40 protein-coding genes and 2 pseudogenes (1 of these 42 only partly in view) are annotated in these 57,671 nt (G+C 65.6%); 17 read left to right on the top strand and 25 right to left on the bottom strand.

The genetic code is table 11. The features are described from left to right. From ACFW6D_RS02130 to ACFW6D_RS02115, 4 genes are all read left to right on the top strand, one after another. Positions 1-9,796: the end of a non-ribosomal peptide synthase/polyketide synthase gene (locus ACFW6D_RS02130; protein ID WP_379323851.1), read on the top strand. 10,859 nt of this gene lie to the left of the window's left edge; the window shows 9,796 of its 20,655 coding nt (coding positions 10,860-20,655); its start codon lies off the left edge, out of view; it ends in the stop codon at positions 9,794-9,796. Positions 9,797-9,959: 163 nt separating this feature from the next. Continuing rightward, positions 9,960-10,451: an alpha/beta fold hydrolase gene (locus ACFW6D_RS02125; protein ID WP_379323849.1), complete on the top strand. Its 492-nt coding sequence runs from the start codon at positions 9,960-9,962 to the stop codon at positions 10,449-10,451. Then, positions 10,388-10,783, top strand: a complete 396-nt coding sequence (locus tag ACFW6D_RS02120; protein ID WP_379323847.1) for an alpha/beta fold hydrolase — start codon at positions 10,388-10,390, stop codon at positions 10,781-10,783. Before ACFW6D_RS02125 ends, ACFW6D_RS02120 begins: the two co-directional genes overlap by 64 nt. A gap of 119 nt (positions 10,784-10,902) precedes the next feature. Then, positions 10,903-11,466: a DUF2637 domain-containing protein gene (locus tag ACFW6D_RS02115; protein ID WP_379323845.1), complete on the top strand. Its 564-nt coding sequence runs from the start codon at positions 10,903-10,905 to the stop codon at positions 11,464-11,466. Positions 11,467-11,503: 37 nt separating this feature from the next. Here the strand turns inward: ACFW6D_RS02115 and ACFW6D_RS02110 are convergent, their stop codons facing one another. From ACFW6D_RS02110 to ACFW6D_RS02090, 5 genes are all read right to left on the bottom strand, one after another. After that, positions 11,504-12,202 (bottom strand): cutinase family protein, encoded by a 699-nt coding sequence (locus ACFW6D_RS02110; RefSeq protein ID WP_379323843.1) that lies wholly within the window; start codon positions 12,200-12,202, stop codon positions 11,504-11,506. 45 nt (positions 12,203-12,247) lie between these two features. Next, positions 12,248-12,517, bottom strand: coding sequence for a hypothetical protein (locus ACFW6D_RS02105; RefSeq protein ID WP_379323841.1), 270 nt, complete (start codon positions 12,515-12,517; stop codon positions 12,248-12,250). A 251-nt stretch (positions 12,518-12,768) separates the two neighbouring features. Continuing rightward, positions 12,769-14,268: an FAD-dependent oxidoreductase gene (locus ACFW6D_RS02100; protein ID WP_379323839.1), complete on the bottom strand. Its 1,500-nt coding sequence runs from the start codon at positions 14,266-14,268 to the stop codon at positions 12,769-12,771. A gap of 177 nt (positions 14,269-14,445) precedes the next feature. After that, positions 14,446-14,877, bottom strand: coding sequence for a VOC family protein (locus ACFW6D_RS02095; protein ID WP_379230279.1), 432 nt, complete (start codon positions 14,875-14,877; stop codon positions 14,446-14,448). 27 nt (positions 14,878-14,904) lie between these two features. Further along, positions 14,905-16,185, bottom strand: a complete 1,281-nt coding sequence (locus ACFW6D_RS02090; protein WP_379323837.1) for a PucR family transcriptional regulator — start codon at positions 16,183-16,185, stop codon at positions 14,905-14,907. A gap of 160 nt (positions 16,186-16,345) precedes the next feature. Here ACFW6D_RS02090 and ACFW6D_RS02085 point away from each other — a divergent pair, with 160 nt between their 5' ends. The 4 genes and pseudogenes from ACFW6D_RS02085 to ACFW6D_RS02070 all read left to right on the top strand — a co-directional run. Continuing rightward, positions 16,346-17,788 (top strand): class I adenylate-forming enzyme family protein, encoded by a 1,443-nt coding sequence (locus ACFW6D_RS02085; protein ID WP_379323836.1) that lies wholly within the window; start codon positions 16,346-16,348, stop codon positions 17,786-17,788. Positions 17,789-17,879: 91 nt separating this feature from the next. Further along, on the top strand, positions 17,880-19,682 hold the full coding sequence (locus ACFW6D_RS02080) for a DUF3556 domain-containing protein (protein WP_379323834.1): 1,803 nt from the start codon (positions 17,880-17,882) through the stop codon (positions 19,680-19,682). 39 nt (positions 19,683-19,721) lie between these two features. Beyond that, positions 19,722-21,134: a phytoene desaturase family protein gene (locus tag ACFW6D_RS02075; RefSeq protein ID WP_379323832.1), complete on the top strand. Its 1,413-nt coding sequence runs from the start codon at positions 19,722-19,724 to the stop codon at positions 21,132-21,134. Positions 21,135-21,455: 321 nt separating this feature from the next. After that, positions 21,456-21,518: pseudogene (locus ACFW6D_RS02070) on the top strand (hypothetical protein); the annotation flags it as partial. Positions 21,519-21,553: 35 nt separating this feature from the next. Here ACFW6D_RS02070 and ACFW6D_RS02065 read toward each other — a convergent pair. Continuing rightward, positions 21,554-22,009: a DUF6326 family protein gene (locus ACFW6D_RS02065; RefSeq protein WP_379323830.1), complete on the bottom strand. Its 456-nt coding sequence runs from the start codon at positions 22,007-22,009 to the stop codon at positions 21,554-21,556. 160 nt (positions 22,010-22,169) lie between these two features. On the opposite strand from ACFW6D_RS02065, the gene ACFW6D_RS02060 reads away from it, so the two are divergent. Together ACFW6D_RS02060 and ACFW6D_RS02055 are read left to right on the top strand one after the other, a co-directional pair. Further along, positions 22,170-23,309, top strand: a complete 1,140-nt coding sequence (locus ACFW6D_RS02060) for a sensor histidine kinase (protein WP_379323828.1) — start codon at positions 22,170-22,172, stop codon at positions 23,307-23,309. Then, positions 23,306-23,962 carry a response regulator gene (locus ACFW6D_RS02055; RefSeq protein WP_379323826.1) on the top strand — a complete coding sequence of 219 codons (657 nt, stop codon included), beginning with the start codon at positions 23,306-23,308 and terminating at the stop codon, positions 23,960-23,962. The genes ACFW6D_RS02060 and ACFW6D_RS02055 overlap by 4 nt, the downstream gene beginning before the upstream one ends. A 240-nt stretch (positions 23,963-24,202) precedes the next feature. Here ACFW6D_RS02055 and ACFW6D_RS02050 read toward each other — a convergent pair whose 3' ends face one another. After that, positions 24,203-25,156: a hypothetical protein gene (locus ACFW6D_RS02050; protein ID WP_379323824.1), complete on the bottom strand. Its 954-nt coding sequence runs from the start codon at positions 25,154-25,156 to the stop codon at positions 24,203-24,205. A gap of 515 nt (positions 25,157-25,671) precedes the next feature. Between ACFW6D_RS02050 and ACFW6D_RS02045 the strand changes: the two genes are divergently transcribed. Continuing rightward, positions 25,672-25,881, top strand: a complete 210-nt coding sequence (locus ACFW6D_RS02045) for a hypothetical protein (RefSeq protein WP_379323822.1) — start codon at positions 25,672-25,674, stop codon at positions 25,879-25,881. Between the two features lie 739 nt (positions 25,882-26,620). On the opposite strand, the gene ACFW6D_RS02040 is transcribed toward ACFW6D_RS02045, so the two are convergent. Then, entirely contained in the window at positions 26,621-26,995 is a 375-nt protein-coding gene (locus ACFW6D_RS02040; RefSeq protein WP_379323820.1) for a MerR family transcriptional regulator, read from the bottom strand. Positions 26,996-27,064: 69 nt separating this feature from the next. On the opposite strand from ACFW6D_RS02040, the gene ACFW6D_RS02035 reads away from it, so the two are divergent. Beyond that, positions 27,065-27,787 (top strand): SDR family oxidoreductase, encoded by a 723-nt coding sequence (locus ACFW6D_RS02035; protein ID WP_379323818.1) that lies wholly within the window; start codon positions 27,065-27,067, stop codon positions 27,785-27,787. A 950-nt stretch (positions 27,788-28,737) separates the two neighbouring features. On the opposite strand, the gene ACFW6D_RS02030 is transcribed toward ACFW6D_RS02035, so the two are convergent. From ACFW6D_RS02030 to ACFW6D_RS02005, 6 genes are all read right to left on the bottom strand, one after another. Next, positions 28,738-29,814: a condensation domain-containing protein gene (locus ACFW6D_RS02030; RefSeq protein ID WP_379323816.1), complete on the bottom strand. Its 1,077-nt coding sequence runs from the start codon at positions 29,812-29,814 to the stop codon at positions 28,738-28,740. Between the two features lie 180 nt (positions 29,815-29,994). Further along, positions 29,995-31,530, bottom strand: coding sequence for an AMP-binding protein (locus ACFW6D_RS02025; RefSeq protein WP_379323814.1), 1,536 nt, complete (start codon positions 31,528-31,530; stop codon positions 29,995-29,997). A gap of 15 nt (positions 31,531-31,545) precedes the next feature. Then, positions 31,546-33,012 carry a carboxylesterase/lipase family protein gene (locus tag ACFW6D_RS02020; RefSeq protein ID WP_379323812.1) on the bottom strand — a complete coding sequence of 489 codons (1,467 nt, stop codon included), beginning with the start codon at positions 33,010-33,012 and terminating at the stop codon, positions 31,546-31,548. Then, positions 33,009-34,094 carry an acyl-CoA dehydrogenase family protein gene (locus tag ACFW6D_RS02015; protein ID WP_379323811.1) on the bottom strand — a complete coding sequence of 362 codons (1,086 nt, stop codon included), beginning with the start codon at positions 34,092-34,094 and terminating at the stop codon, positions 33,009-33,011. The genes ACFW6D_RS02020 and ACFW6D_RS02015 overlap by 4 nt, the downstream gene beginning before the upstream one ends. Positions 34,095-34,103: 9 nt before the next feature. After that, positions 34,104-35,249 carry an acyl-CoA dehydrogenase family protein gene (locus ACFW6D_RS02010; protein ID WP_379323810.1) on the bottom strand — a complete coding sequence of 382 codons (1,146 nt, stop codon included), beginning with the start codon at positions 35,247-35,249 and terminating at the stop codon, positions 34,104-34,106. Positions 35,250-35,277: 28 nt separating this feature from the next. Continuing rightward, positions 35,278-36,327 carry a phosphotransferase family protein gene (locus ACFW6D_RS02005; protein ID WP_379323809.1) on the bottom strand — a complete coding sequence of 350 codons (1,050 nt, stop codon included), beginning with the start codon at positions 36,325-36,327 and terminating at the stop codon, positions 35,278-35,280. A 166-nt stretch (positions 36,328-36,493) separates the two neighbouring features. Between ACFW6D_RS02005 and ACFW6D_RS02000 the strand changes: the two genes are divergently transcribed. From ACFW6D_RS02000 to ACFW6D_RS01990, 3 genes are read left to right on the top strand one after another with little or no spacing between them, the layout of a single operon-like run. Further along, positions 36,494-37,483 carry a lipase family alpha/beta hydrolase gene (locus ACFW6D_RS02000; protein ID WP_379323808.1) on the top strand — a complete coding sequence of 330 codons (990 nt, stop codon included), beginning with the start codon at positions 36,494-36,496 and terminating at the stop codon, positions 37,481-37,483. A gap of 9 nt (positions 37,484-37,492) precedes the next feature. Then, complete coding sequence (locus ACFW6D_RS01995; protein WP_379323806.1) at positions 37,493-39,013, top strand: MFS transporter; 1,521 nt, start codon at positions 37,493-37,495, stop codon at positions 39,011-39,013. Positions 39,014-39,054: 41 nt separating this feature from the next. After that, positions 39,055-40,362, top strand: a complete 1,308-nt coding sequence (locus ACFW6D_RS01990) for a QsdR family transcriptional regulator (protein WP_379323804.1) — start codon at positions 39,055-39,057, stop codon at positions 40,360-40,362. Between the two features lie 973 nt (positions 40,363-41,335). On the opposite strand, the gene ACFW6D_RS01985 is transcribed toward ACFW6D_RS01990, so the two are convergent. The 5 genes and pseudogenes from ACFW6D_RS01985 to ACFW6D_RS01965 form a co-directional block, all read right to left on the bottom strand. Beyond that, complete coding sequence (locus ACFW6D_RS01985; RefSeq protein ID WP_379323802.1) at positions 41,336-42,220, bottom strand: esterase/lipase family protein; 885 nt, start codon at positions 42,218-42,220, stop codon at positions 41,336-41,338. A 142-nt stretch (positions 42,221-42,362) separates the two neighbouring features. Then, positions 42,363-42,959, bottom strand: a complete 597-nt coding sequence (locus ACFW6D_RS01980; RefSeq protein ID WP_379323800.1) for a QsdR family transcriptional regulator — start codon at positions 42,957-42,959, stop codon at positions 42,363-42,365. Positions 42,960-43,379: 420 nt separating this feature from the next. Next, positions 43,380-43,717, bottom strand: a pseudogene (locus tag ACFW6D_RS01975) (transposase); the annotation flags it as partial. Between the two features lie 285 nt (positions 43,718-44,002). Next, positions 44,003-44,665: a DUF6875 domain-containing protein gene (locus tag ACFW6D_RS01970; protein ID WP_379323798.1), complete on the bottom strand. Its 663-nt coding sequence runs from the start codon at positions 44,663-44,665 to the stop codon at positions 44,003-44,005. Next, positions 44,662-45,261: a TauD/TfdA dioxygenase family protein gene (locus ACFW6D_RS01965; RefSeq protein ID WP_379323796.1), complete on the bottom strand. Its 600-nt coding sequence runs from the start codon at positions 45,259-45,261 to the stop codon at positions 44,662-44,664. Before ACFW6D_RS01965 ends, ACFW6D_RS01970 begins: the two co-directional genes overlap by 4 nt. Before the next feature lie 287 nt (positions 45,262-45,548). Between ACFW6D_RS01965 and ACFW6D_RS01960 the strand changes: the two genes are divergently transcribed. Beyond that, positions 45,549-45,920, top strand: a complete 372-nt coding sequence (locus ACFW6D_RS01960) for a condensation domain-containing protein (protein ID WP_379323794.1) — start codon at positions 45,549-45,551, stop codon at positions 45,918-45,920. Here ACFW6D_RS01960 and ACFW6D_RS01955 read toward each other — a convergent pair. Then, positions 45,899-46,870: an IS630 family transposase gene (locus tag ACFW6D_RS01955; RefSeq protein ID WP_379323792.1), complete on the bottom strand. Its 972-nt coding sequence runs from the start codon at positions 46,868-46,870 to the stop codon at positions 45,899-45,901. The two genes, ACFW6D_RS01960 and ACFW6D_RS01955, sit on opposite strands and share 22 nt — an antisense overlap. A 545-nt stretch (positions 46,871-47,415) precedes the next feature. On the opposite strand from ACFW6D_RS01955, the gene ACFW6D_RS01950 reads away from it, so the two are divergent. Next, the gene (locus ACFW6D_RS01950) at positions 47,416-48,303 is read left to right on the top strand and encodes an IS5 family transposase (RefSeq protein ID WP_379323790.1); all 888 of its coding nucleotides are present in this window, start codon (positions 47,416-47,418) and stop codon (positions 48,301-48,303) included. Between the two features lie 214 nt (positions 48,304-48,517). Here the strand turns inward: ACFW6D_RS01950 and ACFW6D_RS01945 are convergent, their stop codons facing one another. The 5 genes from ACFW6D_RS01945 to ACFW6D_RS01925 all read right to left on the bottom strand — a co-directional run bounded on the left by ACFW6D_RS01945 (position 48,518) and on the right by ACFW6D_RS01925 (position 57,323). Further along, on the bottom strand, positions 48,518-49,372 hold the full coding sequence (locus tag ACFW6D_RS01945) for a hypothetical protein (RefSeq protein WP_379323788.1): 855 nt from the start codon (positions 49,370-49,372) through the stop codon (positions 48,518-48,520). Further along, the gene (locus ACFW6D_RS01940) at positions 49,369-53,388 is read right to left on the bottom strand and encodes an AAA domain-containing protein (RefSeq protein ID WP_379323786.1); all 4,020 of its coding nucleotides are present in this window, start codon (positions 53,386-53,388) and stop codon (positions 49,369-49,371) included. Before ACFW6D_RS01940 ends, ACFW6D_RS01945 begins: the two co-directional genes overlap by 4 nt. 895 nt (positions 53,389-54,283) lie before the next feature. After that, positions 54,284-54,880, bottom strand: a complete 597-nt coding sequence (locus ACFW6D_RS01935) for a hypothetical protein (protein WP_379323784.1) — start codon at positions 54,878-54,880, stop codon at positions 54,284-54,286. A gap of 379 nt (positions 54,881-55,259) precedes the next feature. Next, positions 55,260-55,751, bottom strand: a complete 492-nt coding sequence (locus ACFW6D_RS01930; protein WP_379323782.1) for a hypothetical protein — start codon at positions 55,749-55,751, stop codon at positions 55,260-55,262. 867 nt (positions 55,752-56,618) lie between these two features. Then, positions 56,619-57,323, bottom strand: coding sequence for a hypothetical protein (locus tag ACFW6D_RS01925; protein WP_379323780.1), 705 nt, complete (start codon positions 57,321-57,323; stop codon positions 56,619-56,621). Positions 57,324-57,671 lie beyond the last annotated feature (348 nt).

The following is a 57,671-nucleotide window of genomic DNA, read 5'->3' as shown; positions in this document are numbered from 1 at the left end:
CGCCGCGTTGGCCGCGCTGTCGATCGGTCGCGGCGATGCGGGACCGGTCTTGACGGAACTGCCAGGTGGTGGGATCGGATGGATGCCGTTGCTGCCGGTGGCGCGGTTCGTTCGGGACAGGGGCGGGGCGGGATTCGACGGCTTCAGCCAATCGCTACTGCTCGACCTGCCTGCCGGGATAGACCGGGCCGGGTTGGTGACGACCCTGACAGCGGTGCTCGATCGTCACGACGCGCTGCGGTCGCGGCTGGTCGACGACGACCGGGGCGCGGGACTCGAAGTGGCGCCCGTCGGCTCGGTGGACGTCGACCGGCTGCTGCATCGTGTCGAACCGACTCAGAGCGTTGCCGAGTCGGTAATCGTCGCTGAGCTGGCGGCGGCCGCAGGCAGGCTGGCGCCCTCGGCGGGGATGATGGTGCAGTTCGTGTGGTTCGACGCCGGACCCACCGAGCCGGGCCGGTTGTCGATCGTGGCGCATCACCTGGCAATCGACGGGGTGTCGTGGCGAATCCTGTTGCCGGACTTGGCGATGGCCTGGCAGTCGGCAGCGGCGGGATCGCCGCCGAAGTTGGCGGGCACGGGAACATCGTTGCGGCGATGGGCGCACGGGCTCGTCGAACAGGCGAGCCGACCGGAGCGGCTGGCGGAAATGTCCTGGTGGCGATCGACTTTGGACGGCCCCGATCCGATGCTGGGCAACAGGCCGCTCGACCCCACCATCGACGTGATGGCCACCGCACGCAATGTCGCGGTCCGGATCCCGTCGACGGACACCGAAACCTTATTGACCACGCTGCCCGCGCTGTTCCACGGCGGCGTTGACGACGGCTTACTCGCGGCACTGACCGCTGCGATCACCCACTGGCGACACCGCAGGGGCGTGGAAGAGCAGTCGGTGCTGGTCCGGTTGGAAGGCCACGGGCGCGAAGAAGGGGCCGTCCCCGGTGCTGATCTGTCGAGCACGGTGGGCTGGTTCACCAGCATGTTCCCGGTGCGGTTGAATGCGCAGACAACGGACTGGGACCAACTCTGCGCCGGTGGTCCCGCGGTCGGCTCCCTGTTCAAGTCGGTGAAAGAGCAGTTGCGGGCAGTACCGGACAAGGGCATCGGCTTCGGGCTGCTGCGGTACCTGAATCCGAACACTTCCGCTGAGCTGCAACAGTTCTCGGCCGGTCAAATCGGATTCAACTACCTGGGTCGGTTCACCTCCACAGACCTGCTGCCGCAGCGACTGCGCGCAGCCGGGTGGACGCCCGCCGTGGATGCCGGACGACTGATCACTCCCATGGATCCGGCGACCTCCGCGATGCCCGCGCTGTCGGTACTCGATGTCAACGCGATGGTGGTCGACACCGAAGACGGACCGGTGATGCAAGCGGTCTTCGCCGCGCCCGAAGGCGTGCTGGCGGAATCCGAGGTCAAGGAGTTGGCGGGGTTGTGGCGCAGCGCGGTGCTGGGTCTGGCTCGGCACGCCGCGACGACCGCGGGTGGTCTGACGCCCTCGGACCTGTCATTGGTCGATCTGGATCAAGGCGAGATCGAGGCGGCCGAGCGGCAGTATCCCGGTCTGGTGGATGTGTGGCCGTTGACGCCGATGCAGTCGGGACTGCTGTTCCACCAGGTCATGGCGGGTTCGGGCTTCGATGCCTATCACATGCAGGTCGTCTTCGGCCTGACCGGCGGGGTGGACGCGGCCCGGCTGCGGGCAGCTGGACAGGCACTGCTCGACCGCTACCCGAACCTGCGGGTGGCCTTCGCCGCCGATCGAAACGGAAACACGATCCAGGTAGTCGTCGACGGTGTCGAATTGCCTTGGCGGATAGTCGATCTGCACGATCACGACGCCCAGGCGACAGCGTTGGAGCGGGTCCTGATCGAAGACCGGAACGAGCACTTCGACACCGCGGTCCCGCCCTTGCTGCGGTTGACGCTCGTACCGATGACCGAGCACCGTTCGGAACTGATCGTCACCGCCCACCACGTGCTACTCGACGGCTGGTCGCTGCCACTGCTCGTCCAAGATCTGTTGCGCCTCTACAGTTCCGCCGGTGACAGCGCGACCATGCCGCCCGCGCCGGACTACACGGACTTCCTGAAATGGCTGAACCGCCAGGACCCTCAGGCCGGTCTACAGGCTTGGACTCAGGAGCTGCGAGGCGTCCAAGAACCCACACTGCTGGCCGGTGGCACAGACGGCACCGCTTCGCCGGAAGTCGGCGTCGAGCGGGTCCAAGTTCCACTGCCCGCGACGACAGCGATGGCGGTGAGCAGGCAGGCCGCAGCACTCGGGGTCACCGTGAACACCGTCGTGCAGGGCGCGTGGGGGATAGCGCTGGCCGTCGCGACCGGTCGCCGCGAGGTGATCGCCGGTGCCACCGTGTCGGGCAGGCCACCCTCGATCGCCGGGGTCGATGCGATGGTCGGGTTGTTCATCAACACGGTGCCGGTGCGGGTGGTCATCGATCCCCGAGACACCCTGGCCGACATGCTGATCGGCCTGCAAGACCGCCAGGTCGCCCTGCTGGATCACCACCACGTCGGCTTGAGCGACATCCACCAGGCGGTCGGGCTGAACATCTTGTTCGACACCCTGATCGCGTTCGAGTCCTACCCCGTCGACCACGCCGGAATCGGGCAGGCGGTCACCACCAGCGGCATCGCCATCACCGATCCGCGCCCCAACACGCCCTCCCACTACCCGCTGACCGTCATCGCCAATGCCACCCCCACGCTGACACTGCATCTGGAATACCGCACCGATGTGTTGGACAGGGCCGAGGTCGAGGCGACGGCGGCACGCCTGGCGCGGATACTCGAGCAGGTTGCCGCAGACCCCGCCGTGCCGGTGCGAGAGATCGACGTTCTCGGCAGCGATGAGCGAAACCTCTTGCTGCACAAGTGGAATGACACTGCAGCCCGGGTCCCCGACGCCACCGTCGTCGAACTGTTCGCAACACAGGTCGCCGCGACATCGGAGGCGATAGCCGTCTTCTGCGCCTCCACCGAGCTCACCTACCGGGAACTCGACACGAGAGCCGAAGACCTGGCCCGCGTGCTCCAGTCGAAGGGAGTCGGCCCCGACACGATCGTGGCGGTCGCACTGCCCAAATCGGCGGACCTGATCGTCGCGTTGCTCGCGGTGTTGAAAGCGGGCGGCGGATACCTGCCTATCGACCCGGCCTACCCGTCGGATCGACTGACCTTCATCCTCGCCGACGCCGACCCGGTCATCATCGTGACCGAGAATGCCACCGCCGCATCACTTCCCGACACTGCGATACCTCGTCTCTTTTTGGACACTCTCGACCACGCCGCCCACGCGAGACCCGAACTCGATCGCTTCACGGCGGCGCCGGACAACGCGGCGTACCTGATCTACACCTCCGGTTCGACCGGTGTCCCCAAAGGCGTTGTGGTGAGCCACCGTAACGTGCTCAACCTCGCCTCCCAGCCGTGGTCGACCGGACCAGGGGAGCGGGTACTCGTGCATTCCTCGGTCGCGTTCGACGTATCGACCTACGAGATCTGGCCCGCGTTGATCAGTGGCGGTGCTGTCGTGCTCGCCGGTGCGCAGCGCTCGGACCCGGCCGAGATCGCCGAGCTGATCGCGGACCTGTCGGTGACGAAGTTGTTCGGCACACCCGGCTTGCTGTGGGCGTTGCTCGATCACGCGAATACCCTGCCCACCAACACATTCCAGACTGTGAAGCAGGTGATCGCGGGCGGCGCCGAACTCGGTGCGGAACTGGTGGACAGACTGCGGCACCGCATCGACGGTGTGACGGTGACCAATGGCTACGGTCCGACGGAGACCACGGTATTCGCCACGGTCTTCGATGCCGAGGCGGACAGCGAGACCGCGGTGCCGATCGGTTCGCCGCTGGCCAATGTGCGGGTGTACGTGCTCGACACGTCGTTGATGCCGGTGCCGGTGGGTGTGGCCGGTGAGTTGTATGTGGCAGGCGCCCAGGTGGCGCGCGGCTATCACGGTCGAAGTGCTTTCACCGCAAGCCGATTCGTCGCCGACCCGTTCGATCCCGCTGGTGGTCGCCTGTACCGGACCGGAGATCTGGTGCGCTGGACCGATGGCGGCCAGGTGGAATTCCTCGGCCGACTCGATGACCAGGTCAAGATCCGCGGGTTCCGGGTGGAGCCCGGCGAAGTCGCCGACGCCCTGGCGAAACACCCCTCGGTATCCCAGGCTGTCGTGGTTGCGCGTGACACCGACACCGGCGGCAAGCAGCTGATCGGCTACGTGGTCGGTGAGCGTGGCGACGACCTCGACGGCCGAGCGGTGCGACTGTTCGCCGCGGACCGACTGCCGGAGTTCATGGTGCCCGCGGCGGTGATGGTGATCGAGTCGATGCCGTTGACCACCAACGGGAAATTGGATCGCGCGGCGCTGCCGGAGCCGGAACTGGTGTCCTCGGTCAGCTATCGGGCGCCGAGCACGGCCAGGGAAAGGGCATTGACCGAGCTGTTCGGCGAGATCCTGGGCGTGGGACGGGTGGGGGTGGACGACAGCTTCTTCGAACTGGGCGGTCACTCGCTGCTGGCCACCCGTCTGGTCAGCCGAATTCGCGTGGTGTTGGGGATCGAGGTGCCCATCCGGACCGTCTTCGACGCGCCGACAGCGGCGCAACTGGCCCGCAGGCTCGATCCGAGGGGAGCGGTGCGGACCATGCTGGCGCCCAGACCGCGCCCGGATACCGTTCCGCTGTCGTTCGCGCAGCGGCGGTTGTGGTTCATCCACCGCCTGGAAGGCCCCTCCGCCACCTACAACATTCCGCTGACGGTGCGGCTGCGCGGGGCGGATGTGTCGGTCCTGCGGGTCGCCATCGACGACGTGGTAGCCAGGCACGAGACCTTGCGGACGGCCTTCGTGGAGGTCGACGGCGTGCCGTCGCAGCGGGTACTCGACAATGTCGAGGTCCCGTTCGCCGTAACCGAGGTGGACCCCGCCGAGGTGGCGACCGCGGTGAACGCGGCGGTGCGGTTCGGATTCGATCTGTCGACGCAGATCCCGATTCGGGTCACCGTGATCCGCACCGGCGACGACGAGTGCGTGCTGGTGCTGTTGATCCACCACATCGCCGGTGACGGCTGGTCGATGGCCCCACTCCTGCAAGACCTCGCGACGGCGTATTCGGCGCGCCTGGCACAGCGGGCACCGGGCTGGCAGCCGTTGCCGGTGCAGTACGTGGATTACACACTGTGGCAACAGGAATTGCTCGGTTCGCCCGACGAACCCCACAGCGTGCTCGCGCGACAGTTCGACTATTGGCGCGACGAACTCGACGGTTTGCCCGAGCAGTTGCGGCTGCCCGTCGACCGCCCGCGTCCCCGGGTGTCGAGTTACCGCGGCGACCTGGTGATGTTCGCCATCGATGCCCAGACCAGGGCCGGGTTGGAACGGATGGCCGCCGACGCGGGCGCCACGGTGTCGATGGTGCTGCAGTCGGCGCTGGCGGTGCTGTTGTTCAAACTCGGTGCGGGTGAAGATATTCCGATCGGTGCCCCGATCGCCGGACGTACCGACGACGCACTGACCGACCTGGTCGGCTTCTTCGTCAACACGTGGGTGCTGCGCACCGCGGTGGCTCCGGCCGCGACGTTCGGCGAGATCCTCGCCCAGATCCGCGGGAAATCCTTGGCGGCCTACGAGAACCAGGACGCACCGTTCGAATTGCTCGTGGAAATGCTCAACCCGGTGCGGTCGGCGGCCCACCACCCGCTGTTCCAGGTGTCGCTCGCATTCCAGAACAATGCCCTGCCCACCCTGGATTTCGCGGGCGTCGAATTCGAGCCGTACAACGCATCGGTCGCCGCCGCGCGATTCGATCTGTTCTTCAATATCGCTGATGCCCCGGCCGGACAACCCTGGGGTGCGTTCGTCGAATACGCGACCGACCTGTTCGATCGGTCCACAGTCGAGTCGATCGCGGCACGGTTGGTGCGGATCTTGCGGCGGGTGGTGTCGGACCCGAGTGCGCCGGTGGGGTCGATCGATGTCCTCGACAGCGGCGAACAAGAATTGGTCCTGCACCGGTGGAACAAGACCGCGGTCTCGCTCGATTCGAACCTGACCTTGGTCTCGCTGTTCGAGGCGCAGGTGGCGGCGGCCCCGGACGCGGTTGCTGTGATGTGCGGAGATGTCGAGATCTCGTATCGGGAACTCGACTGTCGCGCTGCCGAATTGGCCTCGAGTTTGCAGTCGTACGGGGTCGGGCCCGACCGTATCGTCGCGGTGGCCTTGCCCAGATCAGCGGACCTGATCGTGGCCTTGCTCGGTGTGGTGAAGGCGGGTGGTGCGTACCTGCCGATCGATCCGGGTTACCCCTCGGATCGGCTGGCCTTCGTCCTCGCCGACGCCTCGCCGCTCGTCATCGTGACCGACTCGGTGACCGCGCAGGTCCTGCCCGACGACGCGGCAGCACCACGGCTCTTCCTCGATGCCGTGGAGCCGCAGGGCACGGGCATCGGCGGTATTCGGTCGCGGGCGCAGAACCTGGCGTACGTGATCTACACGTCGGGTTCCACCGGGGTGCCGAAAGGCGTGGGGATCACTCATCGGAACGTGGTGAACCTGGTCGCTCAAGCATGGTCGGTCGATCACGACGACCGGGTGCTGGTGCATTCGTCGATCGCCTTCGATGCCTCCACCTATGAAATCTGGCCTGCGCTGTGCGGGGGTGCCACGTTGGTGCTCGCGGGGGAGCAGCGTTCGGATCCGGCGGAGATCACCCGGCTGGCCGACACCCGGTCGGTGACCAAGATGTTCGCCACACCGCCGTTGTTGTCGGCGCTGGTCGACCACGTCGCATCGGTGCCGGGTAGCCCGTTGCGCAGTGTGCGGCAGGTGAATACGGGTGCCGACACGCTCACGTCCGGGCTGGTCGACGCCGTCCGGGGGCAGTTCGGGGATATTCGTCTCGACAACCTGTACGGCCCGACCGAGGCGACAGTCGATGTGACCGCGTTCCGGGTGCCCGACGATCAGCGTGGTGCGGTGGTGCCCATCGGTGCTCCGGTCGCGAATATGCGTGTGTACGTGCTGGATTCGTGGTTGGCGCCGGTCTCCGTCGGCGTCGCTGGTGAGCTCTATGTGGCCGGTGCGCAGTTGGCGCGCGGGTATCACGGTAAGTCCGGGTTGACCGCGGCCCGGTTCATCGCCGATCCGTTCGATCCGACCGGCGGCGGGCGGCTGTACCGGACCGGAGACGTGGTGCGCTGGAACGTCGACGGGCAGTTGGAGTTCGCCGGACGCAGCGATGATCAGGTCAAGATCCGTGGGTTCCGGGTCGAGCCCGGCGAGGTCGAAACCGTACTGGCGCAACATCCCTCGGTGTCACAGGCCGTTGTGGTCGCGCGGGAGATCGACACCGGCGGCAAGCAACTGGTCGGCTATGTGGTGGCGGACCGGTCGGGGCCGGTCGCTGGTGAAGACGAACTGGTGGGGCAGTGGCAGCGGGTGTACGACGATCTCTATTCGGGTGTCTCCCACACGGAGACCGAACCCGAAACAGTCGAGTTCGGTTCCGATTTCGGTGGCTGGAACAGCAGCTACACCGGTGCTCCCATTCCGTTGGAACAGATGCGGGAGTGGCGGTCGACGACCGTCGATCGAATTCTCGGGTTGAATCCGGTGCGGGTGCTCGAGATCGGTGTGGGTTCGGGGTTGTTGTTGTCGCAGGTGGCGCCGGCGTCCGGGGAGTATTGGGCGACGGACCTGTCCGGGGCGACGATTTCCTCACTGGGTGAGCAGTTGGCCGAGTTGGGGGAGGCGTGGGTCGATCGGGTCGTGCTGCGAGCGCAGGCGGCCGACGATATCGACGGGTTGCCGGTCGGCCATTTCGACACGGTGATCGTGAACTCGGTGGTGCAGTATTTTCCGAGTCACGGTTATCTCCGTACGGTTTTGGAGCGGGTGTCGGAGTTGTTGGCTCCCGGTGGTGCGGTATTCGTCGGCGATGTGCGCAACTTCGCGCTGTTGGAAGAATTCGCGACGGCGGTGCAGGTGAGTCGTGGTGGTGGTGAAGATCCGGCCGTGGTGCGGGATCGAGTCCGTCGGGATATCGCCGCTGAGCAGGAGTTGTTGCTGGCGCCCGAATTCTTCTCGGAGTTGCGCGGTGACGGCGTCGGGTTCGGTGCTGTCGATATTCGGCTCAAGCGCGGGTATTCGGTCAACGAGCTGACGCGATACCGGTATGACGTTGTCCTGCACAAGGATCCGCTCACCTCCCTTTCTGTCGCCGATGTGCCGAAAGTCGAGTTCGGTGTGTTCGACTCACTGACGGAAGTCCTGCGTGGCCCGCACCCCGAAGGCATTCGCATCACGGGAATTCCGCATGTTGGGCTGGTCGGCGAGACCGACGCCGCACAACGCATCCGAGCAGGTGAACCGGTGGATGGTGGTCGAACCGGCCCGCTCACAGCTGGATTCGAGGGAACCCTCACGGACGTGGCTGAGGAGGGTCTACTGCCCGAGGACCTGTATGTGCTGGGGCAGCGGCTCGGCTACGCGACAGCGGTGACCTGGTCCGCCGAGCCGGGACGCATGGACGCGGTATTCGTCGAACAAGATGCGGCACTGGACCGCCCACTGACGGATGTCTATCTCCCGCGGGGTGTTCTCGATGGATATGCGAACAATCCGCAGGCCGGTCTGCTGGCGGCCGACGTGCGTCGCTGGGCGGCCGAGCGCCTGCCGGAATTCATGGTGCCCGCAACGGTGATGGTGCTGGAATCGGTGCCGTTGACCGCCAGCGGCAAACTTGACCGTGCGGCACTACCCGACCCGGAGTTGTTGTCCGCAAAGGAATACCGAGCGCCGCGCACCGAACGAGAACAGACCCTGGCCGCATTGTTCGCCGAGATATTGGGCATCGGCCGGGTCGGTATCGACGACGACTTCTTCGCCCTGGGTGGCCACTCCCTGCTGGCCACCCGCCTCACGAGCCGGATCCTCGCGACCCTGGGCGTGGAAGTCCCCGTCCGGGTGATCTTCGACGCCCCCACCGTCGCCGAACTGGCCGGCCGACTCGATGACGGCACCGCAGGCAGCGATTTCGACCAGGTGCTGGTCCTGAAGAGCTCCGGCTCGCAGCAGCCACTGTGGTGCCTGCACCCCGGCGGCGGCCTCGGCTGGTTCTACCAGCAGCTCGGCCGCGACCTCCCCGACCGGCCGATCTACGCCATGCAATCGCGCGGCCTCGACGGCGGACCACTGGCCGGTTCCTTCGCCGAAATGATCCACGACTACACCGACCGGATCATCGAACACCAACCCGACGGACCGTACTACCTGCTCGGCTGGTCCTACGGCGGCATCGTCGCTCACACACTGGCGAGCGAACTGGCCCGGCGCGGCAAGGCGATCGGCCTGCTCGGCATCATGGACAGCAAGCCCCCGATCACCACCGACCCCCAACCCGACGTCTCCGAAGACGACGCCATGGCAAGCATCACGGAGTGGGTGGTCGACAGGTTCGGCGACCAACTCGAGTCCCCGGCCATCCGAGGCCTGGCAGAACGAGCAACAAAGGTCCTCATCAACAACAGCACCCTCCTCGCCGACTTCACCACCCCCGTATTCGACGGCGGCGCAACCATATTCGCGGCAACCGTCGACGTGGAAGGCAACCGGCCCGACAACGCGAAGACCGACCTGGAAGAGGCCTGGCGCCCCTACATCCATGGACCCATGACCATCTTCGACGTGGACTGCACCCACGGCGACTTCGACCGCCCGGAGAACATGGGTGCGGTGGGCCGGATCCTCAGCCGACTCCTGTGAGGCGCTGGGCCAGGTTCCGCAATTCGGTGGAACCTGGCCCAGCACAGCAACTTCGGATGACCTGGCAACCTTCGTGCCCGACCACGTAGGTTGGACCGCGAGGGAGGGGGCCGTTCGGGCGCCGTGTACCGGCGGCGGCGACGTGCAGGCAGAGGGAGCGGTTGTGAGCCGATATCCGGGGCTCCCGGAGGGGGTCGGCTCCCGTTTCATCGACGGTGTCAATGGGTTGCGCGTGTATATCCTCGAAGCAGGCCACGGCGGCTCCGAGCGTCCACTGGTGCTGCTACTGCACGGGTTTCCCGAACTGGCCTACTCGTGGCGCAAGATCGGGGTTCCACTCGCCGACGCCGGTTTCCGCGTCGTCGCGCCCGACCAGCGCGGCTACGGCCGAACCACCGGCAGCGATATCACCGACCTCGCATCGTTCCGCACCGACAACCTGGCCCGCGACGCCCTGAGCCTGATCTCCGCGCTCGGCTACGACCGCGCCCATCTCGTCGGGCACGACTTCGGCTCACCCCGTGGCCGGGTGGACTCACACACGACCTGGCACAGCTGCCGCTGTACTACGTCATGGATGCCGACGCCACCATGCCGGAAACCGTGGCGCCGCACCTACCTTCACCGCAGCAGCGAGCCGCGTGCACCTGGCTGACCGACGAGGAGCTGAACTTCTACGCGCACGAATTCGGTCGAACCGGATTCGGAGGCGCACTCAACTGGTACCGGGCCCTGGCCCTGCCGGGGGCCGCCACACAGCACGATCTGCGGATCGGCGTGCCCACTCAATTCCTTGCCGGACAGCAGGATTGGGGAATCTGGCAGTCGCCTGGCGCGCTGCGAACGATGGCTGAAGCCGTGTGTGCCCAGTTCGTAGGCACCGTCCTGGTCCCCGAAGCCGGACACTGGGTCCAGCAAGAGCAGCCACTTCCCGTCATCGAACAGATCTCGAGATTCATCATAGAAGTCGAGTCGATCGAAGCTTGAGCCCCGCCGCGCGCGCTTGGCCGTACTCTGTTGAGAGCCTGCATGTTTGGTGACCGTAGCCCGTAGGATGGAGCCTGATGGACCACACGGACCCTTTCCCTCGCCCTGTTCCAGTCACGGTGCCGAAGCTGCTAGTGGGCTTAGGGGCGGCGCTAGCTGTCGCGGCGGCGATCGCATCCTTCACCTTCACCTCCACCCTCGCGCAGGCCGCGGGAGTAGCTGAACATCTGACCTGGCTGTGGCCGGTGGTGGTCGGTCTCACCGTCGCGCTGATCGCCTGCACCTTCATCACCCTGGTGGGTATCCGCGACGAGAAGGCCACGTCGCTGGTGCGGGTCTACGAGTTGCTGCTCGTGGCCGCGGTGCTGTCGAGTATCTGCGGAAACCTGCTGTCCATCTCGCGCGATCCGGTCGAGATGGGAACCCTGGGCACCGCGTTCGTAGTTTCCCTTCCCCCGATCTGTTTGATGATCTGCGTGAGCAACTACCTGCTGCTCACCGCGGTCGTCCCCGTCCGGATCGTGGCCGTGATCCGCGAGGACGACTGGCGGCTGCGAGTCCTCGGCATACCCAGCGCGCCGACGCAGACGAAGGACGTCCCTGACCGCGACGGCGACTCCTGGTGGGACCAGCACCGAAGTGAGGCAAGGACTCCGCCGGCGACACCGAGAACCAGGACATAGGAACCTCGGGTCCGGCGGATAAGGCATTTTCCGCCGGCTACCGGCCGAGTCGTTCGCGGACGAACGCGGCGGCTTGGTCCCGGTTGTCATTGACGAAGTACGCGAAATGCCCGTAGCTCAGGGCATTTCCGAACCCGGCGGCCGGGTCGCCGCCCTGGCAGGCGCGGTCACCGGCGTTGCAGAAGTCGCGCACGCGGTCGGCGTAGTCCGCGAGCGCGCCGAGGGGCAGTGAACCGGTGCCGGACAGGGCTGGGTCGAAGCTGCCTCGGTTGTAGGGTTCCGCTCCGTTGAACAGCGGGCTGCCGAACATCGCGATGGCGTCGATTCGCGCGGAGGCCTGTTCTGTCAACAGATTTCGTGCGCTGAGGGTATTGCCGATGACACGCCCACCTTGCGAGTAGCCGAGCAGGACGAGCCGTTGGTCGGGGCAACCGGCGGCGGCCTCGTTCAGCAATGCCGTGAGATTCTCCACGCCGCGCACACTGCTGTCCGGGTTCATCGAGGCCGGATACTCGAGCTCGGTCACCGTGGTGCGGAGGCCGGATTCCTGGGCGATCCGTCGGCCCAGTGGAGTGAGCAGCAGACTGCCGGACTGCGGTTCGAGGGTGCCCCGCACCGTGACGACCCGGACCTGCGCGCATCCGCCATCGCCCGGGTCGCCGGTTGCGCTAGGAAGGGCGGGCAACGCCAGAACGGCGGCTATTACGGTCGAGTGCAACAGGATTCGTCCACGCATCCGGTCACTGTATTGCATCCGGGGCGGTCGCAATGGTGCGCGAAATCAGAAACCGACGAGTCCCGACGCCAGGCTGCCGGTGTCGATGATTTGTTTGACCTGCTCGCGGGCATTGGGGCAATTCTCGCGAGTGACCACGTCGATCGTTTCGCGGTGGCGGGCGAGGGCGATATTGATCGCACCGTTGCGCAGCGCCCAGGTGTGGACGACGCCGTTGAATTTCACGCGAGCGATGGCACTGCCCTGTTGGCGCCAGTTATCGATCTCGGCACGCATCGTCTCGCACAACTGCGCAGCGGCGGCCGCGTCGATCACCGGCGCGTCGACACTGGTGGGATTCCCGTCGGGACTTCGCGAATCGGTAGTAACCGCGCAGGCGATGACACCGGCCGATACGAGCAGACCCAACAAAACGACACGGGCCATGCGGTGGACGCGACGGCGCGTTCGTCTCATGAGCATCGGGCCTTCTTTCATTCGGGACACGGTGGTTTCACCGTTCGAATGCCCGCGTCTTGTGAGATGAATCAGATATCGCGCGTCGAAATGCGTTGTAGTGACGGCAACTACGGAGATTCGGCGTGTCTGTTACGGGTAAGCGGCGCGGTCGCCGGACCTTCCAGCACGGCCCCGTCCGGTGCGAAACGGGACCCGTGTAAGGGGCAGTCCCAGGTCTTCTCCGCGTCGTTCCAATTCACAATGCCCCGCAGGTGTGTGCACACTGCCGACACCCTGTGGGTCCGACCATCGACGGTGCACAGTGCCGTCGGCTGCAGACCCTGGCGGTCGACGGTGCCTTCTCCTTCAGCGGGGTCCGATCCGGAGCCGGGCTCGAACAAGTGAAGCCATCCGGTCGAGAGATGCCGTGCCACTGCGGCATTCGCTTGCACACCCGCGAACAGGGACTTCACCGCACCGGTGCGCCAACCGTCATAGGCGCCCGACCACGCGGGCTGACGCCCGGACAGTCGGTCGGCGGCGGCGAGTGCGGCGGCGACGCCGTTGGTCATGCCCCATTTGGCGAACCCGGTCGCACACAGAACGTCGCCGGCCCCGAGCTGCACGGGGCCGACGACGGGCAGTTCGGAGATCGGGTGGTAGTCCTGGGCAGACCACCGATCGAGTAGTCGTGCGCCGGGATACCAGCGATCGGTCCAGTCCAGCAACTCTGCGACATGATCGGCTTCGGAATCGACGCGCCCGACGTCGTGGCCGTTGCCGCCGACCAGCAGGACGTCGCCGGACTCGGTGGGGCACCAGCGCAGCGAGCGAATGGGTCGACCGGCGCTGACGAGCATCTCCCGCGGGATCGGTTCCGATACCTCGAACGCCGCCAGGTAGGAGCGTTGGGCAATCAGCTGACCGAAAATCGCGCGGCGGTCGAACACGGGTGATCCGGTCGCGACGATCGCGTTCGCCGCGCTGACATCGCCGTGGTCGGTGCCGATCACAACGCGGTTGTTGTGTCGGCGAAGTCGTTGCGCGCGAGTCGATTCGAAGATCCGACCGCTGTGTGCCTCGATATCGGCCGCGAGCGCGGTGAGCACCGCGACCGGGTCGACCTGCGCCTGCTCCCTGAGCCGAACACCGCCGTGCGTGGGGAAAGGCAGCTCGAGCTCGTCGAGCAACTGGGTGGGCAGCCCGACCGAGCGGGTGGCCTCGTACTCGGCGCGCACTGCTGCGGCTTCGTCGCCATTTTGCGCATAGGTGACGGCCGGGACGCGCTGGATGGCGACGTCGTGATCGGCGCAGAAATCCAGCAACCAGTCGAATCCGACTTGATTGGCCATCACGTATTGCGCCAGAACTTCGGCGCCGTGCCGACGTGCGATCGCCTGCGCGCGCGTCCCCTGCAGCAGCGAGATTTTGGCGGTGGACGCGCCGGTCGTCACGGCACCGACCTGACGTGCCTCGAGCACAGCGACCCTGCGGCCTTGCTCGGCCAACACCAGCGCTGCGGTCAACCCGACAATCCCGGCACCGATCACAACGGTGTCGACCTCGATGTCACCGTCGAGGGGCGATCGGGTCGGCACCGGCACATCGGTCAACCAAAACGACGTCATGGGGACCGCATACCCCGCTGCGTCGAACGAAACGAGCGCAGCCGACATTGTCACGAGAGTGTCTCGAGAAGCGATATTCACCACGGCGGGGCAGCGCGTAATCAACAAGAATTCGGTTCGTGGAGCGAGCGCGCATATCTGCCATGCGGACAGGCGTAATTGCCCGATTCGTCTGGCTCAGGCGGCGCCGAAATCGGGAATGGTGATCGACCCATCTGCGGCCAATGGGAAACCCGGGTTGTGCGCGATCTCCCACGGATAGCCGTCGGGATCGACGAAGACACCCGAGTAGAAGCCGACCGGGTTGATGGCCGCGGGCTTGGTGATCGTGGCACCCGCCGCCTGTGCCACCGCCAGCAGGTCGTCGACCTCGGTATCGGACCGCACGTTGTGCGCCAACGTGATACCGCCGAACCCAGCCCCTTCATCGGGCAGGCCTGAATCAGCGGCGAGTTTGTCCCGGCCCCACAACACCAAGCCGAGTCCGCCCGCCTGGAAGAAGACCGTCTCCTCGATCTCCTGGCCACACCAGCCGAGCGCTTCGTAGAAGGCACGGGCACGCGCCAGATCGGCGACGCCCAGCGTGATCAGGCTGATTCGCTGTTCCATACGACCACGGTAACCCCGGTGGTGGAGTCAGGTCGCGTCGTTCGCTTTCGTCCCAGCCGACCTGCGACGGAAGGGCTGGGTGTCGTGAGGGGCCTCGAGGATCCCTAGTTGGGCGCAGGTCAGCAGGGCCACTTCGGTGTCGAGCCTGCGTTCGCCGAGCGGGTGTCCCAGGAGCTCTTCGGCTTTGCGTACCCGGTAGTGGACGGTGTTCTTGTGGACGTGCAGGCGGGCAGCGGCGTCGGTATAGCTGCCGCGGGCGTCGAGGAACGCGCGGACGGTCTCACGTAGTCGCGCTGCTGTGTCGTCGGTGCCCATCAGCGTGCCGAGCACGCGCCCGGCCCACACCCGCATCTCCGGTACCCGGTCGGCGAACAGGGCGGTCAACGCCACGTCGGAGTGGACGGTGAGTCCGTGCTCTCGCCTGGTCAATGCGACGGCGCGGGCCCGTTGCGCGTCGCGGAAGGTCTGGCGGAATCCTTCGAGGCCGGTGGCCGGATCGCCCAGGGTGACGGACAGATTCGGGTGGGTGCGCAGGTCGCGGGCGAGTTGTTCGGTGTCGAGCACGGGTCGTGCCACCGAGGAGAGCCACACCCACCGGTTGTGATCGTCGACCTCCACGGTCATCGGTGTCTTTCCGGTCGCGGTCGCCAACAGGGTGGTGCCCGCGCGCAGGGACACGCGAGGCTCGGGGGTCCCCGGTGGTGTCCACAGCATCGCGAACTGGTGCCAGCCGCGCAGTGAGGCCGACAGCATCTGCTCGGCCGAACCCACATCCAGATCATCGGCGTCGATGACGGCACGCACCTGCGCGGCGCGGGCAGCGTCGGTGCGCGCGTCCCACCGACGGCGCTCGCTCTCGTAGATATCGATCAAACCCTCGATCACCTGGTCGATGTAGGCGTTGACCAGGTAGGCGATGCGGGCCGCGGTGGCCATCGCGACGTCGGTGGGCGGGTTCAGCTCGGCCAGCAGCGTCAAGGTCCATTGGACGAACATGTTCTCGCCGAGCCGGTAGGCGCGCAGCAGTGCCTCGAGTGACAGGTCGTGCTGGGCGAAGCGACGCGCGTACTCGGCGGCGGCGGGCGGCACGGTGATGTCGTCGAGGCCGATGGCGAGGGTGAGCATGTCCAGGATCGCGGAGATGTTGGACTCGGTGCTGGCCACCATCAGCCTTCGCACTTCGTCGTCGTGCCGGAATTCGGGGATGACCTCGGCGAACATCGTGGTCATCCGCGGTGACAGGTGGTCCAGGTCGGCTTTGATCCGGCCCGCCACCGCACGCACCAGTGGGTCGTTGTCATGGGCCATGGCCGCAGACAGTACCCCGCACCTCGGTCGGGTGGCGCTGTTTGTGCTCGTGGCACAACACGTCGGTACAACGCTGGTCTGCTGGCCCGTAGTCGACGTCGAATACGCGCCCTACCGTGAGTGATGTAATCCAGATCACATTCATCACCGGTGAGGAATCATGCGACACATCGCCGAATTGCCCGAGGTCAGAGCCGCTGCCGACCCGCACGGACACTGCATCGCCGACGACACCGTCACACTGTCCAATGCGCAGTTCCGTGCTCGGGTCGACACCGCCGCCGCAGTCCTGCACCGCGCGGGGGTGCGACCCGACGATGTCGTCGCGGTCGTGTTGCCCAACCGGGTGGACCTCGTGGTTGTCCTGTTCGCGGTCTGGCGGCTCGGCGCCGCGGTCACACCCGTGAACCCCGGGCTCACCGACGACGACATCCGGTATCAGGTCGAAGACTCCGGCGCCGTCGTCGTGATCGGCGAATCCGGCAGGCCCGCAATCACTGTCGACATCGCGGCACTGGCCCAGCGCGCCGACCCTGTCGCGGCCGCGGCTTCTACCGACGATCTCGCCCTGATCATCTACACCAGCGGCACGACAGGCAGGCCGAAGGGCGTGCTGCTCGGTCACGAGAATCTCGCCGCCATGTGCGCGATGATCATCGATTCGCTCGGTCTGAATGAGACCGACCACAGCCTGCTGATACTGCCGCTGTTCCACGTCAACGGCATCGTCGTCAGCGTGCTGTCGCCACTGCTGGCGGGCGGACGCACCACCATCGCCGGAAAGTTCTCCGCTTCAGGATTTTTCGTCACGGTCGAGTCGGTCCGACCCACCTATTTCTCGGCGGTGCCTGCCATCTACGCGATGCTCGTTGCCCAACCCGATGGTCTGCGCCCCGACAGTTCCTCGTTGCGCTTGGCGATCTGCGGTGCCGCGCCGATGCCCGCCGAGCTCATCGCCAGGTTCGAGCAGCGCTTCGGTGTGCCGATCGTCGAGGGCTACGGTCTGTCCGAGGGGACCTGCGCGTCGACTCTCAATCCCATAGCGGGCCAACGGAAGCCGGGGACAGTCGGGCTGCCGCTGCCCGGCCAGAGAGTGGCGATCATGGATATCGACGGCGCGTTGTCTGCGCCCGGTGAACCCGGCGAAGTCGTCATTCGCGGAGCGAACGTAATGCGTGGCTACCTCGGCAGGCCGACGGAGACGGCGAAGACCGCCGTGGACGGCTGGCTGCACACCGGCGACGTCGGCTATTTCGACGCCGACGGCTACCTGGTCCTGGTCGACCGGATCAAGGACATGATCATCCGGGCAGGCGAGAACCTGTATCCCAAGGAAATCGAGAACGCGCTCTACCGGCACCCGGCCGTCCACGAGGCCGCGGTCGTCGGTGTGCCCGACGCCGTGCTGGGCGAGGTGCCGGTCGCCCACGTGGTCGCCGCGCCACAGTCCACGGTCACCGTCGAAGAGCTGACCGAGCACTGCCGTGCGGAACTCGCGGCGTTCAAGGTTCCCGCCGCGATCGTGTTGACCGCGGAAATGCCACGCAATCCCGTCGGCAAGATCGACAAGTTGCAGCTGCGGGTCATCGCCGCGCGTACCTGAGCTGTTCTGCACCGCAAACCAATTCGAACGAAAAGACAGTCTTTCGGTGGCGATCACTCGTGCCCGGGAGTCGGAAGAAAGGGATCGAGCCATGGGATTCAAGACGGGAGACTTCCCGCCGGTGGACACCGAGACATTCTTGGATCTGCCGCTGCGTGAACGTATGCGAACGCTGGCACTGCACTGGGCGGAATACGGCTTCGGAACACCGAAGATGATCCACACGGTGTATCTCGCGAAAGTGCTCGTGCTCTACATCATCGGCGGCATCGCGATCGCGACGGCGACGTCCGGCACCGGTCCGTTCTGGGATGTGGCGCAGTGGTGGAACCAGCCGGTCGTCTACCAGAAGCTGGTGCTGTGGACGGTGTTGCTCGAAGCCGTCGGCGTCGCGGGTTCCTGGGGTCCGTTGGCGGGCAAGTTCAAGCCGATGACCGGCGGCATCCTGTACTTCGCCCGACGGGGAAGTATCCGATTGCGGCCCTGGCATCGGGTGCCGTTCACCAACGGTGACTCGCGCACCACGGTCGACGTGGTCCTGTACCTCGGCTTTCTCGCTTCGCTGGTGATCGCCCTGGTCGCACCGGGACGGACTACCGCCGCACTGGTGGAAGCGTTGCCGGACAACACCTCCGGGCTGGTCCGCCCGGTGCTGTTGATCGCGCCGATCGTGCTCTACATTCTGTGTGGGCTGCGGGACAAGACGATCTTCTTGGCGGCCCGCGGCGAGCAGTACCTGCCTGCGCTGCTGTTCTTCGCGGTGCTGCCGTTCACCGACATGATCATCGCGGCCAAACTGCTGATCGTGATCGTATGGGTCGGTGCGGGCGTCTCGAAGTTCGGCAAGCACTTCAGCAACGTGGTGCCCCCGATGGTGTCCAACAGTCCGGCTATGCCGTTCCGGTCGATCAAACGTGCCCACTACCGCGACTTTCCGAACGATATCCGCCCGTCGCGGGTGGCGTTGTTCATGGCCCATATCGGTGGCACGGCCGTCGAGGTGATCACACCGATCGTGTTGCTGTTCTCGACGAATCACTGGTTGACGCTGGCCGGGGTGGCGATGATGGTGATCTTCCACCTGTTCATCACCTCCACCTTCCCCCTTGCGGTGCCGCTGGAGTGGAACATCCTGTTCGCCTACCTCACCATTTTCCTGTTCCTCGGTTTCCCGAACTCGCAGGGCTACGGGCTGTTTGACATGTCCTCGCCGTGGCTGACGGTGGCGATCGCGGCCGGACTCGCCTTCTTCCCCGTATTAGGCAACCTGCGCCCGGACCTCGTGTCGTTCCTGCCGTCCATGCGTCAGTACGCGGGCAACTGGGCCTCGGCGCTGTGGGCCTTCGCACCGGGGGCGGAAGCGAAGTTGAACACCATCGCGCACCGCCCCGCCGACAACCAGGTCGACCAGCTGCTGGCCATGGGGTACCCGCCCGCGGTCGCCGAGATCACCATGCAGCAGACCATCGCCTGGCGTTCCATGCACAGTCAGGGCCGCGGCCTGTTCTCCCTGCTGTACAAGCACCTTCCCGACATCGATCGCTGGACCGTGCGCGAAGCCGAGTTCGCCTGCAACTCGCTGATCGGGTTCAACTTCGGTGACGGCCACCTGCACAACCTCGACCTGATCGACGCAGTCCAGGCCCGGGTCGGGTTCGCCCCGGGGGAGTGGATCGTAGTGTGGGTGGAGTCGCAACCGGTGCACAAGAGCACCCAGGAGTACATGGTGGTCGACGCGGCACTCGGCGTGATCGAACGCGGGACATGGGAGGTCGCCGACGCGGTTGAGGCGATGCCGTGGCTGCCGGACGGGCCGATTCCGCACACCGTGATCTGGCGGCGTGAAGACGTCACTGCCGCATCACCCCAGGCTGTGGTGGCTCCAGCCGAATAAACCGGTACCGCAAGTTATTTCGAGCAGAGGAAGAAGTCGATGACAACGGCGACAGTGGTCGGCAGCGGCCCCAACGGACTGGCCGCGGCGATCACCCTGGCCCGAGCGGGCGTGGAGGTGACGGTCCTCGAAGCGGCCGACACGATCGGCGGCGGCACCCGCTCGAGCGAGGCGATTCTGCCCGGCCTGCTGCACGACCACTGCTCGGCCATCCACCCGATGGCCGTGGGGTCGCCGTTCCTGCAGCGCATCGACCTGGAACGGTACGGATTGCGGTGGGCGTGGTCGGAACTCGACTGCGTCCACCCTCTCGACGACGGCACCGCCGGTGTGCTGCACCGCTCGGTCACCGAAACCGCGACCGGCCTCGGCGCCGATGAACGGCTGTGGCGCACACTGTTCGAACGCCCGGTCGCCGACTACGACGTGTTCGCCGCCGACATCATGCGCCCACTGCTGCGGATTCCCCGGCATCCGATCCGCCTGGCGCGCTTCGGTATTCCGGCGACAGCACCGGCCGCGCTGCTGGCGCGAGCCTTCCGAACGGAAGCGGGACGGGCACTGTTCGGCGGCGTCGCCGCGCACGCCTTCCAACCCCTCGAGCGCCCGCTGAGCGCCAGCGTCGGGCTCGGCATCCTGACAGCGGGACATCGATACGGCTGGGCGGTCGCGGTCGGCGGGTCCCAGCAGATCGCCGACAGCATGGTCGCGGTGCTGGCCGACCACGGCGGAAAGGTTGAAACCGGCATCCGTGTCCGCTCTGCTTCCGACCTGTCACCGTCCGACATCACCATCTGGGACGTCGCCCCGACGGCGGTCGCGGAGATCCTCAGCGACCAGCTCCCTGCCCGAATTGCGCGTGCCTACAACCGATTCCGCTACGGCCCCGGCGCCTTCAAGGTCGACTTCGCCGTCGACGGCGGCATCCCGTGGACCAACGAGGCCGCCCGCCGCGCGGGCACAGTGCACCTGGGTGGCTCCTTCGCCGAGATCGCCGCGGGCGAGCGCGACATCCACGCCGGCCGAATGCCCCAGCGCCCCTTCGTCCTGATCGGCCAGCAATACCTCGCCGACCCCCAGCGTTCCGCGGGCTCGGTACACCCCGTATGGACCTACGCCCACGTCCCCAACGGCTACACCGGCGACACCACCGAAGCGATCATCGCGCAGATCGAACGCTTCGCACCAGGCTTCCGAGACCGCGTAATCGGCCTGACCACCCGCACCACAACAGAATTCGCCGAGTACAACCCCAACTACGTCGGCGGCAACATCATGACCGGCGCCAAGAACATCCCGCAGCTGCTCTTCGGCCCCCGAAAAACCCTGCAGCCCTACGACATCGGCCTGTCGGGTCACTACCTGTGCTCGGCGGCGACCCCGCCCGGCCCCGGCGCGCACGGCATGTGCGGTGTCAACGCCGCGGAACGAGCGATACGGCAGCTGCGCTGACGAGCCGACCGTCCCACCTGGCCCGTCACGCGACTGCCGACAGAATCCCGAACCCTCGGTGGAATGCTCGCGGCCCTTCGTCGCTGGATCGCCGCAGCAGCACTGAACACCTTGTCGAGCAACAGCTTTGGTATCGAGCTCAGAGGTCGTAGTACCGGCGGACCAGGTGTTCGTAGAGTCGGGCCGGGACGAGGCGGCGGGTCCAGAAGGAGGTGCGGACGTCGGATCCGCACCGATAGGGCCGGGGTCGTGCAGTGAACTCATCCGGGCGGCCTCTCCGCCGGGGACCAGCAGCAGACCCGAGTCGCCGTTCCACTGCTCGTGGTTCATGGAGACGCCGATCTGATCAATCCGCTCTCCGCCAGCCGCCGGGTGGTCGACCTCGTGCCGTCGGCGACTCTGCGGACCTGTCCGGGTGGCTACCACGGGTTGGAGGAGGAAGCCGAGGGCCCGGTCACCGAAGGCGCGGTGCGGGGCCAGGTCCAGGCGGACCACAGGATGAAGGCGATGAGGATCAGTTCCAAGACGACGCCGAGGCCGTAGAAGTACAGCCAGGACGCGCCCACCACGTTGAACACCGTGACGGGGATATAGAGCGAAGCCACGATGAGGTTCGCGAGGCGGTTGACCCCGGCGGGCAGCGTCATCGACAGCACGACCATGAAGATCGGGACAGCCAGCAGGGTCAGCGCTGCGGTCGAAAACGTCTGGGAGAGGCTGAATTCGAAGACCCTGCCGTCGAGGATGTCCTCGACGACGCCGGGCGTGAAGAAGTTGAGAATATCCACGTAGGCGTACAGGAACATGAAGCTCGTCCACGCTGCGGCGAGCTCGGCTCGCACCGGCATCGGCTGGTCTTCCAGGGAGGTTTTCATCATGGGCTCCAGTTGTCGAGCGGATCGGTAGATCAACGATCGCTGAGCCCGGCGCCGAACACACCGGCCCGGAGGCCGGAGTTCACCTGGCCGATGGCCTGGTCTCTGTCTCGTACTTTCGGCGGATACGCCGAGGCCCGCCGATCCCTAGGCTGGGGTGGTGGTCACTGTCCGTCGCTCCCTCTGGCACGAGCCTCGGCCTGCTGACGCCCCACCCATCGGTCGTCTCGACTGGCTGCTGGTGGGGGTGTTCGCGGCCGCCACCGTGGTCGAATGCATCGTCGCGCCGGGCTCGCCCTGGCGACCCCTTGTGGTGGTGCTCGCCCTGGCGCTGATGCCTGCCCTGCTCTGGCGGCGAAGCCGCCCCCTGACGGCCGCCCTGGTCGGGTGGGGCGTCGCCGGACTGCTCTCGATCCTGCAGCTCACCGCGCATGCCGGGGACCTCGGCCGCTATTGCATGCCGGTCGTCTTGATCCTGCTCTACTCCCTGGTGCGGTGGGGTTCAGGACGGGAGATCGTCGCGGGGACGGCGTTCGTGACAGTCGTTGTCGCGCTGGGGATGTACGCCTCTTCCGCAGGCTGGGCCGACGTTTTCGGCGGAACCGTCCTCGTGCTGTTGCTCATCGCCCTGGCGGTGGTGTTCCGCTACCGCGCCGACCTCTGGCATCGCCAACAGCGCGAGATCCGCAATCAGGAACGGGTGTCGCTGGCGCGCGAGCTGCACGACATCGTGGCCCACCACGTCTCGGCCATCGCGGTGCAGGCGCAGGCCGGTCGCGTGGTCGCCGCCGTCCAGCCAGAGAAGGCTGCCGAGGTCCTGGCCGCGATAGAGTCCGAAGCGTCGCGAACCCTGGCTGAGATGAGATCCATGGTGCGGGTGCTGCGTGAGGACGAAACCGTCGCCTACGCACCGCAACCGGGTGTCGCGGACCTGCCCGCGCTGGCCCGCGCCGACGCGACGCCCACCGTCGAAGTCTCGCTGGACGGTTCGTCGACCCGGCTGGCACGACCCGTGGACGCCGCGCTCTACCGGCTCGCGCAGGAGTCGCTGACCAACGCGGTACGGCACGCCCGGAGCGCGACCCGCGTCGGAATCGACGTACGCCGCGATGGCGATACCGTCAGGCTGCGGGTCAGCGACGATGGACAGACCGAGCCGGGGCCGGTCCCGGAGCCTGGATTCGGCCTGCTCGGCATGGCCGAACGCGCCGAACTCCTCGGCGGATCGCTGTGCGCGGGGCCGGGGCCGGCGGGCGGCTGGGTGGTCGAGGCCGTGCTGCCGGTGGAGACACCGGCATGAGCATTCGTGTGCTCGTCGCCGACGACCAGGACTTGGTCCGGACCGGGTTGGTGATGATCCTCAGCGCGCAACCCGGCCTCGAGGTCGTGGGAGAGGCAGCAGACGGGCTCACAGCACTCGACCTGGCGACCCGGCTGCGTCCCGATGTCCTCCTTGTCGACATCCGGATGCCCGGTCTCGACGGCATCGAGGTGACGCGGCGCCTGGCCGGGCCGGAGGTGACGAGCCCGATGGCGGTCGTCGTGATCACCACCTTCGACCTCGATGAGTACGTCCTCGGCGCCCTACGCGCCGGGGCCCGCGGCTTCCTGCTCAAGGACGCCGGGCCGGAGCTCCTCGTGCAGGCCATCCACGCGGCGGCCGACGGCGACGCGCTCATCGCCCCCAACGTCACCCGTCGGCTGCTGGCGACCTTCGCCGACCAGGCGCCGGTGGTACCGGTCCAGCCCATCGACCCGCTCACCGAGCGCGAGGAGCAGGTGCTCGCGCTGGTGGCGCGCGGCCGGACCAACGCCGAGATCGCCATCGAGCTCTTCGTCGGCCTGAGCACGGTCAAGACCCACATCGCATCGTTGATGTCCAAGCTCGGCGCCCGCAACCGCGTCGAGATCGCGATGTGGGCGTATGACACCAGGCGCGTGCGAGCCGATTAGCGGGAGCTAAAAATCCGAGTCTTTCCCGGAAATGACCCCGCTGCTCGCTGCGGTCATCATGATCGCGTGTCCGACGACCCGGGACGTTCGGTGGCGGGCATGCTGCCGTGGGCGCCGGAGCAGCCCACCGGAGGTCTGCGCGCCGGCTGCGCGTACGTCGTGACGGCTACTGTCGATGCCCCGGTCTCGGAGGCCGGTGAGGTCTCCGCGGATTACATCACAGTCGAAGTCGGTGGCTCTTCAGCAGTTCGGCGGGGCGGATTCATTCGCGCCGCGGAATTCGAATCTGATCGCTCCGGGCGGCGAGGAGGGTAGTGCGATGGCCGCACCGCGGTCGGGGGTCCAGCTGCGGGGGACCAGCACGTAGTGGTCGCCGATGCGGGTCAGCGGGACCAGCCCGTCATATCGGAACCGGTAAGCCGCGGGAATCGCCGGATCGGGGTGACAGTCGACGGTGCGGACCTCGGTACGCGAGAGGTGCAGATCCTTTTCGCTGTAGATGACCACTCCGGGCTGGTCGGCCAATTGCGCGGCCCACTGGCGTGCCCGGGTCTGCCCGACGGCCACCGAGTAGTCGGTGGCGATCCAGAACAGACTCAGCCCGATGATGACGAACAGCACCGACCATTCCGCGGCCGCCGCCGCGAAGGCTTGCGATTGTGTGGCCGCGTCGTCGGGTAGAGGGCGCGGCCTGCGGGCGCGGCGTCGCACCACCATCAGCCACAGTAGGAGTGTTCCGGCGATGATCGAGATGGGTGCCACGCACAGCCCGCGATTGAACGGTGTTATCACGTAGATGCGGCTGAGGCCATTAACGAGAGCGGCCGCGGCCACCAGCACGACGGTGGCCTTCACCCACCGGCCCGGTTCGCGGCGGCGCACCGAGTCCGGTAATGCCAGATAACCCCATTGCAAGGTCATTCCGATGACCGCGACCACGGTCAGCGGTACGAACAAGGCATCGACGGTGCGCATCAAGTATTCGCGCATACTGGGATCGAGGGTGGTGGAGTCGACCCCGAAGTAGTGGAAGAACCAGTAGACGTGTGCCCACCCGAAGTAGAACAGCACCGCCACGAGCAATGTCGCCGGCGCGACGAACTGCCCGATCGAGCGCGCGACTGTCCCGAAACCGTCGAACGGCGAACCGGTCACCGTGCGGGTCGAGTCGGGCTCATTCGGTGGGTGTGACACCAGGGCTACCCTCAGGCGGTGGCACGATCAGGGGTGCCGTCGACGGACCAGAAACGGTGGGCTCTGTGGTGCCGGGCTCTGTTGTGGTTGTGCCCGGCCCTGTTGTGCGTGGCCCTGTCGGGGCTGGTTCGGAAGGTGTTGTGGCGGGATAGAAGTGCTCGGGGTCTTCATCACACGGCATCTGGATCGGATCCAAGGTGCCCGTGTAGAGGATGATTTGCGCACCCGGCTCCACGACGACCGATGGGGTTGCACTCCCGGGGTTGTCAGAATCGGGCTTCCCGCCGGCGTATCCAGAGAGTTGGCAACGACTTCTTGTCGTATCGGTACCCTCACGGACCACCACGGTCGCACAGCCAGGGCACACGGCCGCGATATCGGCCTTCACCTTACGTTCCATCGTGACAATCGACGCGCCGGTGTTGAGAGTGATCGCGGGAATCTTGAACGGTGCCCCCTGCACCTGATCGGCGTCGGTCTTTCCTGGTAGACCCGGCGGTCCCTGGGGCCCTGCGGTGGCAGTGGTCGAGGGCACCGCTGCGGGAGCGGTCGATCCGCCACCGGGCGTGGTGGCATTGTTGCTCGTCTCGGGTATCGAGGTCGCGCAGCCTCCTGCTATCAGAGCAGCGGCCACACAGGCCAATATGCACCGGTCACGCATGACCGCTCCTCTCCTGATCGGCGGCTGCCTCGGAACCTTCGTGCTGCCCAGGATCGCTGAATAGCAGGCCGAGAACGGCCGTCGCCATCTGCTCATGCTCTGATTCTCGGAGGGCGGCCGCGCCAGAGCATGCGTAGCGCACTACTCGAATTCGCCGGATTGTGCTCTCGGACTTTCGCGGCGAGCTCGAGACCGGGACACAACGCCCCGTGGTGATTTTCTCGATGTCTGCTGCCCAGCTTCATCATCGGCATCCTGAGTTTCAGGCTCGTCGTTTACCCGCAGCTGTACTCGTTCGCTATAGAGGGGCGATGTCGTCAACAACGCTCTGCAACCGAACGTCGCACGACGCCGAATTCGGCCGCTGCGAACAGGCCATTCACCGCCTGTGCTTGTCGATGGCCCGCCCCACCAGCCGCCCGGGGTGCTGGTATTCGGACAAATCGCTGTTGGTCAACCATGCAGCTTCGACACTGAGTTCATGAGCCGGCATAACCCATAAGCGGGGTTGTTCGCTGTGGGACGACCGATCTGCCGCGCCCAAACTTCGCCGGCCAGCCCGTCTTTGTCGCGTCGCGGCGGGTCGCGCTCATCGGGGGGAGTGCGCGAGAAGTCCCCGAACGAACTCGTCGATCTGCTGCTACGCACTTACAGAGCTGGCCCGCCACTACCTGATTCGAGATTCCGCGCTCCCGCTGGCTGATTGGTGGATGATCTTCGCCAGTTGCGTTCAGTGGCAGGAGGATTCGGGCCGCGAGCTGTGCTGATCAGCCGAGGCCGGCATGCCACGCGATTCGGGACCATCAGGACAGCCCAGTGCCGACAGCTTGTACTTCGGTGCGGTGGTCGGCGGCCGTGATCAGGTCGTCGAGGCGGTGCAAGGCGTTGGTCATGGTGACGATGTGGTCGGCGAGGCGGCCGCGTTCGGCGAGTAGTTCGTCGCGTTGGGTGGGGGTGGTGTGGCCGGTGTCGATGCAGGGCAACAGCTTTGCGATGGTGCGGCTGCCGAGTCCGGCCGCGTAGAACTGCTGGAAGATGCGTACCCGCTCGACCGCTTCCTCGGTGTAGACGCGCTGGCCGGAGGCGGTGCGCTCGGGGGCCAGTAGTTCCTGTTCCTCGTAGTACCGCAGGGCGCGCACACTGACACCGGCGCGGTGGGCGAGTTCTCCGATTCGCATGAGATGTGCCGCCTTTCACACTGGATCGGCTTGCCTCTCACGCCGACGTTAGGTTTTAGCGTAGCGGTCATGGAACTCGAGAACTCGATCGCACTGGTGACCGGCGCCAATCGTGGCATCGGCCGACGCTTCGTCACTGAATTGCAGAGCCGGGGTGCAGCGAAGATCTATGCGGCAGCCCGCAATCCGGAGGAGGTGGATCTGCCCGGGGTGGTACCGATCCGGTTGGATGTCACCGACGATGCGTCCGTCACGGCCGCGGCGGCAGCGGCGGGTGACGTGACCCTGCTGATCAACAACGCTGGTGTGTCGACGTACGCGAAACTGGTGGACGGCCCGATGCCCGATATCCGGCAGGAGATGGAGACCAACTACTTCGGCACCTTGCGCATGGTCCGCGCCTTCGCGCCGGTACTGGCCGCGAACGGCGGTGGTGCAGTGCTCAATGTGCTGTCGGTGATGGCCTGGATGGCCTACGAACATTCCAACAGCTACTCCGCCTCCAAGGCCGCGGCCTGGGCGCTGACCAACGGCATCCGTGTCGAACTCGCCGATCAGGGCACCCAGGTCACCGGACTGGCTATGGCCAGCGTCGATACCGACATGATGGCAGGGATCGACGTCGACAAGACCGACCCGGCCCTGATCGCGCGCCGCGCACTCGACGGTGTGCGAGCGGGCGCCCTCGAGGTGCTGGCCGATGCGCAGACCGTGGCCTGGAAGGCGCGTCTCGGTGAGGATCCGGCGCTGCTCTATCCGCAACTCGTCGGTCCCACATCCCGTCGGCCGTGATCCGCACGAAGTGCGCGGTCACGGCAGGTAGCCTCCGCCCGCGATACGGAACTCGGTCGCGTCGTGGGACGGTGCGGAGCCGAACGCCCGCTTGTAGTCGCGACTGAACTGGGAGGGATTAAGTCGATCTCGATGTCATTTCCCTCCCCGAACACCGACTTCCACGGTTCGAGATGCGAAGGGTAGCCGTAACGGCTGAACCCGAAGGCGTGCATCGCCACGATCAGCTTGTCGGCGTCCGGAGACGGGATATACCAGGCCGCCAATGGGACACCGTCGGTGGACGGGTAGGAGATCTCCTCGAATTCCAATCCTGCGTCGGCCGGTGTTCGTAGCAGCGGAGACCGCGAGGAATAGGCGAGTTCGCGCGCGAGAGAGTCGAGTGCTTCCTCGCGCTCCGGTGTGTCCGGATTTACCCACGCCGGGTGGTTGGTCCGTTTGCGGTCGTCTCGGCGGAAGGCCACATCGTGGGCGGCCCAGATCGCCGCGAACTCGGCCGAGCTGCTTCGGTATCCGCTGTGGAGCGGCGGCCGGCGGCGGCCCGCAGATCGGCGGCGACGCCGGGTTCTACCACGAAATTCGCCGGGCGGTGGCAGAGCGTTGGCACATTTCGAGGGCTGATTCGTCAGCGCAACAGGTCAGATTCCCAGTCCGCGAACCGATCTCGCATCGCTGAGAAATCAGCAACAGTGACGCCGTAGGGCGTGAAGTCGCGGTCGGGGATCTGGTGGGGGGCCTAGCCGAGCGCCGTGACCACATCGCGCAGAGCGTCCGGCCTCCAGTGATCCCGGTCGCGTAGCAGAGGGTCGTCGTGCTCGGGTCAGGAATTCCCCACATTCGCGAATACGGCGCTTGCCCGCACGATGCGTTTGTCCGCGGCGGAGAGATAGCAATTGGCGAATGCGAGGCGACCCCCGACCTTCTGCACGTCGGTGGTGCTGACGACGACATCACCGTGCGACGCGGCACCGACGAAGTCGACGTCGCGCGTAGGAGACCGTCACGTCGAAGAGTTGTTCGGCGGGGTCGGCGAGTCGGCGCAGCTCGCCCATGAGATCGCCGAGTGGATAGCGTTCGTGCTGCTTCAGCTGGCGCACATCGGCTTTCACCGCGGATGCCAAATCGCGCACGGTGTGATGGCCTGATGTCCGGATGGGCAGCGGAAGCGTGTTGGCGAAGTGACCGATGGTGGCCTGCTCGGTGGGGTTGGTGCGGTTACCGAACGGGATGCCGATGGCGACGTCCTCGGTGCGCAGCACGCGCGACAGGTAGAGGCCGAGCATTGCGCAGAAGTACGGATACAGGGACAAGCCCGCGTCCCGAATCCGGTTGACCAGCAGGCGATCCAGCGTGAACTCGTACGCGGTGACCGGCGCCAGGCCCTCACCCGCGCGCGGACGGTCGAACAGCGCGGGGGTGATGTCGCGCAGTCTGGCTGTCACGGCGTCGCGATCGGCGACGTACTGATCGCCGGACCGGTAATCGTGTTCGAAGGGCAAGCACTCAAGAAATGACGACCCCGGCAACTCGATCGGATTCCCCGCCATCGTGGTGGCGTAATCGGTGAGAACCTGGGCGCCGATGTGGAACAGCCCGGTCGCGTCGGCGGCGACATGGTGGGTCGTCAGGACGAGGTACGAGGACTCCGCGCCGGCGCGGATGACGTGCGCCCGGAACGGCACCGCCCCGATCAGGTCGATCGCCGAACTGGTGAGCAGCTCGATCCGACGCTGCGCCTCGGCCTGCGGATCGGGGGAATCGCCGACGTCGATCACCTGAACCGGTGGCATCGGGTCGGTCGAGAGTTCCTGGTAGGGAACACCGTCCAGGACGCGGTAGCGCAGCCGGAGGCCGTCGTTGCGCGCCCAGGTCCGCTCGATCGCGGCGACCATCGTGGCGACGTCGATGGCGAGGGAGAAGCGGCCGACCACGCCGGCGAGATAGCTGGGCAGACCGGGGAAATGTTCGACGATCGCCCAGATGTCGCGCTGATAGGCGGTAAGCGGATAGCGCGTGGAAACGGACATGGATATACCCCTGAGGCAAATAGCTGAAATGTGCGCGATCGCGCGACACTGCTGCGATCCGATTACGTCCGGTGGCGATCTTCGCCCGGCTTATCGGGCGATTTCACAATTGGTGTCTGGATACATACTGATCACCAATAGCGGTGTGCTGGAATATAAGTCAGGAAGTTTATGCTGCGGTCACGGTATTTCTCGGCGCTTGTCGGACGCAGCCTGGGCGAGGGATGCGCGGTCGATGGAGCGTTTGAGGATCTTGCCGGTTGCTCCCTTCGGCAAGGTGTCGACGAACTGGATCACGCGCGGGATCTTGTAGGCGGAGAGGCGTTCTCGGGCCCACGTCGACACGTCGTCGGCGCTGAGGGTCGATGCCGGGTGGCGGACGACGACAGTGGCGACTTCCTCGCCGTAGTGGTCGTCGGGGATGCCGATCACGGCTACCTCGATGATGTCGGGGTGTGCGAAAAGGGTTTCCTCGACTTCGCTCGGGTAGACGTTGTAGCCGCCGCGGATGATGAGGTCCTTGGCTCGGTCGACGATGCGCAGGTCGCCGTCGGCGTCAGTGGTGCCCAGGTCGCCGGTGCGCAGCCAGCCGTCGGCGTCGAGAACGGCGGCCGTGTCGGAGGGTCGTTCCCAGTAGCCTTTCATGACCGTCGCCCCGCGGATGAAGATCTCGCCGACGGTCGAGGGCGGGCACGGATCGCCTGCCTCGTCGCGGACCTCGATTCGGGTGAGTGGTGTTGGGCTGCCGACGGATCCGACTTTCGGGCCCCGGTCGATGTCGGTGAAGGTGCCGAAGGCGGTGGTTTCGGTGAGGCCGTAGCCCTCGAGGATGGTGCAGCCGAAGCGTGCTTCGAACTGCTGGGTCACCGCGGCGGGCAGGGACGCGCCGCCGGAGATCGCGATGCGCAGTTGCGCGAAGTCGGCGGGGTCGGTGTCGTCGGCGGCGTGCAGCATGGCGTTCCACATGGTCGGGACCCCGGCCAGCACGGTGAGCCGGTCGCGACGCAGCATCGCTGTCATCGCCGCCGCGTCGAACCGGGACAGCAACGACAGTGACCCGCCTGCGGTGAAGGTGGTCATCATGACCGAGGCCTGGCCGAAGACGTGGAACAGCGGCAGTGCGGTGCCGGTGCGGTCAGTACGCGTCGACCGGCTGCACGCGACGCCGATCTCGCCCGCGGACAACAGATTTCGCACCGTCAGCTGGGCGCCTTTGGGTCGGCCGGTGGTGCCCGAGGTGTAGAGGATCGCGGCGGTGTCCTCGGGGTCGCGATCCCGAACCTCCGTCGACGCCGGACCCGAATCCGCGCCCAACCCCAGTGTCCGGACCGGTACGCCACAGGCATTGGCGGCCGACGATGCGGCGGGACCCAATCCGTACCAGGCGATCACGAGCGCGCATTTCGCATCGTTGAGCACATATTCGACTTCGGCTCGCGTCGACATCGTGTTCACCGGAACGACGACAGCACCGGCCACTTGAATGCCCATGTACGCGACGACGAATTCGGGAACCGACGGTGCGATGAGCAGGACCCGATCGCCGACTCGAAGCCCGGAGCCGATCAGTATCGTCGCGTAATTGATACTGGCCGAACGTAATTGGTGATAGGTCCACGCGGTGTATCCGCCGGGAACGGAACTTTCGCCGCGAATGGCCACCGTGTCGGGATGGGAATCCGCGTGCCGACGAACGGGGTCGAAAAGGTTTGCCATGATCGTGTCCTGTCATCAGGGTTGCCGGGTCGCGCATTCGTCGGCACGCGGATTGCGAACCAGCTCCGAACTGGGTTCGTCGAAGGTCATCACCTGGTGGTCCTCGGCGTAACGGGGCCAGCCGGGGTCACCGTCGGTGGCGAAACCGACCCAGGCCGCGTGCATTTCGTCGGCGATCCGCTGCGGCGGATTCGGGCCGGTGAGGCTGGTCGCCGCGGCCAGGGTGTCGAAGACGAAGGGCACCTCGAGCGCGTGCACCGCACCGAAGCCCTCGCGCCGCCAGCCGAATTCGTAGAGGTAGGCGGGAGTGTCGACCGCAGCCTGGAGTTCGACGAGTTCCCTTGTCGGACCACGGAATACGGCGTCGGTGACCATTGCCGCCAGCAGGTCGCCGGCGGTGGCATGCTGGCGGTTGACCGCGTACGGTCTGATCGCGGCGGCACCGATGCCGAAGCGCGCGAGCGCGAACGGCAGTGTGTCGACAGTGATCGCGTCACCGAGCCCGGTCGGCACGGTGAACAGCCGGAATTCCTCCGTGGTGTAGCCCGCGAGCAGAGCGATGCCGCGAGCCGATCCCGCCGCGATCGCCTCGACCGGCACTACGGGAACAACGTCACCGTCCACGACGGGAAAGAAGCTCATGCCCGCGCCGACCGTCAACACCGAAGTGCCCCAGCGCGCCGGGTTCGGGTCGCGGGCGAAGTCCGCGCGCAGTGTCTCCTGCGCGGCCAGCAGCGCGGAGGGCGATACTGCCGCGAAGGCCTCCGCAGTCGCAGGCACGCCGAGTGCTCTGCCGAGTTCGCCACTGAGTAGACGGGCGTCGTCGATGGTGGCCGCCATGGCGGGGTTGCCGCTCTGCATGATCGCGCGAGCGAACAGACCCGTGGCAGCGGGCGAACCGAGCAGCGCGGCGATGCTCATCGCACCGGCCGATTGGCCGAAGACGGTGACATTGTCGGGGTCACCGCCGAACGCCCGGATGTTGTCGCGCACCCAGGCCAATGCGAATAGCTGATCGAGCAGGCCACGGTTGGCCGGCGCGCCGTCCAGCACGGCGAATCCCGCCGCGCCGAGCCGGTAGTTGATCGATACGAGCACCACGCCGTCGCGGGCGAACGCTGCACCGTCGTAGGCCGGAACGGCGTTGGCGCCGTGGACGAACGAACCACCGTGAATCCACACCATGACGGGTAGCCCGCCACCGCCTGGCGTCCACACGTTCACGTTCAGCGATTCCGTGCCCGCCACGAGATGAGTGCCCAGGATCTGCTCGATCCCGGGCGGATACGGGCCCTGTAGGCAGGTGGGACCGAGTGTGTCCGCGTCGCGAATCCCGTCCCAGCCCATGACCGGTTCGGGTGCGCGGAACCGAGCCGGACCCACCGGGGGTGCGGCGTAGGGCACCCCGAGAAACGCGCTGACGCCATCGACCGTGCGACCTCGGACCTTGCCGCCGGTGACCTCGACGACCGGGCGGTTCACAGGTCGACCAAGTCGTACTCGGAGACCCGGGCGGTCAGGAAACGCAGGTGGTCGTCGGCGTTGCCGAGCGTTTGATCGATGGCGGTGAGTCGCGCGAAATACCTCGAGATCGAGTACTCCTTGGTCAGCCCGATGCCGCCGTGCAGCTGGACGGCTTCCTGGCCGACGAAGCGAGCCGACCGCCCGACGCGCAGCTTCGCGCGCGAGGCCACCGTCTGGTCGATCAGGCCGTCGGCCAAGGCCGTCGAGGCGTAGACAGACATGGCGCGAGCCAGCGCCACCGCGACGTACATGTCGGCGGCGCGGTGGGTGAGTGCTTGAAACGTGCGCAGTGGAACGCCGAATTGTTCACGGGTACAGAGGTACTCGGCTGTTATTCGCAAGGCCTCGGTCATCGAGCCCACCGCTTCGGCGCACAGTGCCGCCTGCGCGGCGACCTCGGCGGACTCGATGGCGGCCTCGGCGTTGAACGCGGACAGGGGTTCGGCCGTGGCCTGCTCGAAGACGATATCGGCTACCTGTCGACCGTCATGGGTCGCTGTCGGGTGCTTGGTCACGCCCGCATCAGCGGGGTCGACGAGGTACAGGCCGATGCCGTGGGGGCCCATCGCGCTGACAATGAGCAGATCGGCCTCGTCGCCGTGCAGGACCGGCGACTTGTATCCGGTGATCTTCCACGAAGTGCCGTGTCGTACGGCCGACGTCGTCGGCGTCCGCAACGGCCAGCGCGACAGTGGCTCCTCGTGGGCGAACGCGAGGCGCAGCTCCCCGGTCGCCACCTTGGGCAGCAACTCGCGACGCTGGGCCGGACTGGCCGCCTCGACCAGTAGGCCGCCCGGCAGGTAGGCGCAGTCGAGCAGGGGAATCCCGGCCAGGCTGGTGCCGAGTTCGGACATGACGATCATCGCCTCGACCGGGCCCGCGCCCTGACCGCCGTCGGATTCGGGGAAGGTGAGCCCGAGGAGGCCGAGGTCGGCGAAGGTGGCCCACAGGTCGGGGGCATCGGTGGAGGTGGCGTCGGCGAGGACGTTGCTGACCGTGTCGCGCAGCATCGTGTGTTCGGCGGTGGGTTCGAAATCCATGGTGTCAGTTCACAATCCGAGGATCGTGGCAGCGATGATGCCGCGTTGCACCTCGGTCGATCCTCCATAGATGGATGTCTTGCGGCAGTTGAGGTAGGCGGCCGTGGTGCGGCCTGCCCACTGGTTGACGTCGGAGAGCAGCGCGGCGGGGCCTGCGACTTCCATCATCAGTTCGGTGGCGGCCTGCCCCAGTTCGCTGCCACGCAGTTTCAGAATCGATGAAGTCGGGGCTTTGCTGCCGCTGGTCGCGCCGAGCTGGATCAATTCCAAGGCGAGGGTGTCGGTTTCGAGTTCGGCCAGGCGCGCGGCGAACAACGGATCATCGAGCAAGGTGCCCGCGCCGACCCTGGTGTGTCGGGCTCGCGCTTTGATCACCGACAGCGCGACCTTGGTGCGCCCCACCGTCGCCATCCCGGTGCGTTCGTTGCCGAGCAGGAACTTCGCGTAGGTCCAGCCCTGATTCTCCTGTCCGACAAGGTGTTCGACAGGCACACGGACATCGTCGAGGAACACTTCGTTGACCTCGCGGCTGCCGCCGACCAGCTCGATCGGCTTCACTGTGACGCCGGCCGCGTCCATCGGGATCAGCAGCAGCGAGATCCCCGCCTGCTTCTTCGCCGCGCCGGGATCGGTGCGCACGAGACAGAACATCCAGTCCGCGTACTGGGCGGCGCTGGTCCAGATCTTCTGCCCGTCGACGACGTAGTCGTTGCCGTCGCGCGTCGCGGTGGTGCGCAGCGACGCCAGGTCAGAGCCGGCTTCGGGCTCGGAAAACCCTTGGCACCACCAGATGTCGAGGTTCGCGGTCGCGGGAAGGAACCTGGCCTTTTGTTCCTCGGTGCCGAATCGGGCGATGACCGGGCCGATCATGTCGACATTGAAGGTCAACGGTTCCGGCACCGAAGCCAGGGCCATCTCGTCGTGCCAGAGATGGCGCTGAATCGGCGTCCAGTCCCGGCCACCCCACTGCTGCGGCCAGTTCGGCACCGCGATGCGGTGGGCGTTGAGGATGCGCTGGGTGGTGATCAGCGCTTCGGGGCTGAGTGCGCGGCCTTCCCGCACGCCGTCGCGGATCTCGGCCGGGATCTCGCTGCGGTACAGGGATCGCAGGTGGTTGCGGAAGGCGATCTCGTCGCCGGTCAGTGCCAATTGCATTGTGGTTGTTCGCTTTCTGCGCTGGTGGTCACAGGCCGGTGGCGGTGGCCACCACGTCGGCGAGGTCGACGAGGTGGTCGATCTGCGCGATCGTCGGAGCGCCGGCGTGGGTGCTGTTGTCCGGGTTGTCGAGGGTGCGGCGCCGGACGCCTTCGGCGATGATCGCCAGCTTCCAGAGCCCGAGCGCGTGCCAGAAGGCCAGTGCCGCGGGGTCGCGTCCGGTGTGGTCGAGGTATTCGTCGACGAGTTCCTGCCTGCTGGGAAACCCTGGTAGCGCGGTCATTTCGAACCCGGGGACGGCGAGTTCGCCCGGTTCGCACCAGTAGGCGAGCAGGCTGCCGAGGTCAGCCAGGGGGTCGCCGAGGGTGCACAGCTCCCAGTCCAGGACCGCGGTGATCGAGCCGTCGGTGGGCGCGATGATCATGTTGCGCAGGTGGAAGTCACCGTGCACCAGGGTCAGTTCGTGCTGTTCGGGGATCGCGGCAGTGAGTCGTGTGGTGAGCTGGTCCACGCGCGGCAGCTCCCGGGTTCGGGACTGCTCCCACTGTCTGGACCAGCGGCGGAGCTGGCGTTCGGCATAGGGGCGGTGGCTGGCCAGGTCGGTCAGCCCGGTGGTGGCCAGGTCGACGGCGTGCACCTGGGCCAGCGCGCGGGCCAGCGCCAGCGAGGTGGCCCGGCGCTGATGAGGCGTGAGGGTCTCAGCAACGGCGATGTCCTCGATGACCTGACCTTCGACATACGAGAGCAGCACCATCGGGACTTCGCCCTGGGCACCGACCCCGAGGACCCGCGGCACCGGCACGTCCGTGTCCTCCAGTGCACGCACCACCCGCGCCTCGCGGACGACGTCGTGGGCGGAGGCGAGCAGCTCGCCCAGCGGTGGGCGGCGCAGCACCCAGCGACGGTCGGCGGTGTCGGTGACCAGGAACGTCAGATTGGAATTGCCCGCACCGATGCGGGTGACCTCGACCGGGCCGGTACAGCGCAGACCGAGCGAGATCAACCAGTCCCGCAGGTGGACACGATCGATCGCCAGTTCGGCAGCGCTGCCGGGGTTGTGCGCGGGTGCCGGGAACACGTCAGATGTCTCCTTACGGTGGAACGGATGCCTCACGACGTTCCATCAAATCGCGGCCAGTGTCAACCAGTGCGGGAGAAGTGCCTGAAAAAATGCGGTTCTGGCTTTATTGCTAGTAAAGCAATGCTAGAACTGGGAGCAGAACAACGATGTCCTAGGAGCTCACATGTCTTCCTCCGTCCGATTCGCCTCCCCTCACCGCCGCCTCGGCTCCCTGAAACGACTGGTCCTGGCCGTGGCGCTGGCCGGTCTCGCCGCCGCGGGCACCCCCGCCGCCGCACAGGCCGCACCGCAGCACCCCGTCCCGTACGGGCTGGTTCCCGCCCTCGCCAACTATTTCGACCGGGAGTCCTCCCCGCCCGGTGCGAACGACTGGAACTGTCGTCCGAGCGCGGAGCATCCGGAACCGGTGGTGCTGGTGCATGGCAGCACCGCCACGATGGCCGGCAACTGGCAGACCATGTCGCCGCTGCTGGCGAACAACGGCTACTGCGTATTCGCCCTGAACTACGGCATCGACCCGGCCGCACCGGTGCCGTTGAACCTGATCCCCGGCACCAAGTCGATGCGGGAATCCTCGATCAACGAGCTCGCGCCGTTCGTGGATCGCGTGCTCGCCGCCACGGGCGCGCAGAAGGTGAATCTGGTCGGGCACTCCGAAGGCACGATCATGCCGCGCTGGTATATCAAGTTCGGCGGCGGAGCGGACAAGGTCGCCAAGTCGGTGAATCTGACCCCGCTCAACGACGGCACCCAAGCCGGTGGTCAAGCCCTGTTCGCACAGGCCCTTGCCGCGTTGGGGGTGTGGGACGACCTCCAACTTCGTGGCGAGGCCTTCGCCTTCGGGGCTGCCCTGCAAATGACGAAGGGCTCGGACTACCTCGCCCAGGTGAACTCCGGTGACGCCTACCCCGCCGGCATCGACTACACCTTCATCATGACCCGCTGGGATCAGGTGGTGGTTCCGCACACCAGCGGCATGGGGCCGATCGCCCCGAACGTCACCAATATCGTCCTACAGGACCAGTGCCCGCTCACTCTGGTCGAACACGCAGGCGTGGGAGGCGATGCTGTTGCCGCACAGCACATCCTCAACGCACTCGACCCAGTGAACCGGGTCCCGGTGAACTGCTTCGGCCGTCCCCGCAACGGCTGACCCGTGGCCATGACGAGATCTTCGTTCGAGCTCTGGAATCGACAACTGGAGCGGTTCCCCACCAACGGAAAGCGCGCGACATATCTGGCGATTACCGTCGCCGCCACCGTGGTGCTGTACTACCAGCTCTACGTTCAAGGCGCGGTCGTGACGAAAGTCCTTGCCGACCTGGATATGTCGCTGAGCTACTTCATTCTCGGCCAGGTCGTCGGGGGCCTTGTCGGGGTGCTCGGCTCGCTCGCGGCCGGCCTCGCCGATCGGTGGGGCCGTGCCAACCTGGTGGTCTACGGCCTGGTCGTGGTGTCGCTGCTGGTCGGTGTCGGGGCGCCGAACGTCGGCAGTCCCCTCGCCTACATGGTGGTTTTCGGGCTGATCGCCGGGGTCGAAGGGGTGGTGCTGGTCGCGACTCCCGCGCTCATCCGCGACTTCTCGCCACAGCTCAGCCGTGCATCCGCCATGGGGTTCTGGACGCTCGGGCCGGTGCTCGGCAGCTTGCTCGTCACGGCCATTTCCAGCAATACCCTTGATAATCACCATGATTGGCAATTTCAGTTCCGGGTGGCCGGTGTTATCGGGGCGGTGATCTCGCTGGTCGCGTTCATCGGGTTGCGCGAACTCGCACCCCCACTGCGCGATCAGCGAATGGTGAGCTTGCGTGACCGTGCGCTGCTGGAAGCGCGGGCACGCGACATCTCGGGAGATCAGCCGACGCGAGGTCATTGGCAGCAGATGATGACCAGCCGGATCCTCATCCCGGCCGGGGCGATCAGCTGCTACCTGCTGTTCTACTACGTGGCCGTCGGATTCCTGGTGCTGTTCCTGGTCACCACTTTCGGCTACAGCGACGCCCGCGCGAACAGCCTGGCCACCTGGTATTGGATCGTGAACGCGCTGAGCCTCATGGTATTCGGGGTGCTGTCGGATGTGGTGGGCGTACGTAAACCGTTCATGATCGTCGGCGGACTGATCAGCGCGTTCGGTGTCGGCTGGTTCGCTGTCGCCACCGGCGACAGCGGCACCAGCTACTACCTCTTCGCCACGATCATTGTGGTGATCGCTCTGGGCACCGGGATGACGTTCGCCACCTGGATGGCGGCCTTCACCGAAACCGTGGAGGCGAGCAATCCAGCGGCGACAGTCACCGGGTTGGCGGTGTGGGGCGCGTGCGTACGGGTGGTCGTCGCTTTGTCGTTCACCGCGCTGGTCTTCGCGATTCCCGCCGCCGGTGTGCTCGCCGAATTCGGCCCGCACGTGACGCACACGTCGGCGGCGGTGAAGGCCGGGGCCGCGGTTCCCGCGGCGGACCTGCACTATCTGGCCCAACACGGCGAGGACGTCCGTCGCGCGGCCCGCAACGCCCCGCGCCAGTGGCAACAGCTGTGGTGGGTCTGCCTCGCGGCACAGCTGATGTTCTTACCGTCGGTGTGGTTGCTCGCCGGACGGTGGCGACCAGCGTCGGCGCGCGCCGACGCGCTGCGGCATCGAGCACAGGTCGAGGAAGAAACGTTCAGGCTCGCGGTGCGGAAATGAACCCCTTCAGCTCCTCGAACGAGACAGTAGTCCGCACCGTCATGACCAGGTCCGATTCGGAACCGGCAGAACTCCGGTCACGCCGTCGTTCCACGGCGGTGCGGCCGTCCGACGACACTTTGCTCGACGGCGTCATCGAGGTATTCGCCGTGCACGGCTTCGACAACGTCACCATGGATCAACTGGCCACCGCGGCCGAAACCTCCAAACCGACGCTGTACGCGCATTTCGGATCCAAGGATCAGCTCTTCGACGCGTGTGTGCGCCGCGAGGCCGCGCGCCTGCTGGAGTGGATGCGCGAAAGCTACCGGATCGCACAGGGTTTCGATCTCGACCGACACATCGCGACGACGACGCGTGCCCTGTTCGACTTCGCCGCCACCCACACCGCGGGCTTCCACGTCCTGTTCGGCGCGCAGACGGCGGGGCGTTCCCACGAGGTGCGGGCCGCCACGATCGGATCGGTGGCCGACACTGTCGCCGAACTGATCCGGCACGAATACGGTGGCGCCGTCCTGCAATGGGGGGCCAGCGCCGATTTCTGCGCGGCGGCCATCACTGACATCGGGGTTCGTGGGGTGCAGCAAGCGCTCGAGCAGCACCTCGATTTCACCGCGGCCGCGAACCTGACGATCTCGATCATCGTCGCGGCCATGCGCCACCTCGATCCCGCCGCAGTACGCGCTGTCGATGCCGGCACCGCTGCGCGAGCCCCAGATGAACTAGTCCGTGTCGGCGTGTCGGACCGTGCATCGCTGCCCGGCGACCGGGCCATCGCCCCAGCTCCTTCTCGTGGTGTCCCTCGCAACGACGTGCTGGATACCGCGATCCGTGCCTTTCTACGCGGTGAACGGATCGAATTGCATGCGGTGGCCACCGAGCTCGGAATCAGCCGAACCACCATCTACCGCCGATTCGGCACCAGGGAAGAGCTACTCGGCCTCACCCTCGCCCGACAGTTCGAGCAGTTGATCACCGCAATCGACAGCCGCTGCACCAGCCGCGGCGCACATCGCATCTGCGAAGTGTTCGATCAGGCGATACGCCAATTGTCGGCCGATCCTGCACTGCGCGCCTACCTCCAGAACGAATCACCGGCAGCCCTTCGCCTGGTCACCCAGGCGGACGGGCCAGTGCACCGCGGCAGCGTCGCCCTGGTCGAAAAGCTCATCCACCGCGCGCAACAACAAGACGGCTACCGCCCCCCGGTCGACCGAACAACCCTGGCTTACGCCCTCGTCCGCCTGGGCGAGAGCTTCCTTTACAGCAACGCGGTTTCCGATGTCGAAGGCGACATCGACCACCTCCTACAGATGCAAACAACCCTGCTCGGCGTTTCCGGCCCGTAGCGGATCCTGCGTCGGGAAGTTAGGTGCCGCGTTGTCGGCACGTCGCGCAGTAACACGGTGACTTACCGGGCCGCCCGCCATTGCCGCATGCGAGGACTAGGAATCATATGCACGTAACCAATTCTGCCTCGGTCCTGGTAACGGGGCATCCTCAGGCCTCGGCCGGGCCACTGTCTTGCACCTGGCTTCCGTGTATACGCGGGGGTGCGCTCCGAGGCTGCCGGCACCGATCTCACTGTCACCGCGGAGGGCGGTGATGTTGTGGCGCTGATGCTCGACGTCACTGACCGTGCGGATATCGAGGCCGCGCGAAGCAAGATCGCTGCTGAACTTGGCGGCCGTCGACTACGCGGGGTGGTCAACAACCCGGGCATCTGTGTCAGCGCCCCGATGGATCACTCAGGGACGAAGGCCGCCGATGCGGACCCATTACAGACAAATAGGGGAGTAAGTGCGGGCATCCCATCGCGAAGTCCGCCGACCGTCGAGTCCCAGTGAACGGTGGTATTGGCTGTGCGATCAGATATCGCCGTTGAATGTCGTCGCCCGTGTGCGGCTGGACGGGCGTCTGGAACAGGACGCGCTGTGCGTGGCGGCGACGGCATTGGCTGCCGAGCATCCGCTGCTGAGAGTCGCCGTCACGCACGGCCCGGGCGGGCGCGATGCGGCGTTCGTCGAGCCCGACGACCCGAAAATACCGATCCGCCGGGGATTTCGGTGCATCGGCCCGACGTTGCCGTTCGGCGCCCACCGAATCCCGCTGAACCCCGACGCGGATCTATCCGGCACCGGGCTGGCCGGGCTGGTCGCCGAGTTCCTCGCGGCCCTGGACCTGACAGACGTCATCCTGGTGCAGAACCATTGGGGCGCTGGGCAGATCATGCTCGCCGAAGGCCACGCGCGGCCCCGATCGGCCCGGACATCTCGCGCTGCGCACGGTGCCGTGCCGTCCGGGCCGATCGGTGGGCGGGTCCTAGTAGCCCGGACCGAAGTCGGTGCAGGTGGGCTTGAAATCAGGAGCGTCGTCGCCGAGATGGTTCAAGATGTTCTGCTGGGTGGGGCCGTCGAGAGCCAGGCCGATGTGGCCGACCGGATTGCTGGGACATTGGTCCTGGACCAGGATGTTGGTGACGTCGTCGCCCTGCAGGAAGGCGTTGGTGTAGGGAGTCACGACGCGGTCGTAACGGGTCTGGATGACGACGTATCGGACGCCGGGCACGGTGTCGCCATCGGCGAACAGGGCCTTTTGGAATTCCGACCCGACTGTCTGCTGAATGCCGCCGGGGTATCCCAGCAGGGTGTAGAGGCCGGTGATCCAGCCGGTGAGGCGGGCAGCATCGGCAAGTTCGACCAGGCCGCGCGCGGTGGTGCCGTGGTTGCTGGGCGCCAGGCCGATGAGTGTGTCGACCTTCGCCGCGCCGCCGAGACGCTTGATGTAGTAGTTGGGCATCATGCCGCCCTGAGAGTGCCCCACGACGTCGACCTTGGATGCGCTGGTGGCGGCCAAGACCTTGTCGACGAAAACACGCATGGTCTCGGCGGATTGGGCAATGTCACCGAGTCCGCCGACCAGGCCCATCGACAACAGGTTCATGCCGTAGTCGAAAGTGAACACGCAGTATCCCGCGTCGGCGAGCTTGGGTGAGAGCGCCCACCAGTTGAGGGCGGAGTTAGCAGTGGTGCCATGGACCAGCACGACCGGGTTGGGGTGGGCAGCACTGGGCTTACAGTTCCAGTTGTTGGCCATGGGCGGGGTCGTCTCGGCGTGTGTGGGGGCGGCGCTCACCGCAGTCCCTGCCAGACACGCGGCCGCGGTGATTGTGGTGACGAGCCAGCGCTTGGCGTTGTGGGGTCTCATAGGTGTCTCCGATGGATCAGGCCAGGGAATGGGCCGTTTGGGGGACCGTGCCGTGGGCCATGCGGCATGTGGTCTGTGACACACATATGAAACACCTAATCGAAGTGTTACACAAGTGTTGATTGGGGGAAATCGCCGTCCACTACGCACCTGGCGCCCGCAGGACACCTTCCACGAGCTTGCGAACCAGTAACACCGCTGTGGGGAAATTCGCGGTGTGACCGGTCAACACATCGGAGTACAGGATCGCCTCTTGCAGACGCACGGCCGCGTACCCCAAGGTCTGAAGGTCGATCAGCGGCACCAATCCGCCGTCGGCGACATCCCTCTCGAACAGCGCCACGTGCGCGGCCACAGCGCGCGGTTGAACCTGTCCGTGCGGATCGGTCAGCACCCGCATCGCGACCACGGGCTCTTTCTCCAGCAGCTCGACGAACCCCGCATCGTTGACCGCAACCTCGCCGTAGAATTCCAGAATTCGCAAGCAGCGCAGCACTCCTCGCTCATCGCGTATTGCCTGCCCGTAGTGCTCGTCCCAGCGGGCGACAGCACGGACGAGAGCCCGATCGGCCAACCACCACAGTGCCTTGCCCATCAACTCCTCGCGATTTCCCACCCGCCGGAACAAGGTCGTCCGCGACATCTCGAATCGGATGGCGATCTCCCGGGTGTCCAACCGCGCCCCCTCTATGACCAACCCGGCGGCGAACTGAACGATCTCATCGGACGAAGCGCGCATGCTCCGCACAATAGAGGGGTCGGCGCTTCGAACCCTTCCTCGGGATCCACCTGCGCTGAGTTGCGAAGATGGGTTGTTGGTCCGGCTTCGCGTGTGGCCGAAGTGGTAATGGCGGTGGATGAGCGGACCGTTCGGCCACGACCGGCTTCTGCCGCAGGAACGCGAGACCTTCTGCCACGGATGTCATGTCGAGTCGGCGATGAGAGTCGCCCGCGAGTCGGAAGTGCGCGAGAACCTGCTCCCCAGGAGGGGTTCGAGGCGATGCGCTGTATGGCGACATGACGGGGAGGGCGGATGAGCCTGGGAACGTGCGGTTCACCGGTGCTCTCTTCGCCCCGTCGCCGGTATCCCGTGAAGAGGCGGCTCGATGGGAGCGGACGAGTTCTTCCGAACCCGGACTGGTCGTTTCAGGCCTTCCAGTCGTTGCGACACCCGAAACCGTTGCTGCAGAAACACCACGGCTCTGCGACGTCGGTCCGGGCTCAGAAGTTTCCCCGGTTCACTTCCTTGAGCATGTCGATATCGAGGGCTTGCTCGGCGACCATTTTCTTCAGCCGGGCGTTCTCGCGCTCGAGCTCTTTGAGTCGTTTGGCGTCGTCGGACTTCATGCCACCGTACTGGGCTTGCCAGCGGTGCCAGGAGGCGTCGGATATCTCGAGGTGTTTGCAGACCTCTTCGATCGAGAAGCCCTGCCCGATCAGCTTCTCGCCTTCGCGGAGCTTGCGGATGACCTGCTCGGGGGTGTGTCGTCGTGCCATGGCGTGTTCTCGTCCTCCTGCACCCATTCTGGGGCATCAGAACTCGCGTAACCACTGGACCTGCTCAAAGGGCTCCGGTCATTCGCAACCGCGACCACCGGGCCTTCGGCGCTTGGCTCGATGAGCGCGGTGAGCCCGGCTGCGACGGATTCGGTCAGGGTGTCGAATTCGCGGCAAGTCCACCACTGGTCGCCGCATACCAGGACGTCGCGATCGCCGTGGAGCTCGGCGGCGAGGACGAACGCCTCGCCGAGGGTTCGGGCGGTATCGAGGGAAGGTCTCATGTCAGCGTCCCGTCTTGGGGAGGCGGGCCTGGACGCGTCGCAGGACGGTCGTCGGGGCACGGTCGCCGAGGTAGTCGAGGTAGTGACGCAGCAGTTCGTGGCGGTCAGGGCCTGGTTGATCCAGAAACAGTGCGTCGTGGGTGGTCAAGGCGCGGACCGCGAACATCGGTACCGGGGACTGCATCACCGGAAAGTCGCGGTTGTGGACGCTGCCGACCGTGCTAGCCGGATGGAACTCGCCCAGCATCATGGCCCGGCGCACGAATTCCGGGCGCAGCCGCGCGTGACCGGCGTCGATGAACTGCGCGGCGTCAGCAGGATCGAGGTCGGGGAAGATCGCCATCAATGCCCCGCGCTGGAACGTCGTTTCATCGAACAACTCGACGTAGAGATCAGCCAGCCCCTGTCCGATCCGCACAGCGTCGTCGATGCTGGTCCCAGCCGTTCGGACCGCGACGAGCTGAACGAGATCGGCGTCGATCGCCGAGGCCAGGCGCGGGCACACCGCACCAGCGCGGCCCAACCGCTCATCAGGCTGGAGGACGAAATTCGCCATCCAGCCGAGAACGGCCTGATAGCAGGGGAACTCATCGAACATGGTGTGGGCGTTGGCGACATCGGTCAGGGAGCCGGGAACGAACGGCGAGGTCTGCGCGGTGCTCATCGGTCCGCGCTCCCGAGCGGGTGGCCGACCACGGCGTGGGAGGTGAATCCGCCCGGCCCGACGGGGATGTTGCCGACAAGGGTGACTCGGTGCAGGATGTGGGAGGTCCGCGACGGCAACACGAACAGCGCGCGCTCGTCGGTCTCGGGGTGCAGCCGCATCACCGAGTGCGCCCCGTCTATGGTCTTGGCGTTGACCCTCTCCATGATCGAGCGGTCCACCTCGTCATGCTCCGACATCTGGTAGCCCGCCCAGAAGGTGTACACGGCCCGCAGATTGTCGATAAGCCGCTGGAGCGGTGTCGACAACAGTTCGTAGGCGGCGATGAGGTTGGTCCACTGGGTGTCGCCGCCGTAGGCCGGTGCGGTTTCGGCACGCAGGATCGACACCATCGGCGGATTGACCGCATCGACGGGCTCGGCGTGGCCGATCTTCTGGTCATGAAAGAACACCACCTTGTGGGTGAGCGCCGCCTCACGGATGTCGGCGACGGTGCGGGGCGCGATGGGCTGGGACAGTTCGATACCGTCGATGCCGGCACCGATATGCCCGGCAACCCGGGTCGCGGTGAGGCGCTGAGAAGTGTTCTGGCTCATAGGAATTGCTCCGATGATCAAGGGGTTGCGGCAAAGTCCTCCAAGTACACCTTGTACGCCAAGGCGGTCGGCAGTGGTGCACTTGGTGCAATCCGGTGCACTTGGTGCTTCCGGTCGCCGAACTCGAGTAGAGTCACCGCGATCACACCGCCGATGAACTGGTGATCAGGAGGCAGACGCGGTGATCGAGTCACAATCGGCGGCATCGCTGGACGATCTGGGCTGGAGTCCAGAACAGTTGGCGCGCAAGCTCATCGAGTTTCCTAGCTTCAGGGGCCCGCACAGCGGTGGCACTGCTGCTGTCCAGGGAGACCGGCCGCTCGAGCGTGACGATCGGCGCGTATGCACGCGGGCGTGACCGGCTCGAATGGGAGGACCAGATCGGATGCTTCCTCAACATCGTGCCGATGCGTCCGACGAGGCCGGAGCGCGATGACCTGGACAAAGCGCTGCGCGAGGCACAGGGCGATATCTTGCGCGCATTCGCGCACCTGGACTACCCATACGGTTCGATCATGCGCGACCTCGGGCGGCGGCGAGGTCCCGACCGGAGCCCGTTGTTCGACGTGATGATCGCTTACGCCCTGTGGGCCACCTCACCGGCACTGCAGGCACGACCATTCGAACTAGTGCCTCGTCAAGCAACGTTGGCCAGGTAATCAGGTAGCCGGATCTTGGAGTTGACGGCGAACTCGCGCTTGGGCTCGGCGTGCTGGTTACGCCAACGGATGTAAGCGCCGATCGCGGCGTCCTGCTCGTCGTGGCTGCGGTGGTCGGTGCCGTTGAGCGCGAAATAGCGCAGCGCGGCGAACTCGGACTCGATCCAGTTCAACCACGACGAATACGTCGGGGTGAACACCAACTCAACGGCGTTGTCGGTGGCCCATTCCCGCACTTCCCGGCGCTTGTGGACCGAGTAGTTGTCCACGATCACATACAACTTCTGCCCCGGCCACCGAGCCCGCAGCGACTTGAGGAACGCGAGAAACTCCGTCCACCGCTTCCGATCTCGGATCCGGTAGTACATCTGCCCGGTAGCCAGATCCAGCGCACCGAACATGTGCCGCACCCCCTGGGTGCGGTTGTAGGTGGCCCGCAACCGTCCCGGACGACGCTTGGGGAACCAGCCTCGGCCCGCGCGAGGCAGCAGGTTCAACGGCCCGAACTCATCAGCGCAGATCGCCCGGCCATCAGCGGGCGGATGGTCGTAGAGATCCAAGATCCGGGCCATCTTCTCGGCGAACTCGGGATCGTTGCTGGCCTTCCAGGTCTTGGTGGCCTGCCACGACACCCCCGCGGCCTTCAATATCTGCCGGATCGTTTCCCGGCTCAGATCAGCAATTCCGTTGGTGCGCAACACTTCCTGAAGCTTGGACAAACTCCAGGTCGAGAACGGCCAGCCCAGGTTCCGGGGGCAGCACCGAGCGATCTGGGCGATCCGTTCACGCGTGCCCCGATCAGTCTTGCTCGGCCTGCCCCCGCTCGCTTTTGGGTCCAGGGCCGCGAACCCTTTCTCGTTGAACGCGTGGATCACATCACGCACGTAATCCTCGCTGACCTGCATCAACTTGGCTATCAGCGGGACCGGTTGGCGTTGAGCTGAGGCCATCACCACTCCTCTGGAAGTCGCGCGTGGTGACGGTGGGAAGCGCCCGTAGAAACCACACACTTTTGACCGGAATCAATGCGATTTCATGCGAAACGTTGAGAAGTGTAGTTTTACGAAAATTCCTGGTGCTGAGCATTATTGGGAACTGATGAGTATGGACAACTGGAACCCGCGCCAAGTGGTCGCAGGTTCAAATCCTGTCAGCCCGACAGTGAAAACCCTCTCTGAACTGGGCCGGAGGGGGTTTCGCGTTTTCGGAGATTTGACGTTTTTCTGCCGAATCCCACAGAAACCCCACGTTTTTGAACTCGGCAGCCTGCCGGAAGCGTGAGGATTGGCGAGCCTCGCGGCCCCCGGAGGTGAGTTCAGCTGAACCCGTTCCACCCTCACGCCGAGGGTGCGTTGGTATGGAAGCCAAGTTGCCTGTGCCCCGTCGGCGTTGGCGCGGCTCGCAGGATCGAGCTGTTGACTCGACTAGGTTGTGTCTCCCAATCGAGTTCCTGGTTCTCGCCCGATAGATCGTCGGGTCGGGCATCATGTTCGCCGTGGCGGCGATTGTCGGTGATCGGCATCAGGTTCTGACGGACAACCAGTGGGAACTGCTCGAGCTGCTGTTACCGAAATCCGATGGCCGCGTGGGCCGTAACTTCTCCAACAATCGCCTGGTCGTGGAGGGAATGTTGTTTCGGTTGCGGACCGGGATGCCCTGGCGCGACCTGCCCGAGGTGTTCGGTCCGTGGCAGACAGTGTGGAAACGTCACCGCCGTTATGCCGCCGACGGCACCTGGGATCGGGTGCTGGTCGCGTTGACCGCGTTAGCGGACGCGACCGGCAACCTCGATTGGGTGGTCTCGGTCGATCGACGATCGTGCGGGTGCATCGACACGGCGCCAACACCCGTCGCGGTGATGGTGGCGCGGTTGCCGGCTCGGATGGGCAGTTATGAGCCGGCTGATCACGGAATCGGCCGGTCTCGGGGCGGGCTGACTACCGAAGCCCACTTCGCTACTGACGGCAACGGTCGCGGTTTGGCGGTGTTGATCAGCGCGGGCCAAGCCGCGGATCGCCCGGTGATGCCCGCGGTGCTCGACGCGATCGCGGTCCCGAGGCTGGCTGGTGGTCCGCCGCGACGCAACGCTGATCGGGTCCTGGCCGATAAGGCGTACTCCTCGGCGGCGAATCGAAAACTGTTGCGGAGCAAGCCGATAGTGGCGGTGATCCCGCAACGGTCTGATCACGTAGCCAACCGGAAACGCCGAGGTCGTGCCGGTGGACGCCCGCCCGGGTTCGATTCGCAGGCCTACAAGGGTCGCAATGTGGTCGAGCGAGCGTTCGACAAGGCCAAACACTGGCTGGTGTCGCAACTCGTTACGACAAGCTGGTCTGCACCTACCGAGCCGGGATTGTCATGGCTCTCACGGTCGAATGGCTGAAGCTATTGGGAGACATGACCTAGCGGCGGCGGCCGGGCGCCACACCGCCAGCAGCGAGGAGATCGGTCTCGCTTCACTTTTCAGCACCTATGCAGCGCAGGTCGGGGCTCTGGCGGAATGCCATACACAGGGGAACGAGTGTAAGCAACAGGGCCCGGGCGGGCCACCCGCTCGCGGCTGCACTGTCGCGAGTGGGTGGATCACACGGGGGTCGTCAGGCCGACTGCGGTATGAGTTCGTGTTCGAGGTCGTTAAGCATTGCTTGCAGCGGTGCCCAGCACAATCCGACGCTATCGTCGTCGAAGCCCGGGTTGTCTGCGAGCTCTTTGCCGGGGTGGATGTAGTTGCGGAAGTTCCGGACGCTGTGCATGAAGGTTTTGGCGTCGAGTTGGATCCAGCCGCATACGTGAGCGGTGTCGATGAGGCTTGCGAGATTGGGTTGTGGTTTGTTGACGAATTTGCCTCGTTCGTCGACGAATTGGCGATTTCGGCATCGGTCGTCGTGTTCGGTGAGCAGTGTCAACAGCATGCCTTCGACGAAGCTGCCGATGGCGATGACGGCCATGGTGTAGGCGCCGTTGCGTTGGCAGATCCGGGCTTCGCCGGCGCGTTTGATCAGTGTTTCCGCGGTGGGTTGATCGCCGATGAGTCGTCGTACGCGGGCGTCGAGATCGTGGGGTTCGGCGTTGCGTGGCCCGGTTCCGTGCGCGCCGAGTTCGGCGATGACGGGTCGGCCGCCGGTGTCGATCACGACCAGGCCCTCAGGCTCTAGGACGGAGTTGATCGCGTTTCGGAATACCTGTGCCGCGGTGGCACCTTCGTCGTGTTCTAGGGGGTCGCAGATCCGGCAGAGTAGTCGTTGCAGGTCCGCAGTGGGGTTGTCGCGCTCGTCGAGTTGTTCGATGAGCCAGGCGATTCGGGGTGTGCCGTCGTATTCGGGAGGGTTGTGCCATCCGGAGTGGGCGAGTAGCTGCGCGAGATCACGGCCGGTCCGTGCGTAGGGGCCGTCGGGGTCGACGATGATCCGCGCCAGCCGCTCGATCGTTTTGGGGTCCAGAGCAGTCATCATGCTTTCACCTTCTGTTGTGTGCGCTGCGCTTGTTCGAGTGCTTGTTGCAGGCGGGCGTCGATCTTGCGGCCGCGTCGTTTGAAACCGAGGTCGGTGCGCACTTGCTGAGTCCGTTCCTCGGCATCGAGGAGCAAACCGTCCGACATGCGCCACAGGAACATCGCTACGACCTGCGCATGGGAGTAGCCGTCGATCGTGAATCCCGGCGTGACGTCGGGGCGTGGAAGGGTCGGTTCTGTGTTCGTCATATACGTCGGTAGGTCACGCGCCGATGCCGCGACGGTCGGAGTCGGCTCGCTGTCGGCGAGGGTGACCGCTTGTTCCCAGGCCTCGATGACACGGTGAAGTTCTCGCTCGGGGTCGTTGAACCACGCCGATGCCCAGACCCGATGGAATCGCCAACCGAGCCGTTCGAGGTGCTCTTGGCGCAAACGATCTCGGTCTCTGGCACTGGAAGTGCGGTGATAGCTGTCGCCGTCGGCTTCGACAGCGAGGACCATCCGGCTCGGCTGCTCGGGATGGGCGAGCGCGAAGTCGATGCGATAGCCGGCCACTCCCCACTGAGGGACGACCGGGACACCGCGTGCGGTCAGTCCGTCGTGGATCGCCTGTTCGAAACCGTTGAGGTCGGCCGCGATCTGGCGCCCGACCAGGTCGGTTCGACCTTCGTGGCTCGCTGCTTCCAGGTATCGACGCAGCATTTCGGTGCCGGTGACACGACCGTCGGACTGCAAGGCGCCCGGAGGGAACGACGAGACCACGGTCATACGGCGTTTGGCGCGGGTGACGGCGACGTTGATACGGCGTTCGGACCCTTCGCTGTTCAACACCGCGAAGCCTTGCCGATTAACTGCTCCCGTCCCGGTCTTGGCGACACCGACGCTGAGGATGATGGCGTCGCGTTCGTCGCCCTGGACTGTTTCGATGTTCTTGACGAAGAACCGTTGGGTGGCGCCGCGGTCTTCGGCGAAGAACTCATCCAGGTCCGGCCGTTCCTCGCGTGCCCGCCGCAGAGCCAGATCGAGGACCTTCTGATGCTTATTGCCGAGGGTGATCACGCCGAGGCTTTCGTGCGGACGGTTCTGGGCGTGGTCGAAGACGAGCTCGACGACGCGGTTGACTTCCTCGACGGCTGATCCTGTTGTGCCGGGCTGGAGTCGACCGTCGACGAGGTCGAGTCGCACCGGTGGTTCTGTGAACGCACCCGGAAAAGTGACCAATTCGCGGTTGTAGATCTCCTCGTTGGAGAACTGGATCAACCGCTCGTCTCGGCTGCGGTAGTGCCATTGCAGGCGGCAACGGTGGGGGACAAGAGGCTGCAGCGTGGTCAGGATCGATTCGTAGTCACCCAACTCGAGACTCTCGTCGTCGTCGGTGTCATCGTCGTGGGCTGCCTGGCGGTCGAAGAACGACGTCGGCGGGAGCTGTTTGTCGTCGCCGGCGAGGACGAGGCGACGCCCGCGCATGATCGAGGTGATCGCGTCATGGGGTTGCACTTGGCTGGCTTCGTCGAAGATGACGAGGTCGAACAGCTGTTGCGGCGGCAACGCTTGGCTGACGACCAGCGGCGACATCGCCCAGCACGGCCGCACCGCGAGCATGACATCGGGTGCTTCGGCGACCAATTTGCGGATGCGGCGGTGTCCTCGCTTCTTCTTCGCTTCGCTGCGCAGCAACCTGTGCTGGTCCGGGTGTTGGGCGCTGGTCTGCTGGGCGGCGGCCGCGACGTGGCGAAGCACGCGCCGTACAGCGAGGTCGCGGTGGAGACGGTCGGCTCGCTGATACCGCGTCACGAGTTCATCGTGGGACTCTGCCCGGAATTCGCGCAGCGGTGCCACGGTGAGCATGAACTCCTCGTCGAGCGAGTGCATCAACGAGTGCCGGAACAATGCCACCGCCTGGGTCGCATCCAGGTCACGCTGGGCGATCTCGGTCAGGATCGTGTCCAGGCCCCGCTTTCGGAGCCGAGCCCACTGAGCGTTGAGGTCGGGCAGGTGCGGGACCATCGCGCGATCATCGGCGAGCACACGTAGTTCCCTGTCGATGTCGTCGATGGGCTGCTCGTGCAGGGACACATTGGCGCACATAGCGATAGCCGCCAGCTGGTTACGGAGGTGCCCGTATTGTTGTCCGATATTGCGCAGGTCCGCGATCGCCGCGGGTCCAGTGGCGTTGCCCGACATCCGCTGCCAGCAATCGAGCTGGTCGACTACCTTGTCGATCTCGGTGCGCAGTGTGGATTTGTCGGTGAGGTTCGCAGGGTTCTGTCGGAGCTGCTTGACCAGCTCGGAACGGCGCCGCCACCCGAGCTTGGGTTGCATGCGGCGGCGGGCACGCCACGAGCTCGTGGCGACTTGGCACTCGATGAGCGGTTGCTGGAAGATGTTGGCGCCCAGTATCGCCGCGCTTGCCGACATCGAGCTCAACAGATTCAAGGTGGAGTCCCACCCACGGAAGTCCCGCGGCTCGGGCAGGCCGACCTCGGCGACCAGATCGCGCATACTCGCCTGACTCCCCTTCAGCGTTCGCGCAGTGACGTCGTCGAGCTGAAGGAGCACCTCGCGCGCCTGGTCCACCGTTGCCACGCGCGCGTTCCACCATGGCGACTCCTGCCGAACAAGTCGGCAACCACCGTTAGCGACGAACTGCTCGAGATCGTCCTCCACCTCCAACCGGACCTCCGGAGTGAAGTTGCCCAGGTTCGTCAAACGAACCGTGGTCTCCACACCACCGCGGTTGCTCACGATGGCTTCCCGGACGTGGAAGGCGCTCAGCTGCCAGGGCGCTCGGCAGACGTGCATCGCCTGCACGTAGTCGTTGAGCTTTCGGCGGCTGCGCTCGAGCTCTCGATCTTGATCCTCGCCCTCGACCACCGGCACGCGCGCCAGTTGATCGAAGCTGTCGGCGAACTGGCTTGCCACCGCCTGACCGCTGATCCGGGACTGGTGCAGGTCCAGCACCAAACCGCCCAACCCGATCTCGACGAGACGATTGGTCACCGCCTCGATGGCTGCACGCTTCTCCGCCACGAACAAGATCTTCAGACCAGCCGCCGCGCCGGCAGCGATGAGGTTGGCGATGGTCTGGCTCTTGCCGGTGCCCGGCGGGCCGTCGATGATCACATGGCGATCGGCCAGAGCGGTCGCTACCGCACGATATTGAGAGGAATCCGCATCCAGGACAAGATGGTCGTGCTGGGGCCGAACCTCGTCGGGAGGAACAGGGGAGTACCCCGCGGCAGCACTCGAGTCCAACTCTTCAGAGAAACCACCAGCCAGTGCCACGATCAGCTCATGGCCTGCCAGCAACGGCGCCGCTGACATCAGATCATCGACCATCGGCAGCTTGGCGTAGTTGCATGTACCGACCGCGATCATCGGCGTGAACTCGAGGCTGACGCACTGGCGCGCCGCGCTCTCGGCGATCTCGCGAAAGACCCGAGCAGTCAACCCGGCACTGCCGCAGTCGATCTCGCCCCGAAGCAGCGCGTCCAGAGCATTCACGTCGAGTTGCACACCGTATTCGCGTTCCAAGCAGTGCACCAGAATCGGGTTGAGTTCGGGATCGGCCTCAACCTGGAAGGTGAAGTCGTTCTCGGCGGCCGTGCTCGCCTTGATCGAGATCTGGTAAAGCAGCAGCGGCGCCCGCAATGCGAGCGGTGCCCGAGCGCCCCCGCGTTTGCTGCCATCGTTGGACACCCGTCCGACGACCAAGCGCCCCACGTCCACGCCCTGTTCCTCGCTGAAGCCGCGGATCCTGCGCACCACGTTGCGGGTACGGGTGCACCCATCTCGGTACTCCTGCGGATCGGTGAAAAGCGCACCCAATCGCACGATCTCACCCGAGAGTAGTTGCTGCACAACCAGATCTGGAGACTCCGCGAGGTCCAGCGACATCGTTTTCGTCAGCTTGAAGTTCAACAAGCTGTTGCGGGCATCGAGCTGAATGAGCTCTTTGGCCCACTCCTCGGCCTTGGCCCGCAGAACATCCTCAATAATGTGAACTCGGCTCTTCATGGGCAGCACCTCTCGAGAACAAGCTGAACAAGACTGCACACACCACCCCACAGCCCCCCGGCCAAATCCCGAGTCCGACAGTATGACTGTCTCGCTGGCACAACCTCAACCCCAACAAGAAGAACGCCGAACGGTTTGTTTCCGAGGCAGCGCGACTCGCAGGCATCGTCGCTGATCGCTGTTTCTGCCCTTCTCGGGATTGCCGCACGGCGAGCGGTCGGATCTGACGAAGGTTCTGCCGTGCCCGGTCCGAAGTGCCGTTGTGCGGTGGCGCTCACCAGATCTCGAACAGCCAGCCTTGCTGCTCGACGAAGCGGCAGCCCGCCGTCACCCCCAATTGGTGTCCGGCCTGGCGAACCGCTGTCCAACATTGCTGCGCGGAGGCAAGAATCTCTACGAGCCGCGATTCACTTGCCGTGGTGCCGGTTTCGTGTGATGGCGAGCCCCATGCCCAGGCGGCCGATGCTGTGAGCAGCGCAACGGCGAACCTCGTGAACACGCATGCGACAGGTCCAGGTCACGGCGCAGGTTATCGGCTATCGAGCCGTCAGGGTTGAACGAGCTCGGAAGCGCCCCACAGAAATCCCACACTTTTGACCGGAATCAACGCGAATTGATGGGAACCGTTGAGAAGAGTCATTTCGCGAAACAGCTTGGTACTGGGCGCTATTGAGCACTGATGGGTAGGTTTTGGACGACTGAATGCGCGCCAGGTGGTCGCAGGTCAAATCCAGCCAGCCAGCCAGCGAAAAGCCCTTCTGACCTCGGTCGGAGGGGGCTTCTCTGTGCGTGGAGATTTGACGTAGTTTGGCCAAACTCCACAGCTTTTCAATCTGATCACCTGTCCGATACTCCGCCGGTCCCCTGAGGAACTTCGAACTGCTCTGCCGTTCGGCTAGGTCGCGACGTCGCCGGAGGACTCCAGCGCCGTCATTAAGTGGGTGAACATGGGCCAAGGGAGTTTCACCTCGCCGTGCGGGGTCAGCACCACCCGGTTAACAGTCGCCGGAGTGAACCGGCCGTTCGGCGTGACGTCCGGGACCAGCACTTCCAGGTAGTTGTTGGCGTTGGGATCCGGGTCCGGAACACAGAGTTCGTAGCACCATGCGTCGCGATCGCTGAAGTAAAACGAGTTGACCTCGCATTGCTGGTCCCCGTAGTGCCAAGCGTTGTTGGACAGTCGGAGATCGCCAACCACCTCAGTTGCTTGGCTCTTCGTGACGATGTCTCCGGAGCTCTGCACATGGTCGCGGAACCGGCGCAGGACCAGCCAGGGGATCGACCCTGGCCCGAAGCTGACCACAACGTGGCGCTGAGATTTCGGGGCGAACGGGCCCTCGTCGGGAGTCTTGTCCGGAACGCTGACATTGAGGTGTGGCCCGGTACCGGGCGGCCCGGTGATCCCTTGCAGCTCATAGGTCCCAGCGTCGTCGGGTAGGCAGTAGTACGAGCTGACCTCGTACAGCTTGCCGTCGTGCTCCCAGATCTCCACACCGGCAGCATCGCACGGACGGTTCCCGCAACGCTGGTCGATCGTGTCCTGGAAATTCAGCGGTGCTGGGTGGACTAGTCCTGCCGCCTTCTGCGGGCTATGAGGGGCCGAAGGTGCTGTGGGCAGAAGTGCTCGTAGACGCGGCGCGCGAAGAGACCGGCTGGCTCGTCCCGGAAGTCGGGCCAGCCGAACGCACGCAATTCGGCATGAGCGCGTACTCCTCCAACAGTCCAAGCTGGTCTCAGGCCGTTGGCTTCAAGCGTGAGCACCGTGACCGCTTCGAACCGCCGGCCTCGGGGCAATACCGGATGTTCGTGAGGCGCCGAGCTGCTGTCACAAAACGTGGCAACACCCAGCTGCCGGTTGTGTCGTTGCCACGCTAGCTCGTCGCGGGCTCACTCGCCTCGGGCCGGTGCTGCCGTTGGCTCAACACGAGCGCGCCCGCTGCCAGCAAGTAGAACGGCGACGGGAGCAGCAAATCCCATCCCGCCGTGTCGTTGTGCTCGAGCGCCTTCATCCCGAGATATCCGTCTACCGTGCCGAGAACGGCCAGAATTCCTGCGGCCCAGCGTGTTCCGCGCCGGACATGCCTGCGCGGCAGCGCGAAGACGACTGCGGGCAGCAGCACCACGAGGCCGGACTCTGTGACGAATACGAGCAATTGCTCGAGCAGCGGCCGCGCCGGCAGGTAGCCCACCCCGACGGCGGTCTCTGAGACGACCACCGTGGCTTCGCTGTGGTGCGCCCCGGCGTCACTGTCGGGCAGCTCCGGGAAGTGCGCATATAACACCCGTGGTAATGCGACCAAAACCAAGGTCACCACGCGCCAGCAGGTGACACAGCGCCACCACAGCCCCAGCGACACCACCATGCCTGCATCCCCTCCGACCGAGCTCTGCGCGGGCGACGCTACCCGCGCAGCCCATCCGCAGCGAAATCCGGCTGTGCCTTCGGCCGGAAACCTACAGGCCGACAACGGATCCCGTCTGAAGGCATGCCGCGATGACGAAGATGAGGTGCTGCAGACCGCGAACGCCCGGGACACCAGAGCTACGGCACCCGGAGCTGACAACGAGAACTACAGGATCGTTCCCCGACATCCGGTATTCGGCAGATGCGGATGTTCGTGACCGTGCACCCAGCGGCATGAACGGATCCACTCGACGGCGGTATGAGGTTTCACCTTCACCCGCTTCCTCCCCGCGGGCGCGGGCGTAGTGAACGTTGATTGCCGTGATCGGCGATATCTGGTCTTGCAGCGTGGGCGTGGTGGGGATCGACATTTGTCGCCGCAGGGTTCGGCTGCAGCGACCTGGTCGCGAGTTCGGTGAGAAGATGCATCAATGCTCGAGCCGCGGCAGGAGTGAGGACGGGCGGACTCGTCGGCACGATGATTTCGAGCTCTGCCGGTTCCGTGCTGGCGTTTCGGCGGGTGGGGTGCGCCCGTGAAGGGTTTGGGGACAGGTCCGGTTTCTGCATGGACCCACCTTCAGAAGTGGTGGCCTCGCCAGGGTTGCCTGCGGCGAACTCAAAACGGTCGATGTCCGCCGAGGCTGGGAGGGTTCGTGATCCGCTGATGTCGTCGTTTTCTCGAGGATCTCTCAGATAGACCCGTGTTGAACCCCCACAGGCTCCTGCCTGCGGTTTTACGACTTACTCGCTGTGAACGCCAACCAGGACAGGAGAAGATCTCGGTCGAGGACGCGCGGCGCGTCGAGATCGATCCGTATTGGCCGCCTCAGGGCAGCAGGCCGATTGTGTGATCGATTGTCTTGATTATCTGCAGGCCGTTTACGGCGTCCATCACTTCCGGCTGCGGGAGACCACAGCTAGTTGCCGGTAGCTCGACCCACACCGCTGCGCCGTGTCTATTGACCATCCACACCGCCGGTGCAGGTACTGCCGAGACGGTGCACTCATCAGACCTCGTTGCCGAGGGCTGCGATAGCGTGGCAACGACTGGTGCGAGATCACCGGTGCGATGGGTTTCTCGAGCGATCTGCTGAACAGGATTGTCTGGAGGAATATCACCGGCGAACTCGCAGATGACGACGGAGGTGGGTTGAAAATCGGAGGGGATCGAACCTGGCTCTGGCGCAGATGGAACGCCCGTGACCGGCCGCGGCTGGCTCGGTAGTACCGCGCTGACTACATTGGGGGCCAAACAGGTTGGCGCGCTCGCCAACTGTGCTGGCATGCGCTGACCAGAGCCCGAATCCCGATTTGCGCACGCAAGCACCGCCGCAGCTGCAACGACCGCGACAGTGGCCACACCGCCCACGATGTGCCGCCGAACCTCCACAAAACCACCGTAGTCCCCCTCGGCCGTCACGCTAACCAGACGATGGTGATTGTCTTGCGGGTGTTGACGTTGCAATGCGTCGATATCCGCTAGCGCCGGTGCAGTGTCGACCTCGCCGAAGCGGCGGTGCGCCGCACGCACGGCAATCTCGGTGCCGAGCAGCCGCGTTGTTCTCGGTGGGTTCGGCGCGTTGGCACGTCGAGTCCGGCTTCCAGTGCGGTCTCGGGTAACCCGACGGGTTTCAGTTGTTCATCTGTTCCGAGATGGTCCACAGGCGGCGGGCATCGTCCGGATCCAGGGAGGAGGGGCGACTCCCGCGGCGTGGGGTTGTCAGGGTCTGCTTCGCGGCAGGTCTCGAAGTAGCGGCCGACGATCCAGATGAGAACGGGTGTACCCAGCAGGCCCGTGGGATGCCCCCACACCCCGCGGGCTCCCCGCCCCCGTGGGGGGGTGTCCGGGGGGGTGTTGGGCCCAGTCGGTTTTATTTGT

Source organism: Nocardia sp. NPDC058705 (genome assembly GCF_042749305.1).
Classification (GTDB): Bacteria; Actinomycetota; Actinomycetes; order Mycobacteriales; family Mycobacteriaceae; genus Nocardia.
The sequence above is the reverse complement of the archived record's forward strand: the minus strand, read 5'-3'. Positions and strand labels throughout refer to the sequence as shown.

Coding starts and splice junctions, on each gene's coding strand:
- ACFW6D_RS02035 (WP_379323818.1), top strand. CDS start 27,065: ATGGAACTCGAGAACTCGATCGCACTGGTGACCGGCGCCAATCGTGGC.
- ACFW6D_RS02030 (WP_379323816.1), bottom strand. CDS start 29,814: ATGTCCGTTTCCACGCGCTATCCGCTTACCGCCTATCAGCGCGACATC.
- ACFW6D_RS01990 (WP_379323804.1), top strand. CDS start 39,055: ATGACCAGGTCCGATTCGGAACCGGCAGAACTCCGGTCACGCCGTCGT.
- ACFW6D_RS01945 (WP_379323788.1), bottom strand. CDS start 49,372: ATGATGACTGCTCTGGACCCCAAAACGATCGAGCGGCTGGCGCGGATC.
- ACFW6D_RS02075 (WP_379323832.1), top strand. CDS start 19,722: ATGACAACGGCGACAGTGGTCGGCAGCGGCCCCAACGGACTGGCCGCG.
- ACFW6D_RS02110 (WP_379323843.1), bottom strand. CDS start 12,202: ATGCGTGGACGAATCCTGTTGCACTCGACCGTAATAGCCGCCGTTCTG.
- ACFW6D_RS02025 (WP_379323814.1), bottom strand. CDS start 31,530: ATGGCAAACCTTTTCGACCCCGTTCGTCGGCACGCGGATTCCCATCCC.
- ACFW6D_RS02010 (WP_379323810.1), bottom strand. CDS start 35,249: ATGCAATTGGCACTGACCGGCGACGAGATCGCCTTCCGCAACCACCTG.
- ACFW6D_RS02095 (WP_379230279.1), bottom strand. CDS start 14,877: ATGGAACAGCGAATCAGCCTGATCACGCTGGGCGTCGCCGATCTGGCG.
- ACFW6D_RS02015 (WP_379323811.1), bottom strand. CDS start 34,094: ATGGATTTCGAACCCACCGCCGAACACACGATGCTGCGCGACACGGTC.
- ACFW6D_RS02080 (WP_379323834.1), top strand. CDS start 17,880: ATGGGATTCAAGACGGGAGACTTCCCGCCGGTGGACACCGAGACATTC.
- ACFW6D_RS02100 (WP_379323839.1), bottom strand. CDS start 14,268: ATGACGTCGTTTTGGTTGACCGATGTGCCGGTGCCGACCCGATCGCCC.
- ACFW6D_RS02040 (WP_379323820.1), bottom strand. CDS start 26,995: ATGCGAATCGGAGAACTCGCCCACCGCGCCGGTGTCAGTGTGCGCGCC.
- ACFW6D_RS01955 (WP_379323792.1), bottom strand. CDS start 46,870: ATGGCCTCAGCTCAACGCCAACCGGTCCCGCTGATAGCCAAGTTGATG.
- ACFW6D_RS01930 (WP_379323782.1), bottom strand. CDS start 55,751: ATGGTGGTGTCGCTGGGGCTGTGGTGGCGCTGTGTCACCTGCTGGCGC.
- ACFW6D_RS01940 (WP_379323786.1), bottom strand. CDS start 53,388: ATGAAGAGCCGAGTTCACATTATTGAGGATGTTCTGCGGGCCAAGGCC.
- ACFW6D_RS02055 (WP_379323826.1), top strand. CDS start 23,306: ATGAGCATTCGTGTGCTCGTCGCCGACGACCAGGACTTGGTCCGGACC.
- ACFW6D_RS02090 (WP_379323837.1), bottom strand. CDS start 16,185: ATGGCCCATGACAACGACCCACTGGTGCGTGCGGTGGCGGGCCGGATC.
- ACFW6D_RS01980 (WP_379323800.1), bottom strand. CDS start 42,959: ATGCGCGCTTCGTCCGATGAGATCGTTCAGTTCGCCGCCGGGTTGGTC.
- ACFW6D_RS02065 (WP_379323830.1), bottom strand. CDS start 22,009: ATGAAAACCTCCCTGGAAGACCAGCCGATGCCGGTGCGAGCCGAGCTC.
- ACFW6D_RS01965 (WP_379323796.1), bottom strand. CDS start 45,261: ATGAGCCAGAACACTTCTCAGCGCCTCACCGCGACCCGGGTTGCCGGG.
- ACFW6D_RS02085 (WP_379323836.1), top strand. CDS start 16,346: ATGCGACACATCGCCGAATTGCCCGAGGTCAGAGCCGCTGCCGACCCG.
- ACFW6D_RS01970 (WP_379323798.1), bottom strand. CDS start 44,665: ATGAGCACCGCGCAGACCTCGCCGTTCGTTCCCGGCTCCCTGACCGAT.
- ACFW6D_RS02000 (WP_379323808.1), top strand. CDS start 36,494: ATGTCTTCCTCCGTCCGATTCGCCTCCCCTCACCGCCGCCTCGGCTCC.
- ACFW6D_RS01985 (WP_379323802.1), bottom strand. CDS start 42,220: ATGAGACCCCACAACGCCAAGCGCTGGCTCGTCACCACAATCACCGCG.
- ACFW6D_RS02120 (WP_379323847.1), top strand. CDS start 10,388: ATGCCGGAAACCGTGGCGCCGCACCTACCTTCACCGCAGCAGCGAGCC.
- ACFW6D_RS01995 (WP_379323806.1), top strand. CDS start 37,493: ATGACGAGATCTTCGTTCGAGCTCTGGAATCGACAACTGGAGCGGTTC.